Raw genomic sequence first — 56004 nt, forward strand, 5'->3', positions numbered from 1 at the left:
TATGATACTTCTATGATACTTCTTGTAAAATAAACGAAAAAGTATCATTCTTGTATTGTGCAGTATATCAGATGTTTATAAGGATATCGTACTAAATAATGATACTATGATACTTTTTCCCGCAAAAAACATTTATGCGCAGGCAATTATTTTCAATACCTCTTTCATATTATACTTCCTTCCAATCAACCAGTCCCTTTCCCATATCATCCAGTTCTATGGCAAGAGCAATCACTTTGCGCTTATCAGCCTTGAAAGGTTCGGCATACTGCTTGGCTTTCATCTGCTCCGTGGCAGCATCCACGCCGCCGTTGTTGCTCAGTTTCAGCTCCAGCACATAGATGAAGTTGGTGGTTTCTACCACCATATCAATTCTGCCCGTAGCAATCATCTTTTCTACTTCCACACGGCAGCCGATGGCATTAAAGATGGTGCTCAGAATCAGGCGGTAGCGCTCCTCCATATTCATGCTGGCAAGCTTCTTGTTGCTGTAGGGCACATCCGCAATGAGCGCCTTCAGGCATTTCATAGCTTCAGGAAGATTGCCAAGCTGAAGAGCAAGAAACAGACCAGACTGGGTAGATTGGATATCACCATTGCTTCGCAGCGTAAGTGCCGGTAACACCGTTTCATAAAGTGCTTGCCTTACCTCATAATTAGGAAATCCTAAAATATAAACTCCCATCTGGTAATCCTTAATGGTAAGATAACCAGACTGATAGAGGAATAGTTCAGCTCCTCCGCCTGTGACATCAGAAGTCTCGATGATGGTGCTTAACAAGGTACAATGATCAAAATCCTTTAACCGAATCTCCAAATCATTCACAAACTTAGGCAGCAATGAAGTTGCGCCCGACGAAGCCCAGTAGTTCCTCAGCTTGGAATCAGCAAGGGCGTTGATAAGACTGAAGGGATTGAATATATCCACCATATTCTCATAACAGAAATGATAGCCATCGTAATAAGCTGTCAACTGTGCTATGGTCTCATCGAAAGTCCAACTGTTCTTTGATGCCAATTTATTGATTTCCGGCTTAAAATCGCACAGCACCTCTTCTTTCGTAATACCACAGATGGCAGCATATTCCGGCTCAAAGCTGATGTTGCTCAGATTGTTGAGCACTGAGAAGAGAGAGATTTGCGTAAACTTGGTGATGCCGGTGATGAAGACAAACTTCTCGTATTTATCCTGAGATTTTAATACGGCAAATACTTCTCTATAAATAGCGGTACATGCTTCGTGGTGAGGAGTTTTCCAGGAATGCTGCAATGGAGAATCGTATTCGTCGATGAGAATGGCTACCTGTAAACCTGTTTTGTTATAAGTAGTTTCAATGATATTCTTAAATCTTACGGCAAGAGAACTATCTTGGCGCACAACAATTCTGTACTCCGTTTCAAGAGTATTGAAAACATCATCCAGATAGCTTCGTACACTTTCCGGTTCTGCGCCAGCCTGGCTCATATCCAGTCTGATGACAGGACGCTTCACCCATTCCGTCTCCAGCTGCATAATCTTCAAGCCCTCGAAGAGTTCCTTCTTACCCATGAAGTAGGTTTCAAGCGTATCGACCAGCACTGATTTACCAAAGCGGCGTGGGCGGCTCAGGTAATTATACTTTTTCCCCCTGTTGGCAAGTTGCCAGATAATATCTGTCTTGTCAACATACAGGCATCCTTGCTTTCTGATTTCCTCAAAGGACTGGATGCCTACTGGCAATCGTCTATCGTTTATCTCTACCATAATTCCTAATCTGTCGTTATATGAACTTTTCCGCAAAATTACGGTTTAATTTTCATATCAGCAAGAGATTTCGGGGAAAAGTTACTGAAATAGTTGGGGATTCCCAGGTTTTATAAGGTGAAGATGAGACTTCCAGAATGGGAGCAAACTAACGAATTTCTTAAAATATCGTAAGTAAACAACCGTACTTTCTTAAAAAATCGCCAATAAACTGCTCTTTTTCTGATAAAAATAGTATCTTTGCACTATAATTGCATTTTAACTATAAGAAGACAATGAAAATAGCAATCATCGGAGCAGGAGCCATGGGTGGTGCCATGGCAGAAGGACTCTTGCAAAGCGAGAAGTTCATTCCATCAGATATTACAGTATCTGACCATAACCAACCCGTATTGGACCATTTTGCAAGCAAGGGTGCCAGCGTTACACTCGACAACCAGTTGGCTTGCCACGGCGCAGACATCGTATGGGTGGTAGTTAAACCATGGTGTGTAGAGAAGACATTGAAGGGCATCAAGGATGCACTTGACTACAAGAGTCAGAAACTCGTAGTAGTTGCTGCTGGTGTGCCATCAGCCAACATCAAAGAGTGGTTAGACAAAGATGGTATCACTCCAACCTTCTTCCTCGTGATGCCAAACATCGCCATCGCCTACAAGCAGTCGATGACCTTCATCACTCCTATAGATGCATCTGCCACAGAAATCCAGCAGATTACAGATATATTCGATGAATTGGGCGAAAGCCTCATCATGGAAGAACGTCTCTTCCCTGCTGCCACAGCCATGTCGTGTGCCATCGCCTACGCCATGCGTTATGTAAGAGCCAATGTGGAAGGCGGCGTAGAGATGGGATTCAAGGCAAAGGATGCCCAAAAGATTGTACTCCAAACCGTAAAAGGTGCCGTAGAGCTACTTCAAGAAACAGGCGAGCACCCCGAGGCTGCCATCGACAAGGTTACCACTCCTGGCGGTTGTACCATCAAGGGCCTCAACACCATGGAACAGAATGGATTTACCAACGCGGTCATCAAGGGTTTAATAGCAGGAAAGAAGTAAACTTTCTTGTCTTTTTCGGACAAGAGGTACATATCACAACCAATAAAAAAGAGACACCTTATTATATTAGGTGTAATAAAAAAGCTGCATAGGAGTAAAACCTATGCAGCTTTTCTTGTTTGTTTTTACGCCCCATACATACAGGAAATACAATATTTCCTTACTTTCATACGTGGGGACAAGCTCTTATTTCACTTCAGGCAACAAGCAAGGGCGTACCTTGGAAGTTACCTTAGCCTTCTCATTGACGATAACTGTGAGTGGCTTGGTGTCGGCAGCATTCTTTGCCACCATCACCTTGTAATCACCAGCCTCAACCTGCCACTGACTATCAACCTCATTGAAAGAAGCCAGGTTCTTGTATGGGATATCGATAGTAACTGTCTCCGACTCACCAGGCTGCAATTTCTTAGTCTTGGCGAAACCACGGAGTTCCTTGGCTGGTTTATCCATATCCTTGCCAGGAGCTGCCACATATACCTGAACAACTTCCTTACCAGCTACCTTACCAGCATTCTTCACAGTCACCAGGACCTTGATATTGCCCTGCGCATCCTTCGTTACCACAGGTTTGCCATACTTAAAGGTAGTATAGCTCATACCATAACCAAAAGGAAAAGATACAGGCACATTCTTAGTCTGGTAATAACGATAACCTACATAAACACCATCATTATACTCGGTGTAATCCACATTCTTCACGTTACCCTTGCTACCGATACCTTTGCCCATAAACATACCAAGCACATCGTCAACCTTGACAGTCTCAGGGTTAGGGAAATCAGCCTTAGAAGGAACGTCGTTATAACTTACAGGCCATGTCATAGGAAGACGACCAGAAGGATTCTCCTTACCCGACAAGATGTCAGCAACACAGTTACCACCCTCCTGACCAGGCAGCCAAGACAACAATACAGCATCAGGACCACCAATCCAACTCTTGGTCTCAACAACGCCACAAACATTCAAGATGACAACCACCTTCTTACCAGCCTTATGGAAAGCGTTGCAAACGCCAGAAATCATATCCTTCTCCTCCTTTGTGAGATTGAAGCTATCAGAAATCTTGCGATCCAAGAACTCACCAGACGACTTACCAATAGTGATGATTGCCATATCGTTGTTTTTGACAGCAGCAGACATATTCAATTCTGCAAGGCTCATCTCAGGGATGAAGTGACCAGGCAAGAAAGCCTCCAAAGGATTCTTTGGCTTTGGCAAGTTTGCCTTTGCCTTTGGAGCATACTCTATATATGACTTCTGGATGTCGCCATCCACCTGATAGCCAGCATTCTTCAAACCATCCAACAAGCTAACCACATAAGCATGGTTAACATTGCCAGAACCAGTACCACCAGCTATGAAATCATAAGAAGTATTACCGAAGAGGGCTATGTTCTTAATCTTCTGAACGAGTGGCAATACATTCTTGTTGTTCTTTAACAACACCATTCCCTCGGTAGCGGCATTGCGAGCCACCAAAGCATGTCCCTTCAAATCAGGATTGTTGTCGGCAACATACTGCTTGAAACGAGGAGTCTGCATGATATACTCCAAGATATGGCGTACATTGCGGTCGAGGATTTCCATCGACAGGCGACCATTGAGCACAGCCTTGCGAATCTCCTTCACCTGGTCTGCCTTACCTGGCATCAACAGGTCGTTACCCGCTTCCATCTGGGCAGCTGCGCTAAGACCACCAAACCAGTCAGTCATCACCATACCCTTGAATCCCCACTCATGGCGTAGAATCTCTGTTATCAAGTCACAACGCTCGCTAGACATCGTACCATTGATGAGATTGTAAGAAGTCATCACCGTCCAAGGCTGAGCTTCCTTGACAACGATTTCGAAAGGTTTCAAGTAAATCTCACGGAAAGTACGTGGATTACCGATAACATTATTACGAGTACGATTGGTCTCCTGGTTATTCAGTGCGAAGTGCTTCAACGAAGTACCTACACCGTTGCTCTCGATACCATTCACCATAGCTGCACAAATGGTACCAGCCAACAATGGATCTTCTGAATAATACTCAAAGTTACGGCCACAAAGAGGATTACGCATAATATTGGTAGCAGGTGCCAACAAGACATCTACGCCATAATGCTTCACCTCATCTCCCATAGAGGTACCTACGGAATACACCAAGTCTTTGTTCCAGGTAGAGCTCATCACAGTAGCCACAGGGAAGTGGGTACAGTAGAATGTCTTGTCGGTATCCTTGCGTTTAGGGTCGATGCGAAGACCTGCAGGACCATCGGCTACAACCGTAGCAGGAATGCCCAGACGCTCAATACCATTCACCTGACCTGCGGCACCCTGTACCAACTGACCTTGGTTACCAATGGTAGCCTCCATCTGGCTCTCATACTTACCCGTAGAACCTACCACCAACTGAATCTTCTCATCGAGGGTCATCGCATTGATGACATCCTGGATAGGAGACACACCCAACTTTGGGTTCTGTGCTTGCACTACGAAAGTCGCAGAAAAAAGCACACATGAAGAAACTAATAATTGTTTTATCATTGTCTATACCTTATTTTATTAAACTATTACTTGAAAAACTGATTTTATCATTTGAAAATCTTCTGTGCGAACTCTGTAAGATACACACGCCAATTACGCCAGATGTGTCCACCCTCCGTTTCCAAATAGGTATATTTATACCCCTTCTCATCGAAGTAGCGACGCAAGTCTGCACTGCTCTTATAGAGGAAATCGGTCTTGCCCATACCAATCCAATACAACTTTGGCTTGTTCTTAAACAGAGTAGCCAACTGTTTCTTAGCCTCCTCATTACCCTGCAACTGCTTGTAGAAGTCACTACGGAAATCGCCAGTAGTACCCACATGCAAACCTGCAGAGAAGAGTCCGATGTAATCAAACTTGGTAGGGAAACGACGAGAGATATCAAAAGAATGACCACCGCCCATAGAGAGTCCACAGATGGCACGATGAGCCTTGTCTTTAGCAACCTTATAGTGGCTCTCCACATAATTCATCACATCAGGGAAGCTCTCATCCATGGTGGCAGCTGGCTTGGCACCTTGATAGCCATAGAAAGAAGGAATATATTGACCTGCCGACCACTCACCTGGAGCAGCCTGGCAATTAGGATTGCCATTGGTCATCACCACGACCATAGGCTTAGCCTTACCTGTGGCAATCAAATTATCAAGAATATGCTGTGCACGTCCTAAAGTAGTCCAGGCATCCTCGTCGCCACCTGCGCCATGGAGCAGATAGAGTACAGGATAATCCTTGCCTTTGTCATAACCTGCTGGAGTATAGACCGTCATACGGCGCTGCATCTTGAGCGTAGGACTATCATACCAAACCTTAGACACATTTCCGTGAGGTACTTCGTTAACGGTATAGAGATCACCACAATCACCTTTCTTGTCTGAAAGAATGAATATATTGGTTTCTGAGGTAATATCACGAGTGATATACACGCTTCCTGGGTCAACGATCTTCACTCCATCCAAAAGGAGATTGTAAGAATACAACTCAGGTGAAAGCATTTGGCTGGTAAAAGTCCAAACACCCTTTTCATCTTTTGTCATATCAGCTACTCCAGGAGCATCATACTTTCCCATTGGTGTATCAATGGTTTTCGGTGCCAGGAAATCACCAGTAACCTGCACCTTTTGGGCATTAGGAGCCTTCAAGCGGAAAGTTACGGTATGGTTGGCGTTCACCTCAGGTGAGATAACAGGAACATTGTCAAACAATGCCTGTTGGGCAAAACTGCCAAGACTCATCAGCAAGGCAGTTGCCAAGAATGTAATTTTCTTCATTGTTATCAATTTTTTGATTATTGTTAGTCTCATTCTATAGAAGGTCTCCTAAGATTTAGAAGACCTTCCTGCTAATTATTAGAATATTTTCTGAACAAATTCGGCGAGATAGATTCTCCAATTTCGCCAAATATGTCCCCCGTCAGTTTCCATATAGGTATATTTGTATCCCTTGCTATCCAGTTTCTCTCGCAAAGCGGTGTTGTCCTTGTAGAGGAAATCGGAATTACCTATGCCTATCCAGAAGAGCTTTGGCTTGGCAGCAAAGAGGTTAGCCAACTTATCATCCACATTGTCGTAGATATACTCATTGGCACCACCGCTCCTCTGCTCCTTGCCGATGGCTGCGGAGAACAAACCTACATAACCAAAGGTCTTAGGATTGTTGATAGAAATATAGAACGAGTGGAAACCACCCATCGAAAGACCTGCTATGGCACGACCTTGAGTATTGGCGATGGTACGATAGCGACTATCCATGAACTTCACTACCTCAGGGAAAGATGCCTCGAAAGATCCCTCCATGGTCTTAGGCAATCCCAATGCAGGGACTATCAGATTATCCGATGTCTGTCCTGGAGCTGCCTCCTGAGAGATATTGCCATTGGTCATGACGACGATCATTGGCTTCGCCTTGCCTTGCGCAATGAGGTTATCGAGAATTTGCGAAGCACGTCCCAAATCCATCCACGCTTCCTCGTCGCCACCGATGCCATGCAAGAGATAAAGCACAGGATATTTCTGCTTGCTGGTCTCGTAACCTGCAGGAGTATATACTGTCATACGGCGAGTAAGACCAGCTTTGGCATCATCATACCAGACCTTTGATACGGTTCCATGCGCTACCTTGTTGACCTTGTAGAGATCAGCCTTTCCTCCGCCTACCAAGAAATAGTTGGAAACGTTGGCGATGTCACGCACGGTATAGACGTTGAGATGGTCGGTAACACTGGCGCCATCCACCATCATTGTATAGCTATAAAGCTCTGGTGCCAAAGGAGCAGTGGTTGTAAAAGACCATACCCCCTTCTCATCCTTCTTCAAATCGGCTACTCCAGGCATATCATACTTACCCATCGGGGTATCTATTTTCTTGGTTGGCAAGAAGTCACCTGTTATCTGTACTTTTTGAGCCCCTGGTGCCATGCAGCGGAAAGTAACGGTCTTGTCTGCATGAATCTCAGGAGAGAGAGGCATCTGTCCCCCGAACAAGGCTTGCTGTCCGAAGGCAGAACCACAAATAGCACACAATGTAATTGCTAATATCGAAAATCTTTTCATTGAATATAACGTTTTATTTTTTAATTTATTACTTGGCGATGGCAGCAAACTTAATCTTAAACGATCCCTTGCCAGCCGATCCATCTGCACCACTCTGGGTAGCAAGGTCAGCTCCCTCGAATGAGAATAAGTCCTGTCCCTCTGCATCCTTAACGGTAGAAATGATGATCTTACCAGCCGTGATGTATTGTGCGACACCAGCCTCATCCACGAAGTAACTACCACCCACGGCATTGTATTGAGGGTAAAAATAACCATTGCCCATCAACCAAGGCTCTGAAGCATTCTCTTGAATGGTATATTCACCAGCCAAGTCTGTATGACCGAGCTGATTGGCATTCACTGCTTCCAGATGAGCAGCAGGCTGACCTGCCGGATTGTTGATAGAGATGATATACTTGGTAGCATTAGGATTCACGACAGGAGCACCTGTTGACCAATCGAAAATCTGAGTTGGAGCGATAGTAAGAGTATAGCCCGATGCTTCTGGGTCATCCTGTCCCACAACGAAGGAAAGCTCTCCTACATAATTCAACTTCACTCGCTGACCGGCGGCATTGGCAAACAAACCGTTCAAGTAATACTTGCCCCCGATAAGAGATACGTCGATGTCGCCACTCTTCATTGCCTCACCATTCACCTTGACCACACAGGTTTTGTTAGCCACGGTCTCAGCTACGGTATAAGAGGCAGCGGGAAGAATCCACTCGGTACTACCAAAACTAATCTGAATGGCAGTTCCCTTTACATCTTTTATATCTACATTGAGCGCCTTGATACCTTTTCCCAACTTAGTGGTAGGCTGCACGGTAGCCTCTTGCGATGTATAATTCTGCATATCTGCATATACTCCCTGCATACCATCAAGAGCATCGTTATCGCAGGCTGTGAAACACAGCCCTGCAATAAACAGACTAAATATTGAACCTATATATTTTTTCATATCAATATCATTTAAATATCAGTTAATTAGAAGATTACCATCCCGTATTCTGCTGGATATTAGGATTCAATTCTCTTTCCTTCAAAGGAATAGGAAGCAACATGTGCTTGTCTTGGAATCCGAAAGTAGAATTGGAGAAATCCCAACTTACGCCCTTGGAAGAGTAGTTAGGAATTTCCTTACCCTGTGAAGCCAAGGCTTTCTTGGCATCACCCCAACGTACCAAGTCCTGGAATCGGGTACTTTCCAGACAGAGTTCCAAGCGCTTCTCCGTCTTGATGTCGTCCAAGGTAACGCTGAGCAAAGGAGTCTCCTTGGCACGTTCACGAATCTCATTGATATCTTTCAGCGCTATGTCTGTGTTGCCAGCCTCCAGGTTTGCCTCGGCAGCCAGGAGGAGAACTTCGGCATAACGCATAATCTTTCGGTCGGTATATTGTAATCCCTGGAAGTAGGAGGCATCCATGATGTTGTCACTCTTCAATACGCGGTTCTTGAAGAAGAGGTAGCCTTCACATCCATAGATGTTCTGACCAGGATTCAACTTCACACCGTATGCTGTCATCTGATCACTGTTGAGCAGGGTCTTCTGCAAACGATATCCATTCTCGCCCTCTGCTTTTACAAATGCTTCATAGAGAGACTTGCGAGGATTCAAGAAACCGTAGGTTCCCTGTGCCACTTCGTTAGCAGCCTTGCCTTCGAGCGTCATATTGCCGGTACGCCATCCTTGCATCAGGAAGGTCATATCAAACTGATTCCAAGCCTGCTCCTGGTCGTTACGCCACTGCAATTCGAGCATAGACTCACAGTTGTTGTTGTTGACAGCATGAAACTGCATGTCATAGTCGCCACGGAAGAGGTCGTACTTCTTGGAATCCACCACCTCATTGAGTACGATTGCAGCCTCCTGATACTTTTTCTGGAAGAGATAAGCCTTGCCCAGATAAGCCTTTGCCACTTCCTGGGTAACACGCATACCCGTCACCTGATCGTCCTTGTTCTTCTTGGAAGGCAAGGCATTCATGCCGATGGCATCATTTAGGTCTGACTCTACAGCTGCCCAAAGAGCCTCAGGTGTGCTGTTGCCTTGGCGATATTCACCAGGTTCCAACAAATGATCTACGAGAGGAGCTGTACCCCACAAAGTGACAAGTTCGAAGTTTGCCCAAGCACGGAAGAACTTTGCCTCTGCGATGGCACGTTTCTTGACTTCCGTATCATCAGCCACCTTCTCAATGATGAGGTTTGACTGATAGATGACACCATAGAGCCCCGAGAATAAGCCCTCGACATTACTGTTGCTGGAATCGAAGGTAAATTCGTTCAACTGCTCGTATGAGTTGTTGTCGCCGCGATTACCACCGCCACACCAAGCATCATCCGAAAGCATATTCTTGGTAAAGAACCAAGTAAAATACAATCCCTTCACACGGCTATACATGGCAGCCACTGCCTGCTCGGTCTGCTCATTGGTCTTGTAGAAATCATCCTGACCACCCATATTGCCATGCTTTGCTATATCGAGTCTGTCTTCACAACCGGCAAATAACACTGCCACAACGAGAAGCAGACTATATATGATATTCTTTTTCATAATTTCTTAATGTTATTATATATATAGAATATGTATAGTGTTAGTTATATGAACCTCCAGACTTTAGAACTCCAAGTTGAAGCCCATTACTACCTTCTTTGAGGTTGGATAACCGCCTTTGTCGATACCCATACCCACTACATCATTGGTAGAAACCTCAGGGTCGAAGCCTGGGTACTTGGTGATGGTGAAGAAGTCATCGAGAGACACATAGAGGCGCAAGTTACTGATTGCTACCTTCTTGAGGAGAGTCTTCGGTAAACTGTAACCCAACTGAATCTGCTTAATCTTGAAATAAGATCCATCATATACCATTGCGCTGGATGTAGCATACTTGTCCATATTGTTGGCACCAGCACGTGGCTTGCTACCATTAGGATTGCTCTCCGTCCAACGATCGTCATAGAAGAGTTCCTTCATCTTGTTGACCATAGGGAAGTCGGTACGGTTGATACAGTTGAATATCTTGTTGCCTGATGCACCAGAACCAAATACTGCCAAGTCGAAACCTTTGTAAGCTGCGGTCAAGGTGATACCATAGGTGAAGTCTGGAATGGCACTACCCAAGTCCATCTTGTCATCATCGGTCAAATCACCACTATCGTTCAGGTCGGCAAAAGTTGGATCGCCCGTCTTTGGGTCTATACCTGTAAACTGATAGCCACGGAAGTAATACACAGGATAGCCCTTCTCGAAGTATGTGAGAGGCACATTCATAAAGGTAGTACCCTGCAAACGAGTCAAAGATGGGTCGAGATAAGTAACCTCGTTCTTCAAGGTAGCGAGGTTGCCACGTACACTATAGCTGAAATCACCGATGTTGTCTCTCCAACCAAGTTCAAACTCGAATCCCTTGTTGCTTACGTTACCAGCATTGATAGGAGATGTGGTGCCGCCGATAACCAAAGATGGAGTGGTACCACTCACGAGCAAGTCCTTGGTCTTCTTCACGAAATAGTCCATGCTGAAGTTCATTCTGCCAGCAAAGAGGAGCGCATCAATACCGAAGTCGGTCTGCTCTGATGTTTCCCACTTCAGTTTATCGTTACCCATACTAGATGGACTAACAGACGTTGTATAATTATTACCAGGAACTAACGGATAAATGCTACCCTGCGCCATATCGGTGCTGTAGGCATAGCCACTCAAGGCAGCCAAGCTACCATTCTGGCCCCAGCTGGCACGCAATTTCAAACTAGCCACAACATCTCTTAAAGGCTCGAAGAACTTTTCCTCTGAAATGGTCCAACCTCCAGACACAGCTGGGAAATATCCCCAACGATTGGTAGCTGGAAGCTTAGATAAGTCGGCAGCATCTGCACGGAGGGAAGCCTGCAGATAATAACGATTTTTATAATCGTAACTCAAACGACCAAAGTAAGAATACTTAGCTGAGCGAGTTTTCTCACCACCTACAGACTTGGTAGCAGAAGCGGATGCGAAATTCAGATAGTAGAACAATGGATTGTTTTTCTTGACAGCGTCTTCACCATTAGCCTGCAAACCACCCTGCACGTAATCGTAGGTAGATTCCTGGAAAGAAATACCAACCATGGCATTCACGGTATGGTCACCAAACTTCTTCATATAGTTGGCAAAGTTTTCCCATTGATAATAGATAGAGGTAGAAGAAGTTGCACTCTGATCTACATAATTACGGCTTTGCGTTGCATTTCCATAGTAAGGAAGTGAAGTGGAAGAACTGCGAGTACCCGACAAACGGTAACCAAGGCGAGAAGTAATCACAAGATCCTTGATAGGCTTGAAATCTGCATAAATGGAACCATTCACATTGAATCCACTGTCGCGACTTACATTGTTGTCACGCATGATGAATGGGTTGTATTGCTCACCTGCATAGAAAGCAGACACACCATAGTAGTTACCAGCCCCATTGGTCAAGAGATGCTTTCCGCTTGCCAAGGCACTAGCAACATGAGCAGGCAAGTTTCCACCCTCGTATGCAACAGGGGTCAATGGATCCATAGAAAGCACAGCTGCCATCATAGAACCATACTCAGAACCCTCAGAAACAGAACGAACGTTATATTTTTCAATCTGGTTAGTAGTGCCCACCTTCAACCATGGCTTGATCTGATATTCAGCATTGATGGTAGCGGTGAGACGACGATAGAGATCATTATTACCTCTTACCATACCATCATTGTCAAGATAAGTAAGCGAAAGATAGTAGTTGCCATTTTGGTTACCACCCGTAAAGCTCAGGTTGTGCTTCTGCATCTTACCCTTGCCATAGATGGCATCTACCCAAGAGGTATTGGTTGTTCCATCCCAATTCTTCAAGAGATAATCCTCGGTAAAGGTCTTACCTTCTTTCATATATTGGATATATTCTTCGGCATTGAGCAACTTAGGCTTTTTAGCAAGCGATTCGATGGCATATTGGAAATCATATGTTATCTTTCCACTACCCACAGAACCCTTCTTCGTAGTAATGAGAACCACGCCATTACCAGCCTCTGCACCATATATGGCAGCAGAAGCGGCATCCTTCAACACTTCCATAGATGCTATGTCATTAGGATCGATACCACTAATATCGCCTAGGCGCACACCATCTACTACATAGAGAGGATCGGAAGAACCATTGGAAGAGAAACCACGGATACGAATGGTTGGTGATGCACCCGGACGAGCAGAAGAAGAGACAATCTGTACACCTGCGGTCTTACCCTGAAGAGCAGACTTGGCATTGGTGATGGTACGATTCTCCATATCCTCTTTCTTTACCTGAGAGATGGCACCAGTTACAGAACTCTTTTTCTGTACACCATATCCAACAACGACAACATCGTCGAGCATTTTGTTGTCTTCCTTCATGTTGATTTTCAACTTAGAGGTGATGGCAGGCACCTCTTTAGTCTTATAACCGAGATAAGAGAAAACCAAGGTTTTCCCCTTTTGTACCATGATGGAGAAGTCTCCATCCAATCCTGTGACAGTGCCGCTTTTGGCGTCGTCTTTTACTTTGACAGTAACGCCAATCAATGGCTCAGCATTCTGGTCAACAACCAGACCCGTCACTTTCATCAGTTCTTGTGCTATAGCTGTAGAACTGGAAACAATCAATAATACGATGAAGGTTAGTAACCTTCCATAATCATGTTTGATACTCATAAGGTTTGCGAGTTAATAAAGTTAATAGATTAAATATTCTATGTTTTATTTTGCGCTGCAAAGGTACGAACTTTTCTCCCAAGGCTTTTTCTAAAATGTTTTCTTGTGTTACGTTTTTGTTCAAAATGGGGTTTCCTATATGTTCAAAAACTTGCCTTTTTGTTTAAAAAGTCTTATAATCCTTGTATATATCAAGGTTTTATAGTACTTTTGCAATAATTAACAAAACCATCGATTATGAAACGAACAAAGGTATTTTATAACGCACTCATTCTCTTGGCAACCCTTCTCCTGACTGCTTGCCAGGAAAGAAAAAACACCCCCCCAGTAATCTCTTCACCCGAGAAGAACCTCGTCCTGTCTGATCATATCTCCAACCAAAAGGTGATGAGCATCTGCGAAGACAAATACGGACAAATCTGGATAGGTACCTTCCGTGGTCTCAACAAGTATGATGGCAACCAGTATCACCAATACTACTGCGTGGACGATTCACTGGGATTGCCCGACAACCATATTTCCCACATTTATCGTGACTCCCACAACCGACTCTGGGTAGCCACCGTCAACGGCGTATGCCTATACCAGACCAATGGCAATTTCAAACGAATAAGTATCAATGGCACTAACAAGAACATCGAAAAAATCCTAGAAGACAAGGAGGGAAGAATCTTCTTCCTCACGATAACAGACATATATCAATATGACGAAAATACCAACACAGCCATCATCAAGCTCTCCAAAATGCTGGAGAAGAACTGCTTTCATATCTCTTGTCATATAGACCGAAAAGATGTGATGTGGATTGTTACCTCTTACTCTGTCAAGGGGTATCGCACCAAAGACCTCAAACTTATCGCCAAAAGCCCTGTACAGAGTTATCCCATCACCTCTTTTCTCCTCGATGGGCATCAGCTCTACCTCTCTGGCTACAATGGAATGCAGCTCTTTGATACGGACACCCGAAAATGGCAACATCTCCCTGCAGCCTTGCAAGACTTGCAATTCCCCAACGACATGGTCAACTGCATCCATCCGTATGGTGCAAAAGGCAATCTTCTGCTCAGCACCACCAAGCACGGATTATTCTATTTCAATGCCCAGAAGGGAACCATCCTGCCACAAAGCGACAAGAATTTTCCATTCGAAGTGCCTGATATGCAAGTCAACAAGATGTTAACCGATACCAAAGGCAACCTTTGGCTCGGGTCTGAAGACGATGGCGTAAAAACCATCTATAGATACAAGGATATGTTTAACAGCATGCCTGCCCTTCAACGTGCCATCGGCAAACAGCCCGTACTCTCCGTAGCCGCCGACAGGAATCACCACCTCTGGATTTCTACCAAGAAGAACGGACTCTATATGTATGACTTGCAAACCCAGCAACTCAAGGACATACCGATGGTTTCCTACAGCAACGGCAACAAGAAGAATGCCATCATCAACATCTTTGTGGATAGCAGCAATCATCTATGGCTAGCCAATGGCGACCATGTGGCAAAGTACCAATACGATGGCAACCATCTCAACAAGGTAGCCTCCTACCCTTGCTTCATGCCTATAGACATCTGCCAAGATGCAAAGGGTAACATCTGGGTATCCACGGCATCCGTCAACATCTACTGCATTTCAGCACAAAGTGGAGAGATGACCAAAAAACAACTCTTCCCTATCACTTTGTGCTTCATTCCCTGCATCATGCACTTGCAGAATGGCAACATGCTCATATCTGCCTTCTACAAACCCATCCTCGAAATGAATGGAGACAACTTCGACATCCAAGAGTTTAAAGTGAATCCGGAAGACTGGAAGAAGTGCATCAAGCGAAGTGTGTATATCCCAACCAAGAACTATCAAGACCGCAAGGGCAACATCTGGTTGGGTACAGTTACCAACGGACTCTTGAAGTATGACGCAAAGAGCCACAAGCTGACCACCATAGCAGGAATCTCCTGCTCCGACATTTCAAGTATCGAGGAAGATCGAGATGGAAACATTTGGGTCAGTACGCAGTATGGACTCAACAAGATAGATGGAAAAACAGAAAAGGTAACCACCTACAACGAGGCTGACGGTGTGAAAGGCTTCCAATTCTACGATAGGGCATCGTGCAAGCTATCAGATGGAACACTCATCTTCGGCGGCACTCAAGGACTCACCATCTTCAATCCACAAAACGTAAACACGAACCAACAGATAAGTCTGCTTTTCGAAACACTCAAGGTCCATAATGAGATTATGCTTCCTGGCAAGAATGGATGTATCGAGGAGAGTATGGAAGAATCACCCCATATCCACCTAAGCTACAAACAAAACAGCTTTAGCATTGCCTTTTCTGCCATCGACTATAGCGACTACAAGCACATCCATTACTTCTACCAAATGGCAGGTTTCGACAATACATGGATTGATGCAGGCAATAACAACGAGGCGTACTACTCTAATCTTCCTGCTGGCAACTACACCTTCAAGGTCAAGATGGTAGGCAAAGACTCCAACAATACCATCGCCGAAAAAAGCATACAGGTAAGCATCTCCCCTGAGCCTTGGAACTCTTGGTGGGCTTGGTGCCTATACCTTATTATAATGGGATGCGTCGGCTTCGTGATCTACCGGCAGAAGATGCGCATCAGCATCGAGAAGAACATGACTCAAAAGGCTAAGGATGAGAAGGAGCAAGAACAGCGCATCAACAAGATGAACATGAGTTTCTTCGCTAACATCTCGCATGAGTTCCGAACACCACTCACCATGATTTCGGGACCAGTGGAACAACTCTGCGAAAGTGAAAGCATCAACAAGCACGACAAGTTGCTATTGAACATCATCAACCGAAGCGTAGATAGAATGCTGAGACTTGTCAACCAGTTGCTCGACTTCAACAAGTTGGAGAACGACACGCTCCGCTTGCACGTCAAGCAAACCGACATTATCACCGAGATGAAACGCATCATAGACCTCTTCATCGTGAATACCGAGGAGAAAGGTATCACCTTGAACTGTCACGGACTAGAAGGTTCCTACCTGATGCTTCTGGATTCCGACAAACTGGAAAAGATTATCAACAACCTGATGTCCAACGCCATGAAGTTTACCCCTCGTGGCGGTAAGATAGATGTATCTTTCGACACCGGTACCACTAACAAGGGAGAACAGATTATCACCATCACGGTGGCTGATACAGGCAAGGGAATCCCAGAGAATGAGGTGGAGAATATCTTCAAGCGATATTATCAGTTGAACAACCAGTCCACAGGCACCATCAACTGGGGTACTGGCATCGGACTCTACTATGCCCGCAGCCTGGCCGTCCTTCACCATGGCAATTTAAAGGCGGGCAATCGCAAGGACTGCCAGGGAGCCATCTTCACCGTTACCCTGCCTACCAATGAGAGCCTCTATGCCGCCGACGAGAAAGCCCTTTTGGAGCAAGACCAGAAGATGGCTTTTCCACTGCACGACAGTCAGAAAGTGGCAGACAAGGTAAGTCAAGATAACAGTACAGACAACCGTCCGAAAATACTCATCGTAGATGACGACACCGAAGTGGTGCATTATCTTCGTACCCTCCTGGCATCATCCTATCACATCATCTATCGTTTCGATGCCGAGAGTGCCTTGAAGGCGACAAGGGAGGAAGAACCTAGCCTCATCCTCAGCGATGTGGTGATGCCGGGAATGAACGGCTATGATCTCTGCAAGGAAATCAAGCAAGACATCCAACTCTGCCATATCCCAGTCATCCTGGTAACGGCAAAGACCACCGCCGAAAGCCAAGTGGAGGGTCTGAACAGTGGAGCAGATGCCTACGTTACCAAACCATTCACCCCCAAGGTTCTTCTGGCAATGATCAACTCGCAACTCACCAACCGTGAGAAGACCAAGACCATCCTAACCAACGCCACGGAGACAGACAAGAACGTGGAAGAAGTGCTGTCGCCACAAGACAAACTCTTCATGGACGAACTCTATCATATGATGGAGCAGGAACTATCCAACTCGGAATTGGATGTCAACAAGGTAACGAAACTGATGCACATCTCCCGTACAAAGCTCTACTACAAGGTCAAGGGACTCACAGGAGAGAATCCAAGCATCTTCTTCAAGACCTACAAGCTCAATCGTGCCGCCACCCTCATCGTGGAAGGCAAGTACAACATCTCGGAAATAGCCTATATGACAGGCTTCAACACCCTTTCCCACTTTTCAACCAGCTTCAAGAAGCAGTTTGGGTGTACTCCGAGCGAATATAGCAAAAAGAAATACTGATACACAATCGCTGTTCTCCTGCCACTCGTTGCAATGCCATTAGAAGGGTCTTCGGATAAATGACATATAGCAAACAACCCATTATAGAAATGCTGCAAGAGCCTCGGTTCTTGCAGCATTTTTCTGTTTTATAGAACGAAACCGTGCATTTATCATTCATTATTCTTGAATAAATGGAAAAATAAATGTATCTTTGCAAAAAGAATAAAAGAACAGAAAGACTATGGCAGAGATGATTACAAGGAAATTGCCAGCAGGCATACAATTCTTTAGCATTATCCGCAAGGAAGGCTACTTATATGTTGACAAGACCGACTTGGTATGGCAACTTACTCACTCAGGTGATTTATACAATTATCTGAGCCGTCCTCGTCGTTTCGGTAAGTCTCTGCTTATAGATACCTTGCAATGCTACTTCGAAGGCAAGAAAGAACTCTTTGAGGGGCTGAAGATTATGGAACTGGAAGAAGAATGGACTGAGTATCCCGTCATCAGACTTGACATGAGCGGTGCAGGTGCCACTGCTGCCGAAATCAAAGACTATCTCAATCTTGAGTTTTCGAAATACGAAGCATTATACGGCATCAAGCCAAAAGAAACTTCTCGCGAATCCGTACGTCTCCAAGTTATCCTTGACACTGCCCATCAAAAGACAGGTAAGCAAGTAGTTGTCTTGATTGACGAATACGATTCCCCATTGCAGCATTCATGGAAGACACCAGAGCATGAAGGTTGCACTGAAGTTTATCGTTCTGTATTCTCCGTGCTCAAACTCAAAGGAAATGTACTTCGCTTTGTCTTCATCACAGGCATCACGAAGTTTACCCAGATATCCCTGTTCTCTGTACTTAACCATCTGACAAACATCAGCTTTCTCCCACAATTTGCCCCTCTTTGTGGCATCACCGAGGAAGAGATGACAGTTAACTTCGCCCCAGAGTTGGAGGCCTTGGCAGATAAGATGGAATGCAGCATTGAAGAAGCACACGACAAGTTGAAGACCTATTATGACGGTTATCATTTCAGCGATGAGAACATGACCGACATCTACAATCCGTTCAGCTTGCTCAACGCCCTCTCCCAATTGCGTCTGCGCAACTATTGGATTTCATCCGGCGCCACTTCCATGCTGAATAAATTCGTAAACAACATGGAGTTACGCCTTCATGACTTCGAAGATTGCTACATCGACAAAGACACACTGGAGACATCAGATGTCATAGAAGGCGGTGCCGAACTATTCCTCTATCAGACAGGTTATCTCACTATCAAGGGTTTTGATGAAGATGGATATTCTTTAGGCTTTCCGAATGAGGAAGTAAGAAAGGCTCTCTACAAAGCCGTACTGCCTACACTGACCCAGAAGGACATCACGGATATTGTCTCCATACAAAGCAGGTTAATGCACAGCATGAACAATGGCAATTTGGAAGAAGCCAAGCTGTGTATGAAATCTCTCATCTCAAATGTCCCATACAGCAATAAGAAATTGGCAAGTATGGACATGGAGGAGCGTTATCGCCTTATCATCAGCACCATACTGAATGCCATAGGATGCCAAGTAGAAGTAGAACACATGTTATCAACAGGTAGAATAGACATCGTAGCCTCCACCTCCCGCTTCATCTATGTAGTGGAACTGAAGTTAAGCAACAATGGAGGGATAAATGCTGCCGAAAAACAAATCATTGACAATGGCTATCTCAAACCATTCTTGGCAGATGACAGAAAGGTTATAGGATTAGCAGTAGAATTAGATGACATGGGCAAAGGACTCATTGATTGGAAAGAGGTGCAAAATTAGCAGTAAAGTCTTCCATAATTGCTTTTATCATTTCATCTATATTTCTAATAATTTTATATTTCCACCCTTTTAACATACACAATCGCCGTTCTCCTGCCACTCGTAGTAATGCCAACAGCAGGGTCTTTGGAGAAAGCTCGAAGTTCCTTCGTAGCTGAGGAACGAGGAAGGGAAGTTAGCTCGGCATAATCTGCCACACGAATAAAGGGATGAGTGGCATCAGCCAAGTAATCTTGCAACATCTTCAGGCGTTCTTCCTTGGTATAAGGAGAACGATTCACCCTGGATACACCGGCACGAGTAAGCTTACAATGAAGATTGACGTCATTCACGAGGTCTTTGTCTGAAACATAGCGCACGTTTTTCACCTCGATGCTCTTGGCATTTCGCTTCGGACCATCGCCATCTACCGTATCCATCTCCTTGTCTTTCTTCACGCCAAGGGTAGCCTGGAAGGTACCGATGCCTTCGAGCGTAACCGTATTACCTTCTGCCAGTTCCTCCACCAGTTGTTCGGCTATCTTGCTGAGCGCATGCTTCAAGATGCCGTCGTCGAGGATGCCATGAGCGCCCGCCTTCTTCAAGAACTCTTTGGTGGAGAGATTTCTTCGCTTCTCTAAACGATAATAACACTTGGTTTCGCCAGTACCATTGAGGTCGGGCATTTCTTGCTTGATGTATCTTGCCATAATCTATCACTCTAAAAGGTTTGTAATATGCCTGTAAAGTTACAACTTTCTGTAAAGAAAACCTCAAGAAACCTACTGCTTTTTATATATCTTAACTTATGTTCTACTAAATATAGCTTAGGTGTGGTTAAATATAATCTGCATATAACTAAATATAGGTTAGGCGAAGCAGTATGCAGTAGGCTTTTACAGGTTTTGATCTATAGCATTAGAGGTTATACATTAAGGAGAGCCAAGTTATATAACCAGAAGAAAGAATTGAAGTATATAGATAAGTAAGAGGGTAAAGCAGGAAGAAAAATAAGATACTTTAGAACCACAAAGGCAAGCTTCTACAATCACAAAACAACGAATACTTAGTTTTTTTTCTGCATAGTTACAACAGTTTACCATCAAAACAGCTTGTAATTATTCATTTTATCACCTCTTTGTTTGCTCAAATCACTTAAAAATCGTACTTTTGCCACAAAAAGCGAAAATTGGCTACACTCGGCAAAATCAAGCGAGCTTGTTTTGCACAATCTTTGTCACAAAAAGCGAAGGCAAGCAACAACGTTTGCCAACAACAACTAAAAAGATATAGAACTATGGACGAAGCAATTAAGCAAATAGGAGAAAGACTGAAAGGTCTGCGCGAAGTTCTCAACATCCCTGCAGAGGAAGTGGCAGAGCTTTGCGAAATCAGTCTTGAACATTATCTGAAGATCGAATCGGGAGAGGCCGACCCATCTGTATATCGCCTCTCCAAGATCTCAAAACGCTATGGCATTGACCTCGATGTACTGCTCTTTGGCGAGGAGCCTCGCATGAAGGGCTACTACGTCACACGCAAGGGGCAAGGTCCGGAAATAGAACGCAACAACCAGTATAAATACGAAAGCCTCGCTGTAGGTTTCAAAGACAGAAGGGTGAATCCCTTCATGGTACAGGTTGACCCTCTGCCAGGAGATGACAAGCCTCACAAGAACGGACACGACGGTCAGGAATACGACTATGTCATGGAAGGCCAGCTCGAAGTAACGATAGAGGATAAAGTAATGGTACTTAATCCTGGCGACAGTATTTATTTCGACAGTAAGAAACAACACTGCTTCCGCTCGCTGAACGGAAAACCAGCCAAGTTTCTTTGTATAATCATATAGGAGTTAAAGGTGTTAAGGAATTGAAGAAGTCAAGACAAATGATATAATCACCTCACAAGAGCAATAAACCATCTATAATAATAAGGTGAAGCCTTAACTTTTCACACACTTAGCCTCTTAACCCCTCTCAAATCACACACAACATGATAGAGAGATTTCTAAAACAAACTCATTTTACTTCAGAACAAGACTTCAAGGAGCATCTGGAGTTTATCATCCCCGAAGACTTCAACTTTGCCTACGACGTAATGGACGAGTGGGCAAAGATAAAACCCGACCATGTTGCACTGCTTTGGACAAGTGAACGTGGCGAGGAGATACATTTTACCTATCAAGACCTGAAGGAGCAGAGCGACAAAGCTGCAGCATACTTCCAGAGTCTCGGCATAGGCCACGACGACAAAGTGATGCTCATACTGAAGCGCCATTACCAGTGGTGGCTTGCCATGCTCGGTCTCCACAAGTTGGGTGCCGTAGCCATCCCTGCCACACATATGCTTACCAAGCACGACATCATCTACCGTAACAATGCAGCAAGCGTGAAAGCCATCATCTGCTGTGGAGACGACTATGTGGTAGAACAAATCAACGAGGCCATGCCAGAGAGTCCTACTGTCAAGACATTGATCAGCATCGGTCCAGACATTCCTGATGGTTTCCACGACTGGATGAAGGAATGGAACGAATGTGCTCCTTTCGTTCGTCCTGAGCATGTAAATTCCAACGAGGACACTCTCTTGATGTACTTCACATCGGGCACCACAGGCGAGCCAAAGATGGTGGCACACGATCACCTCTATGCGCTCGGCCATTTGACCACGGGTGTATATTGGCACAACCTGCACGAAAATTCCATCCATCTTACCGTAGCCGATACCGGTTGGGGCAAGGCAGTTTGGGGCAAGCTCTACGGACAATGGTTTGCCGGAGCCACCGTCTTTGTCTTCGACCATGAGAAGTTTACCGCCGACAAGATTATGCGCCAAATAGAGAAATATCACATTACCTCCTTCTGTGCACCTCCCACCATCTATCGCTTCATGATTCAGGAGGATTTCTCTAAGTATGACCTCAGCAGTCTTGAATACTGCACCACTGCGGGAGAGGCTATGAACCCATCTGTGGCAGAAACCTTCCAGAAACTGACAGGCGTTCAGATTTATGAGGGCTTCGGACAGACAGAGACCACCATGACTCTTGGCACCTTCCCCTGGATCAAGCCAAAGCCAGGAAGCATGGGCAAGCCAAACCCACAATACGAGGTTCACATCCTTCGCCCAGACATGAGCGAATGCGAGGATGGCGAAAAAGGCGAAATTTGCATCCGCATAGGAGACCAAAAACCTATCGGCCTTTTCAAATACTATTACCGTGACGAGAAACAGACAAAATCTGTATGGCATGACGGCTACTATCATACAGGCGACATGGCTTGGCGCGACGAGGAAGGCTACTTCTGGTTTGAGGGAAGAATTGACGATGTAATCAAGAGCTCAGGCTATCGCATTGGTCCCTTCGAGGTAGAGAACGCCCTGATGACTCATCCTGCCGTAGTAGAGTGTGCCATTACCGGTGTACCAGACCCTATAAGAGGTATGGTGGTAAAGGCTACTGTTGTGCTCAAAGATGAGTACAAGAGTTTGGCAGGCCCCGATCTGATAAAGAAGTTGCAGGATCATGTAAAGCATGAGACTGCTCCTTATAAGTATCCCCGCATCATCGAGTTCGTAGATGAATTGCCAAAGACCATCTCTGGCAAGATTCGAAGAGTCGAAATAAGAGAGAAGGACAACAAAAAATAATATCTATCCGAGGGGTTTAGAATTGAAGGTCACAAATTCTCCTCCCAATCATATCAATACAAAATGGATAAAAGAATTGTAGTAAAAGTGGGCAGCAACGTGCTGACCCGTGAAGATGGCAAACTCGACGTAACAAGAATGTCGGCTATTGTCGACCAAATCGTATGGCTCAAGCAACAGGGCTATGAGGTCATCCTGGTTTCATCAGGAGCTGTGGCTGCAGGAAGAGCCGAACATCACGTAGAGCACCATCTTGACAGCGTAGAGCAACGCCAGTTGTTCTCAGCCATCGGTCAGGTAAAGCTTATCGGCTTATACTACGACCTCTTTCGTGAATACAAGATCAAGATTGGTCAGGTGCTTACCATGAAGGAGAACTTCGGTGCCGAGGAACAGTACAAGAATCAGGAAGCCTGTATGGAAGTCATGCTGGAGAACGGTGTTCTCCCCATCGTGAACGAGAACGATACGGTATGTATCACCGAGCTGATGTTTACTGATAATGATGAATTGTCGGGACTGATTGCCCAAATGATGAAAGCGGACACGCTCATCCTCCTTACCAACGTGGACGGAATCTACAACGGCGATCCCTGCGAGCCTCATACACGCATCATCCCATCGGTATATTATGATCGCGACATCAGCGAATACATACAGCCCAGCAAGAGCAGTCATGGCCGTGGCGGTATGGCATCTAAGGCAAAGACCGCCCAGGAAGTTGCCAATGCCGGCATCAAGGTCATCGTTGCCAATGGCAATACGCCAAACATCCTCATCAACCTGAAGGAGCATCCGATGGAGACCCTTCATACCGAGTTTGTGGCAAGACCAAAGGAGAATTAACAATCAATAATTATAGAAATTCCATTATAGATTTTCTATAATCACATGGCAAAGGGCAGAAAATAGAGTACATCTTTCAACTTTCTGCCCTTTTTCTTTTTAATATTCAAGAAATAGTCGTACCTTTGTCATTACAAAAAAGTTGTAACACAAAACATGTAATGGCGTATGATACTAAGTAACAAGAAATTAGCGAATCCTTTCGTCTATCAAGGTTATGAAAGTCCTGAGTATTTTTGCGATAGAGAGGCAGAAACAAAGACTTTACTTTCCCACTTAAAGAACGGAAGAAATATTACCCTCATCTCTCCTCGAAGGATTGGCAAGACAGGACTTATTAAGAACACCTTCTACCATCTCAAGGAAGAAGAGAATGATGCCATATGCCTATACCTTGACATTTTCGCCACCAAGAACTTGAATGATTTTGTGGAGCAACTTGGCATTATGGTCATCAACGACATTGTGCGCAAGAACGCCTCATTCTTCGAGAAGACCATTGCTTTCTTCAGTGCCTTACGCCCAGTGCTTAGCATGGATCCATTGACAGGCGAACCGAGTGTCTCCATCACGGTGGAACCAACACAAGAAGATATTACTATTCGTAGCATCTTCAATTATCTCAACGAGAGTGGCAAAGAGGTATATATCGCCATCGATGAATTTCAGCAGATAGCTGAATATCCAGAGAAGGGAACGGAGGCTTTGCTTCGCTCCTACATTCAGTTCGCCCAACATGTCCACTTTATCTTTTCTGGCAGCAAACAACATTTGATGGCAGAAATATTCGGCTCGCCAAAACATCCATTCTACCAAAGCACAGAGATGATGGGCTTAAAGCCACTGAAATGCGACATTTACTGTAACTTCTGCCAAAGCTTCTTTAAGCAGAAAGGTGGTGACTTATCAAAAGAGATTTTCGAGCATATCTATCAGCAGTTTGATGGGCATACTTGGTATATCCAATGCATTATGAACCGCCTTTACGAATCAGAAAGCCAAGTCGAAAACATGTCGCAAGTCAATGCCGCTCTCCTTTCCATCCTTGAGGGAAGAGAACCACAGTTTGAGAGCATGACGCAGTTCTTTACAGAAAATCAGTTTGCTCTTCTCAAAGCCATTGCCAAGGACGGCATCGTTGCACAACCGACAGCAGGCAAGTTCATCAAAGGACATAAATTGAGCGGAGCCAGCAGCGTAAAGGCTGCTCTTAAGATTTTAGAAGACAAGGAATTGGTATATAGAACCAATGACGGCTACCTCATCTACGACAGATTCATGGATCTGTGGTTAAAGAGAATATAAACAAGAAAATAATAACATAAAGACCTCTTTAGATTTTTTTTCGACCATATAGGCACTATTTTCGACCATTTACTATCCTTACAAGGCACTTTGTCACCTACCAGGCAAAATACCATCTTGCATGAATACAACTGCCGTGTGATCATCAATGGAGTCGTCGTTAAATCAGTATCTGGCGCCATAGGAACCAACAAGCAATTCGATGACATCTACTCTTTCAACGTAGAATAACAAACTCTATACCCATAAAGAGGGTGTGCCATGTATTTATGACACACCCTCTTTTGCATCTGAGAATCTTACTTCCCTTTCTGTATAATTGCACTATTGTGCCCTTTGCTGGGCACAATAGTGTCACAAGTAGGCATTTCTGCCGGTATCACAATTTTTGTTTAATTATGAATAGTTGATACTTTATTCCAATACCAAAACGTGGCTCGTTCCATCTGTCTGGCTGAATACATTCAAGCCGACTTTCATCAGATAATCACCGCTATACTGTTTGCCATTGCACTCCAAATCTGATTCCTTGCCAGGCATCAGGTTGGTCTCCTTGACAGTATATACTTTATCAGCATCCAAACCCTGCATCTTCACGTTCATCACAGGCTCCTTGTAGCGTGGATGCAAGTCGTAGGCGAAGAGGACGGCACGCTGTTTGTCCTTGCTTACATAGTTGATGGCACAGTGGTTGCCCTCGTATGGAGATACCAGACGGTACTGGTCGCCTTCGAGAATCATCGGCTTCATGCTGTCATAGTTCTTGACGGCGTTCTGAACGAACTTATAGTCATCCTTTGAGAGTGACTTGAGGTCGATGTCGAAGCCCAACTTGCAAGAGCTGCAAACATCAGTGCGGAACTTCACACTGGTGTTCTTGTTCCAGTTGGTTACATGAGAGCCCATGGTCTTGGCAGGGAAGAACTTAGACAAGCTCCACTGGATGTAGATGCGCTCGTATGGGTCTGTATCATCCGAGCACCAGAACTCGGTGAAGTATTTCAACATCTCGTAGTCCATTCTGCCGCCACCGCCAGAGCAGAGCATCATAGGCAACTTAGGATACTTGTTGTGGATGCGAGTGAGCACCTTGTAGATGCCACGGATATGGTCGATGTAGAAATTGCCCTGGTTCCCCTTGTGATATGGAGAGTAGATGTTGGTAATCACACTGTTGCAATCCCACTTGAAGTATGCCACGTCTGGGTTCTCTGTCATGATGCGATCCACGATGCCGAACACATAATCCTGTACCTTTGGGTTGCTGATGTCAAGCACCAACTGGTTGCGATAGTAATAAGTGTCACGCTTAGGCTGCATGATGACCCAGTCTGGATGCTTCTCGAAAAGTTCGCTCTTTGGGTTCACCATCTCAGGCTCAATCCAAATTCCGAATTTCACACCAGCCTTCTTGGCGTCTCTTACCAATCCAGGTATTCCCTCTGGCAGTTTGCTCTTGGTAGCCTCCCAGTCGCCGAGGCCTGCATGGTCGTCCTTGCGAGGATACTTGTTGGCAAACCAACCGTCGTCGAGCAAGAACATATCTACGCCCAGGTCCTTGGCATCCTTCATCAACTCAGCAAGACTCTGCTGGTTGAAGTCGAAGCCAGTGTTCTCCCAGTTGTTCAGAAGGGTAAGGCGGTCTTCCATACCCATGTTCACCTGATACTGGCGAGCCCAGTTGTGCAGATTTCGTGAAGCCTCGCCCATACCATTGTCGCTCATGGCGAAGATGAACTCAGGGGTCGTAAATGTCTCTCCTGCCTTCAACTTATAGTCGGAAGCATATGGGTTGATGGCTGGGATGACACGGAGTGCGCCCACGTTGTCCACCTCGAAAGTGAAGCGGAAGTTGCCCGGCCATCCTATGGTACCAAGCATCACCTTGCCTTCGTTTTCCTTGGCAGGTTCGTCGAAGCCCAATTCGAAGAAAGGCTCCTCTTGCATGGCGGCACGTGTGCCGAGCTTGGTGTCAACGATCTTCTTGCCTGTAGTCAACTGGCAGGTTTCAGGCTGTCCTTCCTTAGCCCAATCGCTGTGATAGTTGGTGACGAAGTATTTGTTTGCCTTGAAGTAGAGCATGGTAGAGCTGTATCTCCAGAGGGTGACAGGGGCTTTCTCTTTGTGAGAGATTTCGCTCCAAGCCTTGATGACGTTCTCCTTAGGATAAGCTGCGTAGTGGAGCTTCACGGTCAGCGGATATACTTTGTCCTGAAGGGTGATGATGGTTTCTGTACCCCCATTGATAGCTTTCTCCTCGGATGACTTATAATATAAATAGGTGGTCATGTTGCCATCGGCATGAGTCACAGCCACTGCCGGCTCGAAGAAATCTTCAGCACCGGAAGCTGCATAAACCTCATGACCTCGTTGACAGACAGCACCATCAGAGGCTGCATATACGTCCCATTTCAGGTTCTGATAGTCTGCGGGATTCTTCAACTTGTCGCCTAAATACACTTGGTAGAGACGACCCTTAGGAGAAACTTGCATCACGAGATCGGTCTTGTCGGTCGATACTCTGATGGTCTTTTGAGCGAATGCCATCACTGAAGTCATGCACATCGCTGCGATAAGCATAAATGCCTTTTTCATTGTTCTTTGGTTTTTATTTGATTGTTGTTATTTTTGCTGTCATGATAACGTCTTGCAGTCTTTCTTTTTTGCAATTTTCATCGTATATTATGAAAGCTTAGAACTTGATTCCTGCTGAGAATTCGATGGTGAATGGGCGAAGATAGCTACCACTCATATACTTGCCTGCATATTTGCCGGCTTCTTCCTTGGTAATCAACTCCGAACCGTTGATGGTACCTTTTGCGCCCTTCTCGTTGAGGAAGTTGATGACACTCACACCGAGGCTCAGTTTCTTATTCACGTTCCAGTTGATTCCGCCGAAAGTCTCCCAGTGACCATTGAAATAGAGTGCCTCCTGGAGGTTGGCATAGGTCTTGCCAAAGTAACGGAAGCTCAACCAAGCATTCAAGTTCTTGGTGATGTCATACTTAGGATCCAGTTCAATGAGTACCTGTGGAATCTCCTTCACGATCATGTTGTTCGCATTTACACCCATAGTCTGGCCGTCGTTGAACGTCACGCTTGCGTTGTAGTTCTTATACACAGGCTTCTGATAGGTGAAGAGGGCATGCATGTGGAAGTTCTTGAATGGATTGATCTCAGCAGAGGTGGTCCAGCCCAAGGTCTGGATGTTGTAGATGAGCAACACGGTCTTGCCTTCTGATGTGCCAGGCTTGGTGAGGTTCTGCTGGTCAATATTGTTCGACTTCGAGATGTAAGTAATCATGGAAGACAGGTCTATCCAATCGTTCTTGTAGAAGATTCCACCACGGATCAAAGGGATTGTAACTCGCTTATACTGTTCCTCGGTAGGACCTGTTCCTGCATACTCGCTGATGCGTGGGAAGCGGGTGGCGATGGTTGCGTCGGCTGTCAGACCAAACTGGTTGGTGAGGTTGTATGTCAACTGCAGGGTAGCCGCATAGTTCAACTTATTCTTGGTCACCTTGGCTGGTTCGATGCTATGCGCTGTGGTTACGATAGAACCATCCTCCGCTGTAGAATAGGTGTTGAAATTGCCGATATGGAATCCTTTGAAGCGTGAGGCTGAAATCTGGTCTGCCGACATGCGATAGTACTCCAGACGTCCGCCATAGAAGATTTTGAACTTAGGGGTTACCTTCCATTCGTCGGTAAAATAAACAGCCAACTTGTTCTCTGAGCCCTTGGTGTATTCTGGACTCAGCTCGTTATATCCGAAGGTTTCGGAGCGACGTGCGGTCTGTGTCGGGTCAAGAGGGTTTACATACATTTGGCTCAATGTGCGAGGATAAGGCTCCACGGTACCAGCCCACTGGAAAGATGATGAATAGTAGTCGAGATGATAATACCACTCGTTCAGACCTATCATCAACTTGTGGTTGTTCAGCTGCTTGCTGATTTCTGTCGTCATGAGAGCATTGCTCACCTTTCCTATGTGCAACCAAGTGCGTCGTCCCTCGATGAGTCCGCTATAAGCTGATCCATCTGAGAGTTGATAGCCATCAGCCTCGCTCACCTCCGAGATAGAGCTGCCACCGTAATCCACGTAGTTGGCTCGAGGAGCATTCATGTATTTAGCGTTGAATTTCCACAACCATCCGTTGTCAAATTGGTACTGGCTGATGAGGGCAATCTCGTTGGCGTGGTTCTCACTTCCGTCGCTCATGTTCCAGGTCTCCATCTTGCCAGTCTTGGTGTTCAAGTATTGGAAAGAACCTTGTCGCTGAACATAGGAGTTCATGCCAGGGTCGAAGCCGGCGATTTTCTTGATGCTGCCGTCACCTGCGTAGATGAAAGGTGCCGCATTGGCAAAGTTGCCTGGATTCTTGCTGTTTGAGTACTTATATAATAATGAGATGCGTCCCTTGCCTTCGTTCAGGATTCGGGTCAGACCGAAATGATAAATCTGGGTGCGGTCTGCATAATCGGTAAAGCGGAGCTTGAAACTTCCCGGGTCGAAGTTCTGATACATGCTGGCGGTATAGAGCCAGTTGGTACCGATGCCACCAGAGAGGTTGAGATCAAAGTTCTGCATACCGAAGTGGTTCGCCTTGTAATTGAGTTTGCCCTTGAACTCTTTCTGACCTAATTCGCTGAAAGAAGATACAGCGTAAGCAATGTTACCAGTGGCAATAGCCGACTCGGAAGGCGTCATCAGGTCGGTACCCTTCAGAGAGGCATCGCCGCGCCAGTGGGCTGAGAGCTTGTGAACTGAGGATGAATAGACGGCAGGAAGACCGTTCTCATATACGGTTACGTCTTCGCTTGGCAATCCAATTTGGATTTCACGAGGCTTGTTGGCGTCGGCAGCGTTAAGCATCACGTTACGCTCTTCCTTCTTGTTCTTCTCTACGGATTCCTCTTCGAGATTGAGAGACTTCTTTTCTTTTGTACTTGACTTCTCTTCAATATTGTTAGAAGGAAGTGCATACATGTAGCTTGTCGCTGACATTGCAGCCAAAGCCATGGAGAATGTACGGATTTTTAGGTTCATAACTTGTTCTTTTGTTAGTTACATTATTTTATTTTTGTTTATTCCAAAATATTTAGGTCTGAATCGAATGTTGTTCGATTTCGATTGCAAAGATAGATTGATTTTAGACACCTTGGTGCTGTGTGTAGGGTTTGAGTAGATGCGTGGGTACTCTTACAATGACTTAACTACCTAATAATCAGAATATATATAAAATTAATACTTTTTATGAGAGTAGATATTGAAAAGAAGAATAAAAGTCGTATTTTTGCAGCCGTAAAGGGTTATTCTCTTTCATGACTAAGTAAAAACTGGTAAGAACAATAATAAATAAAGGACAATGAAGAAGATAGTATGGCTCTTGATGATGGTGGTGATGCCGATGGTGGCAAATGCGGCATTTTCGCGAAATGCGGATTTGGAGGACGAGGATGAGTTGCTTCATCGTCTGGACCAATATATAGCTCGTCGGGACGAGTTCTCTTCCAAGAAAGAGAAGAAACTCATAAGAATGAAGAAAAAACTGAATCTTACTTCCGGCAAACGAGAGCGTCTGAGTCTTTACAATCAAATCTATCGTGAGTATTATACTTATCGATATGACTCTGCCATGGTCTATGCCAAAAGGGGCCTGCAATTGGCAGAACAGTTGCATGATGACTATTACATCAATCTCAACAAGATCAATCGGGCTGCGGTGTTATCCACAGGAGGCTTCTACAGTCAGGCTGAAGACCTGTTGCTTTCTTTGAAGCCAGAAGACATTTCGCCCAAGCTGATGCAATACTATTATTACACCTTGACATGGGTGTATAACTATTGGGGAGCTTTCTGCGAAAGGTCTGAATTCAAGGAGGAAATGCAAGATAAAAAAAAACTCTATCTTGCCAAGACCCTTGAATATATGGGCAACAAACAATCTGCGCTCTATTATTATCTGAATGGTGAGTTGGAGTATTTGCAACATCGCACAGACAAGAAAGTGCTGGGCTGGTATCAGAAAGCACTTGCCGCCAGTCCTGTTGACAGCAGGGTGCATGCTTCTGCTGCATATTGTATAGCTCGTTATTATCAAGACAATGAGCAAATGGACATATATGAGAAATATTTGGTACAGGCGGCCATCTCTGACCAGGTTTGTCCCTTGAAAGAAAATTTGGCACTTCAGGAACTTTCCACCTATCTATATAATAAGGATGCGAAGTATGCAAAGCGTGTGTCAAAGTATATCTATTGTTCGATGGAAGATGCTCAGTTTTATAACAATCGTCTTCGAATGGTTGAGATCTCTCGCATTCTTCCGCTTATCACGGAAACGAATCATCAGCGAGAAATACGTCAGAATCGCATCATCACGATATCGCTGGTTGTGGTAAGTATCGTGTTTCTTGGCTTCTTGGCGATGATGTTCTTTGTCTTCAGGATAAATAAGCGTTTGGCAAAGAGTCGCAGGGAGGTGAGGAGTCAGAATATGCTCTTGGAGGAATTGAACCAGAAATTGCTCAATACCAATAAGCACAGGGAGACTTATATGCGATTGTTTATGGACATCAGTGCTGTCTATATCAAGAAACTCGACGATTATCGCAAGTTGGTGAGCCGCAAGATCAGGGCAAAGCAGACTGCCGATCTCCTTACCGCCATCAACAGCTATAAGCTGGCAGAAGAGGAAGCTTCAAGTTTCTATATCCGATTCGACAAGGCTTTTATGGACTTATACCCTAATTTCGTGGATGAATTCAACCAACTACTGTTGCCAGAAAAGCAGATTGTTCTCCCTGCGCCTAACAGTCTCACCAAGGAACTGCGTATCTATGCACTGATGCGATTAGGAATTACGGATGGGCAAGAACTGGCCACCCTTCTGTTCTATTCTACACAAACCATCTATAATTACAAGACATCCATCAGAAAGCGAGCAAAAGACCTCACCACTTTTGATGCCGCTATCAACCAACTATGCAATGTGATAGGCTAATAAATGGCAGGAAATTGGGAATGTTCCTCTTCTTTCAGCCATTTTCTTTTGCACATTCAAGAAATAGTTGCATCTTTGCCATTACATAAAAGTTGTAACACTAAAGATGTAATGGCGTATGAAACTAAGTAACAAGAAATTAGCAAATCCTTTCAGTACTCGAAGGTAGAGATTCACAGTTTGAGAATATAGTTCAGTTCTTCACAGAGAATCAGTTCTCGCTTCTGAAAGCTATAGCCAAGGATAGCATTGTTGCCCAGCCTACATCTGGCAAGTTCATCAAGGAGCACAAGCTGAGTGGAGCCAGCAGTGTAAAGGCTGCACTTAAGACTTTAGAAGACAAGGAATTGGTATATAGAACCAATGACGGCTACCTCATCTACGACAGATTCATGGATCTGTGGTTAAAGAGAATATAAACAAGAAATAATAACATAAAGAACATCTAAAGAGGTCTTCGTGTAAACTTTAGGTCACATGAAGACCTCTTTAGATTTTTTAGACCACATAAGCACTATTTTCGACCATTTACCCTTCTCAAAAGACACTTTGTCACTAATCTGGCAAAATACCATCTTGCAAGAAATGAGTTTTTTATCTACCTTTGCAGAGCAGTCGGCTTCCTAATTCGCGCGCAAGAGGATAACGACTGCTAAGAATTTATTCACATAATGTATAATTGTCTATGAAAAAAGAACTACAGAGAAAAATTGCCTTGAGTTTGGGGCTGGCACTGTGCGTAGCATTGTCTGCAACGGCTCAAGAAGCCAATGAGTTTCAAGCAGAGAACACACAAAGCAACTGGTATCTCGGCATAGGTGGCGGCTATCGTTTCAACAAGATGAGTTACTCCGAGCTGGACAAGGACGACTTTCCATCCAACAAAATGACAGGCAGCGGCATCTTCTCCATCTTTGTGAATGGAGAGTTCGGTAAGAATCGCCAGTTTGGCATCCGCCCTCAGGTAACATTCCTTAATAGAGGAGGAAAGCTATCAGGCATATTCGGGAATGACAATGCGTATGAGGAGAACCAAATCAACAATATCTTCTACACGATCAAAGCCCACTACATCGACCTGCGCGTGCCTCTCATCTTCAACTTTGGCAAGGCTGATGCCAAAATACGCCCATACGTATTTGTTGCACCAGTATTCGGTCTGTGCACTGGCGGCAACATCAAGCTACAGGCAGACATGGAAGACTACAAGTATGCCGGCTATGACATGGACATCACCAAAGCCAATCTCAACTCCACTTATTTTGCAGGACAAGCGGGCATCGGTGTGAAATTCGCCATTCCTGTTGCCGACACGAAATGCTACGTAGGCTTAGAGGCTGCTTACGAATATGGTTTTACCGACACCTACGCAGGAAAGGAGAAAGACAGCAAAGCCAACGATATCTTGCATCTCTACAACGATAACTACCAAATCGACGGCAACCGAAAGTTCTCTGGTATAGAGCTACAGGCAACACTTGCCATTCCTTTCGACATTTTCAAGAAGAAACCTGCCAAGACGGAGCCAAAACCTGAGCCGGTAGTCCAGGAGACATACACTGCGCCTGTTGCCAAGCCCGAGAAACCATGCTACACATTGGAGGAAATCGACGAAATGATGGCAAAGAACAAGTCGGTAGACGGCAAGACCATCTGTGCCATAGATGCCATCACCTTCGAGTTCGGAAAGAGCAATATCAAGCCTGAGTCATACGATTATCTCGACAAACTGGCTCAGACTCTGAAACGCAGCAACCGCCACGTAGAGGTAAAAGGACATACCGACAATGTGGGTGGCAACGAATTTAACATGAATCTCTCACGCGACCGCGCCAAGGCCGTGGTAGACTATCTTGTAAGCAAAGGTGTCAACCCTGACAAGCTCACCTACAGTTACTATGGAATGACACGTCCACTATCCGACAACGACACTGAGGAAGGACGTGCCAAGAACCGCCGCGTAGAGTTTACCATTAAGAACAACTAAAAAAATAATAACATGAAGAAATCAATGACATATAAGATAGGTACACTGGTGATAGGTCTAACCGCCATGCTATTCACCTCGTGCCTGAGCGATGGTGACGACACCATGGTACTGGAAAAGGGAGAGAAAAACGAGTTCGTCGATGGCGACCAAACCGTGGTTGTTGGTACCAATGAGTATGCCGACATCGAGAACGGAGGCTTCACACTCTACGTACCCAAGGGCTCCGTGCCAAAGACCAACTCTGGCGACAACGGACGAGTGGCTTTCTCCATCAGCCACGTTGACATACCCGACCTGCCCTGCCAGCTGCCTGCAGGGGCCAGTGTAGTAGGAAAAAACAGCATAAAGATAGAGCCTATGAACTTCACGTTTAACAGCCCTCTCGTGCTCAAATGCCCCACAGGAGGCAACACCAACTGCGTATTGCTGCGTTACAATGACTATACCAACAGTTGGGAAGTAGTACCATTCTCCTCTCGCAATGCTGACGGCACCTCCAATGTGTCACTCATTGAGACTGGATACTTCGTGTTGGTGGAATATCCACAACAGACCACAGAAATGGGTGGAGTCCGCATATTACAGAAATATATAGACAACGAATATTTCTACTACCTCACTCTCACCCCTGTAAACGGCAGTTCAAAAGACGCCAAGATGATTGCCTTCTCACCCAACGGATCGCCCCTGTACATGGCATACGTGGCAAGAGGTGAATACAAAGCCGTGCTGTCTCGCCAGAAACGCAGCCAGTTGAACTCAGCCACAGAAATGGAACAATATTCTTCTGTCATCAGAGTCAAAGTAACCGGCAAACTCATCGCAGGCACAGGTGGATATGACACATATACAGGGTGGACAGACATTAAGCTGGACAACATCTCATGGAGCGACGGACGTTCTGACGCATGGGGCACCATCACCACAACATACGGAACAGGCAAGTTCCAAGCTACTCTCACATGGGTCAACCCATCCGAAGCAGAACACACTGACTACGACCTGCACCTATATGGCCCGGAAAACTTACATGTTTACTACACCAACAAGAAGCAAGGCTGTTTCGAGCTCGACCGTGACTGGATATCCAATCCTGGCAATGCAGTAGAGAACATCTATAGCGTGAGTGACAATTTCACTCCAGGACGATACCAGGTAAAGGTTCATCACTTCGGCGGTGTTGTGGGCAGACGATACAACTGCCGTGTAATCATCAACGGAGTCGTTGTTAAATCCGTATCTGGTGCCATCGGAACCAACAAGCAATTCGATGACATCTACTCTTTCAACGTAGAATAACCAACTCTATACCCATAAAGAGGGTGTGCCATGTATTTATGGCACACCCTCTTTTGCATCTTGGAATCTACCTATCCTATCGTCGAAGTGCCCGATTGACACGCCCATACAAACATCACCCCCAGAAATAGCAACACAAACAGCCCTTGTCATAATGCATTACAAAAATATTACTTCCCCTCCTGTAAAATTGCTCCTTAAAGAACACTATTGTGCCCTGCGCTGGGCACAATAGTGCCATAAGTAGGCATTTTTCCCGCATGAGTATTTATAAAAATGAATTACGCAAAAACCCTTCACCCTTCATCTATACGCCCGAAATGCCGATAAACACAGGGGATTCGAGAGAGAAAGGTCAAATTTAACCCTTCATCACCCTTCATCACCCTTCATCTTTTTGCCTTTTCCTGGTTTCTTCTGACATACAGAGCTTGGCTCGTGCTTCTATGATGACCTGTCCTGGGCATCTATTAAGACCCAACTAAGGCATCTATTAAGACCCAGTTAAGGCATCTATGATGCTTGCCTTGAGGCTCAAATCTCTTTTGAATGATGATAGATGAAGGGTGATGAAGGGTGGAATTGTGCCCGTCACCCTCTGAAACCCCGATAAACACAGGGGATTCCAAGGGATAGATGAAGGGTGAAGGGTTTTTGCGTAATCCATTTCAAAAAAACTCTTAGGTGCGTTTTTTAAGCAGGGGAATACAGTTGAGCACAAAACTAAGCAGCAAATATAAAAGCACTCTCTTTTGTGTCATTTTTGCATAACTATCCATTTATCAGCATAATCATTACATTTTTCCACATAAAGCTTGTAATTATCAATAATTATGCTTACTTTTGCAACAAAGTAACAGCTTAGTGACTGTAAAAATACAAGTCACTTATCATAAATAAGAAAGGAAAAAGCCAATGGAACTGAAAGAGACCTTCCAACAAGTAAAGGCGGCAAGCAAGACATTAGGTCTGCTTACCGATGAACAACGTAATGAAATCCTGCAGGCGGTGGCTGACGCTATCATCGCAGAAACTCCTGCGCTCCTTGCAGCGAACGCAGAAGACTTGGCGAAGATGGACAAGGCGAACCCACTCTATGACCGATTGCAACTCACAGGGCAACGACTCCAGGATATTGCTTCAGATATGAGACACGTCAGTACGTTGCCCTCACCGCTTGGAAGAGTTCTCAAGGACAAGACACTCGATAACGGATTGCATCTGCTGCGGGTAGCCGTCCCTTTCGGGGTCATCGGAATGATTTACGAAGCACGCCCCAACGTAACCTATGATGTTTTCTCTCTCTGCTTCAAAAGCGGAAATGCATGTGTGCTGAAAGGAGGAAAGGATGCAGACGCCTCCAACACTGCCGGCGTGGAACTTATCCACAGAGTGTTGAAAACTTTTGGCGTCAATCCCAATGTAGTGACCCTTCTGCCTGCCACCCATGAGGCAACAGGCGAGATGCTGAATGCCGTAGGCTACATAGACCTCTGCATTCCTCGTGGTGGAAAGAAGCTCATACAGTTTGTACGCGACACTGCCAAGGTGCCGGTCATAGAAACCGGAGCCGGTGTGGTACATTGTTATTTCGACAAGGACGGAGACATAGAGATGGGCAAACGAATCATCACCAATGCCAAGTGCCGAAGGGTAAGTGTATGCAATGCCCTCGACTGTCTGCTCATTCACGAAAGCCGTTTGAACGACCTTCGAACGCTGTGCGAAGAACTTGCCAAACATGAGACAAAGATTCATGCCGACACCAAGGCCTACGAAGTCCTGAAAGGCAACTATCCCGACACCTTATTATATAAGGCCGAGGATAGCGAGCAGAAGATGAAGGAAGAGAATCCTCAGATCAAGAGCATCTGGAACACCGAATGGCTCAGTATGCAGATGAGTATCAAGACGGTGGCGACAGAAGACGAGGCGCTCGACCACATCACCACATACGGAAGCGGACACAGCGAGAGCATCGTATCTGGCAACGAGGAAGCACAAAAGAAATTTCAAGCCATGGTGGATGCAGCCTGCGTATACGTGAATGCCCCAACAAGTTTTACGGATGGAGCACAGTTTGGACTCGGTGCCGAGATAGGCATCAGTACACAGAAACTGGGTGCACGCGGACCTATGGCTCTCGAAGAAATTACCACCTACAAGTGGTTGATTACAGGAAACGGCCAGACAAGGAAGTGAAGAACGAAGAGTAAAGAAACAACGTTCGGTGGCCAAAGGAAAAGCCAATTCTATAGCAATAGAATATATAAGAAATAACAAATAAAAAACAAATAACAATGAAAACATTCTTTCATGTTGAAGACCTTGGCGATTTGAAAGCAGCGCTCGCCGAGGCACAGGAAGTAAAGGCAAACCGTTTCGGTTATCAAGAATTAGGCAAGAACAAAACCTTGCTGATGATATTTTTCAACAACAGTCTTCGTACCCGCCTGAGTACACAGAAGGCAGCCATGAACTTGGGCATGAACGTCATCGTACTCGACGTAAATGCTGGTGCCTGGAAGTTGGAGACAGAGCGTGGAGTTATCATGGACGGCGACAAGAGCGAGCACCTTTTAGAGGCCATCCCTGTGATGGGAAGTTTCTGCGACCTGATTGGTATTCGCAGTTTTGCCGGACTAAAAGACCGCGACTACGATTATGCCGAGACCATCGTCAATCAGTTTGTGAAGTACAGCGGACGTCCCGTCTTCGCCATGGAGACAGCAACCGTCCATCCTCTTCAGGCATTTGCCGACCTCATCACCATCGAGGAGCACAAGAAGGTGGCACGTCCTAAGGTGGTTCTTACCTGGGCTCCTCATTGCCGTGCTTTGCCTCAGGCTGTGCCCAACTCATTCGCACAGTGGATGAATGCAGCCGACGTCGACTTCGTAGTTACTCATCCAGAAGGTTATGAGCTCGACCCTAAGTTTGTGGGCAATGCCAAGGTGGAGTACGACCAGAAGAAGGCGCTGGAAGGTGCTGACTTCGTTTATGCCAAGAACTGGAGCTGTCCAGGCGTGAAGGATCCAGCACAATATGGTGAGATATTGAGCAAGGACATGAGCTGGACCATCGACGAGGAGCACATGAGCTGGACCAACAACGGATGCTTCATGCACTGTCTGCCAGTACGCCGAGGACTGATTGTCACCGATGATGTCATCGAAAGCAAGAACAGCCTGGTAATACCAGAGGCTGCCAACCGTGAAATTTCTGCCGAGGTAGTCATCAAACGTATGCTGGAATCACTGTAAACACCCTCGGAAGTAGGTATTATGACATAAAAGCAAGATTTTTACACTATATTCCTTGACTTTTAGGATTAAGCATTTGTGGCACAAAATCCTTTCATCCAAAAAACAAAAGTACTTGCGATGAGCAACGCAAGTACTTAAAATAACAAACGCAAGTACTTTCAACAGGCAATGAAAGTACTTGCGTTTTTCCATATCGTATCACGACTAACGTCTATGCATTCAGTCTTTACTTAAAAGATAATTGCGCACAGGGTTGGCGTACATGGTGAGCATACGCTCACGGAGGAAAGCCTCATCCTTGTTGGGCAAATCAATCTTCTGCAACTGACCGGCAATATACTGCTCGAAGGTTGCCTTCTCTGCCTCGGTATACTTGTCGGCATGAGCGGAAGTTTCCTCTAAGAGATCGAGTGCCACATAGTTGCCCGGATAGAGCATGTAGTTGGCATGAATCTGCTTGTCGATATACGTAGCCACCTTATTATATATATCCTGCTTGGGAGTCTCAGGATCCATCTGCGCAAGATAGCCGTCGAGACATGGGGCTGCATGATAGTGCACATGACCTTTAAAGCCAAAGATACCAGTCTGCATGCTCACCAGGTCGTCGGTAGGTCCTTTCTTCCATTCGGCATTGTCGCGCTTCTGCTGAAACTCCTTAGCCTTAAGATAGTCGCAAGGATCGTACTCATAGCTGATAGCCAGTGGTACAAGGTGCAACTGTTTCAGACGATCTATAATGCTACCTTCACCTCCCATCGACATCATCTGAAGGATTGACTTCTGTGTGCGGTCGTTACTGTCCTTGGCGCGTCCCTCACGCTGAGCTATCCAGATATTCTCGTTCTTCTCCTTGACGGCAAAGTGCATATAGTCGGAAAGTCGTTTGCTCGACATGAGCATCTGACGCATGGAGAGTGCACGCTCTACGATGAAAGCCTTATTCACACGTACCAAGTCCTTGACCCAAGGCAACGACAAGAGGTTGTCGCCAATAGCTATCTCGCAAGTTGTGGTAAACTTGTTGTCCACCAGCAGCACGTCAAGGATGGCAGAGTCGAGCACAATATCTCGATGGTTGCTGATAAAGGTATAGCGCTTGGAAGAGTCGATGGCCGTACAGTCCATCTCGTAGCCTTTAGCAGCCTTCTTCAGCAGACCTTTTACAAAGTCGTAGGCAAAAGCCAACTGAAACTCCAAATTGGTTTTGCACGCCTTGAGTTTCTTGGAAATCATCTCGAAAGGCACCTGCGGATAGAGATAGGCAAGCACCTGCTTAAACTGTTCGTTGGCCAACAGGCGGTCGAACACCTCGGGCAAGTCTTCAGGCTCCCAAGGTCGAATGGCATCAAATTCTTGAGGGATCTTCATAACTATATGGTGTTAGAATTGATTCTCCACGATGTCGCTCAGTACATCCTTGATGTCGAGTCCGGCAGCACGTACCTGCTGAGGAATGAAGCTCGTCACGGTCATACCTGGAGTGGTATTGATCTCCAACATATTGACCACATCCTTGCCATCCTTGTCCTTGGTGATGATGTAGTCGATGCGGATGATTCCGTTGGCATGCAGAATGTCGTAAATGCGCGAAGTGGTCTTTGCCACCTCTTCTGCAGTCTCGGGTGAGAGACGGGCTGGTGTAATTTCCTGCACCTGACCGTTATATTTGGCATCATAGTCGAAGAACTCGTTGGTTGTCACCACCTCTGTGGCCGGAAGCACCACGCACTTATCCTTGGTCTTGTAGATGCCCTGCGAGATTTCCACGCCCTGCATATAGGCTTCTACCATAGCCTCTTCTGACTCCATGAACGCCAGACGAAGAGCAGGAGCCAACTGATCGCTCTCCTTTACCTTAGACACGCCGAAGCTGCTGCCATCGGCTGCTGGCTTCACAAAGCAAGGCATACCGATGCGCTTGGCTATAGCCTCCTCATCGTAAGCCTCGCCACGACGAAGCAAAATACTGTCGGCTACCTTTACGCCAAAGCCACGCAGATAGTTGTTGAGTACATACTTGTCGAAGGTCATTGCCTCCACCAGCACGCCACTGGTAGAATAAGGCATGTGAATCAGGTCGAAATAGCCTTGCATCACACCGTTCTCGCCTGGCTGACCATGGATGGTAATATAGGCATAGTCGAAGAACTCGCGCTTGCCGTCTTTGACAAACGAGAAATCATTCTTGTCGATCTCGGCTGTTGTGCCATCATCGAATGCCACATGCCAGTCGATACCCTTGACGTCTACTATATAAATATTGTAACGCTCTTTGTCGAAGAAAGAGTAGAGTCCCTGACCTGAGCGCAATGAAACGTCGTGCTCAGAAGAATCGCCACCACATACGATGGCTATCGTTCTTTTGTTGTTGTCCATTTTGTTATATTGATTATATCGTTATCTTTCTTGAAAAGTATCTTGTGTGGAGCCTGCTATGAAGTTTCTCCACTTCTCTATCAGTTGTCGGAAGTCATCGGGCCACTGACTGTCAAAGTCCATCTGTTTGCCTGTGGAAGGATGGACGAATCCCAATGTCTTGGCATGGAGAGCCTGACGTGGACAGAGCTTGAAACAGTTCTGGATGAATGCCTTATAGCTGCTGCTGCGCTGACCTCTCAGAATCTCGGCACCTCCATAGGTTGCATCCATGAAGAGCGGATGACCGATATGCTTCATGTGGGCACGTATCTGATGGGTACGGCCTGTCTCGAGAATGCATTGCACCAAGGTGGTGTAGCCGAAACGTTCCAGTACCTTATAATGGGTAACGGCTGTCTTGCCTATTCCACTATCCGGATCGAACACCTTCATACGAAGACGGTTCTTGGGGTCACGACCTATATTGCCTTCGATTCGTCCCTCGTCCTCTACGATGTTTCCCCATACCAGGGCATTATAGCTGCGATGGGTGGTCTTGTTGAAGAACTGTTTTCCCAGAGCCGTCTTGGCATCTGGTGTCTTTGCCACTACCAACAATCCGGAAGTATCCTTGTCAATACGATGAACCAGTCCCACCTCTGGATCGTTAGGGTCGAAATCCTTCACGTCTTTCATGTGCCATGCCACTGCATTGATGAGCGTACCGGTAAAGTTACCTGCACCAGGATGAACTACCATGCCAGCCTCCTTGTTGACCACCATCAGCGCATCGTCCTCGTACACAATATTCAGCGGAATATCCTCTGCCACAATACTGGTGTCGTGCTTGGGACGGTCGAGCATCAGGGTGATGACATCATTGGGGCGCACCTTATAGTTACTTTTCACGGGGTTCCCGTTGACATGAATAAACCCTGCATCGGCAGCATTCTGTATGCGGTTACGGCTCTGATAGGGATTCTTTTCGGAGAGGAACTTGTCTATACGCACAGGCGTCTGACCGGGGTCCACCTCTATCTTCCAATGCTCGTATAGCGTGCCGTCGCCAGCATCCACCACTTCCGGCTCGTCCAGCAATTCTATATCGTCGTTATAATTATCTTCTATCATATTCATTTACTCCACTACTTCGTTTTGATTGTGACTATGAGAATGAGATGACGCAGAGGGCTCGCCCGACTCTGTTCCCGGGACAACCTCGAAATTATCCACAGCCTCGTCTTCGGTCTCACCACTTCCTTCCAGTAGCTCATGGCTGCCACCCATGGGGTCAACCATCTCTACAGAATCGCCAGCATCACGTCTGCCGTTTCCTACCTGTATAATGAGTACATCGTCTATCGACACCTTGTCGCCAGCCACTACATGTCTGCCCTTTACCAAGATGCCGTACACCCAGTCTTCCTCACCAGGAATGTACTGTGGCGATCCCAACTTGAATCCCATAGCCGTAAGCTTGGCCATGGCTTCGCGCAAGGAACTGTTGTCGATAACATCAGGGATGGTGATAACAGGCGAATGAGCCGAGTTGATGGTGACATAGATTACATGGCCCGACTTCACCTTCTCGCCTGGCGCCGGACTCTGTTCCAGCACGCAGTCGGGAGGGAGGTTCTTCACATATCCAGTATCAGAAACCACCACCGGCAGACCGGCATCTTTGAGGATACGCTCTGCATCGGCAAAACTTTTATGCCTTACATCTGGAATGGAGATGGCTTCTCCATGGTGAGTATAAAAGTCGATACCAAACCTGACACCCACACACAGCAGAACCACCACCAATGCCATGGCAGCAAGGTTTCCCCACAGGTACTTACTCTTGAACTTATTTATAAACTCGGATGAAGTCATGTATTTAAATTTTGCACAAAGATAATGATTTCATACGAAACAAGGAAACAATCGGGTAAAAAAAACACAAAAAGCAGCAAAGATTTAGTCTATGCTGCTTTTAATGTCATCGTCATTCCAACGATTCTGCCAGGAAATTACTTTCCGTGGTGCTCGTCAGAAACAGTTAACTTCTTACGGCCATGAGCACGGCGAGAAGCCAATACGCGACGACCATTCTTTGTTGCCATACGCTCACGGAAACCATGCTTGTTCACGCGACGACGATTGTGAGGCTGAAATGTTCTTTTCATTTTTCTTATTTATTTTTTAATTAATATTCACTACAAAGAGAGCAAAATGCGCCCTTTTGGGCTGCAAAATTACGCAATATTTCTGAAATAACAAAGAAAACCTCCAAATTTAGCTTAAATATTTATGTTTTTTTCGATTTTTACTTTGCTTTTTCGTGTTTTTGCAGTAACTTTGCAGACGTTTTTGAGATTATTATATAAAAATTCAAACATAACAAAATGATTAATTCACAGGAAATTAAGATTGGTACTTGCATCCGTATGGATGGCAAGGTATGGGTTTGTATCGACTTTCAGCACAGAAAGCCAGGTAAGGGTAATACTGTTATGAACACCAAATTGAAGAATGTTGCCGACGGTCGTGTATTGGAGCGCACTTTCCAGGTTGGTTTCAAATTGGAAGATGTACGCGTAGAGCGTCGTCCTTATCAGTATCTCTACGAGGACGCTACTGGTTGCATCTTCATGAACCAGGAGACTTTCGAGCAGGTGCCAATCGCTAAGGAGAACGTTACTGGCGGTCAGTACATGAAGGAAGGTGATGTTGTAGAGGTTGTAACCGACACATCAGACGGCACTATCCTCTTGGCCGAAATGCCTGTTAAGACAACTCTGAAGATTACTCATTCTGAGCCAGGTATCAAGGGCAACACAGCTACCAACGCTACCAAGCCTGCTACACTTGAGTCGGGTGCTGAGATTCGCGTTCCTTTGTTCGTTAACGAAGGCGAGACTGTTCAGATCGATACCCGTGACGGCAGCTATCTCGGTCGTGTAAGCGAGTAATCCTTGGGGTTACACCTATTTTTATATAAAGACGATTATAGTATGAAGTATTCCATCATTGTCCCTGTATTCAATCGTCCTGACGAAGTTGACGAGCTTCTCAACAGTCTCGCCTCACAGGAGGAGAAAGATTTTGAGGTTGTTATCGTAGAGGACGGTTCGCAAACACCTTGCGAAGATGTTTGCAAGCGCTACGAGGACAAGATGGAGATACATTATTATTATAAACAAAACTCTGGTCCTGGGCAAAGCCGAAATTATGGAGCTGAAAGAGCATCTGGTGAATATCTACTGATTCTCGACAGCGATGTGGTTTTGCCATCAGGATATCTCAAGGCTGTAAGTGATGAGTTGAGCCGTGAGCCTGCCGATGCCTTTGGCGGACCCGACAAGGCACACTCATCATTTACAGACACTCAGAAAGCCATCTCTTACTCCATGACATCTTTCTTCACTACAGGCGGCATTCGCGGCGGAAAGAAGAAGATGGACAAGTTTTACCCACGTTCTTTCAACATGGGCATACGCAAGGAAGTATACCTGAAGTTGGAAGGTTTCTCTGCCATGCGCTTTGGTGAGGACATCGATTTCTCTATCCGCATCTTCAAGGCAGGCTGCAAGTGCCGGTTATTTCCTGAAGCATGGGTATGGCACAAACGACGCACAGACTTCCGCAAGTTCTGGCGACAAGTCTACAATAGCGGTATTGCCCGTATCAATCTCTATAAGAAATATCCCGAAAGTCTGAAGTTGGTACACCTGCTTCCTATGGTATTCACCCTGGGAGTTATAGGCACGTGTCTGTTGCTATTCTTTGCCGTCCTGCCCTATCTGCTCGGTACAGAGCACATCTTCCCCATCTTGGGGCAAGCCATCACCTTGTTGGGACTCATCGGTCTCGCATGCATCGCAATCTACTCTGTAGCGCTTTGCATCGACAGCACGCGAGAAAACAAAAGTCTGAAGATAGGTCTGCTCAGCATCCGAGCCGCCTTTACTCAGCTCTTAGGTTATGGATGTGGTTTCCTCTCTGCCTGGTGGAAGAGATGCGTATTGGACAAAAGCGAGTTCAGCGCCTACAACAAGACTTTCTATAAGTAAATATCAAGAATTCAAAGTAAGTATCAAGAATTCGAGAATTACAGAGTCAGTAAAAACGAAGGGGAAGCCAATCCTCATTTTTACTTCTCCATTCTAAAAACCTAAAAAAACACCACTTATGAGTGAGAAACTTTCTATATCCCAATGGGCAGAAGAAGACAAGCCGCGCGAGAAATTGGAGCGACTGGGAGCTTCAGCGCTTTCCAATGCCGAACTTCTTGCCATACTGATCGGTTCCGGATCGAGAGACGAGAGCGCTGTAGACCTTATGAAACGAATCATGAGCAACTGCGACAATAACCTGAACACATTAGGCAAGAAAACCATACGCGAACTGACCGAATACAAAGGCATGGGACCAGCCAAGGCTATCACCATCATGGCTGCTTGCGAACTGGGCAAACGACGCTCTGTTGAGAAATTGGGAATACGTCCTGACTTAGGTTCCTCATTGGCTGTGTACAACTATATGCTTCCTCGTATGCAAGACCTCGACGTGGAGGAAGCATGGGTTCTGATGATGAACCAGAATTTCAAACTCATCAAGGCTGAGCCTCTGTCACATGGAGGCATCACAGAGACAGCGGTAGACGTAAGGCTCATCATCAAGAAAGCTTTGCTCAACAACGCCACTATCATCGCCTTGTGCCACAACCATCCAAGCAACAACCCCACCCCAAGCAAGCAGGACGACCAGCTTACCCTCAATGTAAAGAAGGCATGCGATGTAATGCGCCTCTTCTTTATGGACCACATCATCGTAACCGATGGACATTACTATTCCTATCACGACAAGGGTAGACTATAGCTTTTTCATACGCCCCAGACCTTAAAGGAGTCTTTCGTACAAAATCTTTTCCCAACAAACTTTTCGCAGTCGGCGACAAAAATAAATCGTTTTATTTTGTATTGTCTTCGATTTGTCGTATCTTTGCATTATTGTTATACAAGATATAAAACAACATCAAGACAACAAGATATGACACAAGAAGAAAAAACAAAGATAGAAGAAAGAATCGTTGACGTGCTCAAAACCGTATACGACCCTGAAATTCCTGTCAACATCTGGGACTTGGGAATGATATACAAAATAGACGTGAAGGATGACGGCAACGTAGACCTCGACATGACGTTTACAGCACCCTCATGCCCTGCCGCCGACTTCATACTGGAAGACGTACGCACAAAGGTAGACAGTGTGGAGGGTGTCAAATCCACCAATGTCAACCTGGTGTTTGAACCGGCCTGGGACCAAAGCATGATGAGCGAAGAAGCCCGCGTAGAGTTAGGCTTCGAATAAGTTCCAGCTTACAACCTTTTTTTTTCAACCATCAAAAAGACATGGCTATGAAGAATGTATATTTTCTTTCGGATGCTCACCTTGGCTCGCTTGCCATTGAGCACGGACGCATGCAGGAAAGGCGCTTAGTGCGTTTCCTCGACAGCATCAAGAACAAAGCATCGGCAGTATATCTGCTGGGAGACATGTTCGACTTCTGGGATGAATACAAATATGTTGTACCCAAAGGCTACACCCGTTTCTTGGGAAAACTGTCTGAGTTGACAGATATGGGCGTAGAGGTACACTTCTTCACAGGAAACCATGACCTATGGACTTACGGCTACCTGGAAGAAGAGTGCGGCGTGACTTTACACCGCAGGGCTACTACAACTGAGATCTATGGCAAGGTCTTCTTCCTTGCTCATGGTGACGGTCTGGGCGACCCAGACCATAAGTTCAAGTTGCTTCGCAAGATGTTCCACAACCGCACCTGTCAGATATTGCTCAACGCCATACATCCACGCTGGGGAATGGCATTGGGACTCAACTGGGCCAAACACAGCCGACTGAAGAGAAAGGATGGTAAGGAGATGCCTTATCTCGGCGAGAACAAGGAATACTTGGTAAAATATGCCAAGCAATACATGCAGCATCACACCAATATCGACTATTTTATGTTCGGTCATCGCCACATAGAGCTCGACCTGATGCTGAGCAAGAAAACACGCCTGATGATATTGGGCGATTGGATATGGCAGTTCACCTATGCCATATTCGATGGTGAACACATGTTTATGGAAGAATATGTAGAAGGAGAAAGTCAGCCATAAGGCTGACTTTCCTTTGTATATGATGTATGTAGTTTATTCTTTTTTTACCCTTTTATCTTTTTACTATTGATAGCGGCTATTTGTTTTCTTTCTTATCTATAATCAGTCTATTGCCTTTCTGAACCACAGAGAGACAATTGAATACATTCAAATATCAGAACACAGATTGTAAAAGTGATTAGTTCTTAGGTCGTTTTAGAAGATGGAGACTGAGTTAATGTGACACCAACCTCATCGCCTGCATCTATCCAGAGACGATATTGGTTCTTACCGATAAACTTTTCTATCTCTCCCCGGCTTGCTTTGGGAGGAAGGGAGGAAGAGAAATACAAATAGCCACTTCCCGATGACGCCTGAATGCGTATCAAGTCAGCATTTCTATAAACCGAGATCTCACCATTTGGTAAAGGAACCTTTCCCTCTATAAACTCCAAACCTCCCAATTCGGGACGTATCTCGAACTCCTCATAGCCTGGTTTCACAGGCTTGACACCCAAGAAATACCTGCCAAAAAGATAGAGGAAACAAATACCCCAGGCATAACACAGTTTCTCATCGACCTCAGCCTTTGGCGATGACAGTTGGGCCTTGAGGAGACTACTATTCCATTGCTTCCTGATTCGCTCAAGTACCTGCGACAGGTTACCCAACGAGCAAAGGGCAGCCAACTCATAGAACTGCATAAAAGGCGATGTGAAAGGCTTGACGGAAGGATTGTTGATAACAGTCGATGCCACCTCCTGCTTCTGAGCTTCGGTAAAGTAATCGAAGAAAATAGCAAAGACATTGGAGTGACGGGTAATAAGCCTGCTACGTCGTCCATCGACAACACGATGAACCAAAGCCTGTCGTTTCTCGTTCCAGAAAAAAGGCAGAATCTGCTTACGCAGACGGGTGAAATGTGCGAAATAACGTTCCTCATCGGCTTTCCTTCCCAACAAATGGGCACACTGCGCCATATCTTCCAAACTCTTGCAGTAGAGGATTTGCTCGAAAGACCGCAAGCCTCTCCTATCTCTATTCTCAGGCAACCAGTCGACAAAGACTTGATCGTCTGACTTTATCTGAATCATCCCATTGGAGTCGGTATGAGAAAGACAATAGTTTATAAACTTTCGCATACGAGGATAAGCCTTACGTACACAGCGCTCGTTGCTCGTGTATAGATAATGTTCATATATGCTTAGAAACCAATAAAAGGTATGGTCGGCCATGGAGTCCGCATGGGCTGTGACAGGATCTTGACCGGGATGCTGCCATACTGAGCGCTCACACACTCTCCATATTTCATTAAAGGTTTCGTCACTGCATCTGAAAGCAGGTTTGTTTGTTGATATCATCACCTTAAATAGATTAGTTTTGTTTGTTTCGTAGATTGTTTCCGATGTGTTTTCAAGTTATTCAAGTCGGAGAGGGTTATCTCTGTATGCGCCCGCCCGACGATGTCATGTTGACTATAATCTCTTCTTCGCTTACCAGATTCTGGTCGCCAGGCACCGTGTTCTTCAGTGCACTTGCTGAGAGCGAGAAATCGAGACATTTCTGATTGCCATTTGACCACTTGAGGTTGGCATGCAGATAAGCAGCAATGAAAGCATCGCCTACTCCCATAGGATCTATGATGGGCTGTATGTCGTAAATCTTTGTGGTGTAAAGGGTGTCTGTCTGTGTGTCATAGAGCACACCAGTAAGGGTGTGATGACTGCTGGCTATCTGGTTTCTTACAGCCATTACCATTTTCTTGCACTTAGGGAAGAACTGGTGCATACGGCGGAAATAAGCAAGATAAGCCTCTCTGTCCATCTCGTAATCAGCATCCAAAGCCTCGAAAGGTATATGCCTCTCGCCACTGGCTACCTCCCACTCGTTCTGATCGCCGAAGATAATGTCGCTATACTGCATCATGCGATAGAGCACATCGCGAGGCTGGAGTCCATAGCCCCAGAGATTCTTACGATAATTGATATCACAAGAGATGGTGAGTCCTTTCTTTACTGCCAGTTCGATGGCGTCCATCGTTGTTTCCATGGCATCGCGGCTGATGGCACAGGTAATTCCTGAGCAGTGGAAGATGCCTGCATCTTCAAGCACCTTGTCCCATTTGATCATTCCGCGCTTGAGAGTATAGAAAGAAGAGTCCTTGCGGTCGTACACAACACGGGAGTTGCGCATGGCCACAGCTTCCTCGAAATAGTAGGTACCAAGACGGTCGCCTCCTTTTACTACATGAGAAACATTGAGATTATATTCGCGAAGATGCATAAGAGCTGCATCACCCAAAGGACCATAAGGCACACGGGTAACATACTCCACATTATCGCCCATAAAGGCTAAGGACACCGCAGCGTTAGCTTCACTGCCACCATAGTTTCCTTCAAAATTGCGTCCCTGAAACAAGCGTTGGTAACCAGGTTTGGAAAGCCTGATCATAATTTCGCCGAATGTAACAATCTTTGTTTTCATGTTGATAGAATTTTATATATTAAAAAAGGTGCGTAAGGGAATAGAGTAAAAGTGCAGAAATAAAGCGAAAAGAGTGAAGAGAGAAGGATTCAAATCCATTGTTGCCTACAGGCTGTATGATTCTTCACTCTTCGTTCTTCACTCTTTACTTATATTCTTACTTTACCAATTCCATTGTATCGCGGGCGATAACAATTTCCTCGTCGGTAGGAACTACTACTACCTTCACCTTACTGTCGTCGGTAGAAATAATTGCCTCCTTGCCGTGGATGGTATCGTTGACTTCCTTGTTGATCTTGATGCCCAAGAACTCGAGGCCCTTGCAAGATTCCTCACGAAGGTCGGTCTGGTTCTCACCTACACCTGCTGTAAATACGATGGCATCTACACCACCCATAGCAGCAGCGTAAGCACCAATGTACTTCTTGATGCGATACTCGTACATGCGGAGTGCCAGAAGTGCTTTCTCGTTGCCCTCGTTGGCAGCCTTCTCTATATCACGCATATCCGAAGAAATGCCTGTGATACCGAGCACACCACTCTTCTTGTTCAGGAAGTCGGCCATCTCCTGTGGCTTCATGTTCAACTTCTCCATTAAGTATGTAACAGCAGAAGCATCAATGTCACCACAACGTGAACCCATCATCAGACCAGCCAATGGAGTCAAGCCCATAGAAGTATCCATTACCTTGCCATTCAATACAGCAGCGATAGAACCACCATTACCAATGTGGCAAGTGATGATCTTAGAATTGTTCTGATCGAGACCAAGAATCTCGCATACACGCTTGGATACATAACGGTGTGATGTACCATGGAAACCATAGCGACGAACGTGATACTTCTCGTACAACTCGTAAGGAATGGCATAAAGATAAGCGTAGTCTGGCATGGTACTATGGAATGCGTTGTCAAAGACACATACCTGAGGAGTACCAGGCATCAAAGCATCTACGGCACGGATACCTTTGAGGTGACCTGCGTTATGAACAGGAGCGAGGTCACAAAGTTCCTCAATTCCGTCCTCTACACTCTTGTCTACGACAACACTCTCATTGAACTTGTCACCACCCTGTACGACACGGTGTCCAACAGCATCGATTTCCTTCAGGTCCTTGATGGCACCAATCTCTGGATCAAGCAAGCACTTGAATACAAAATTGACGCCCTCTTTATGATCGGGCATGTCGTGCATAATCTGCTTTTTCTCGCCGTTTGGCAATGTCACCTTGATGAATGCGTTGTCGAGACCGATACGCTCTACACCACCCTGAGCCAAAACTGACTCATCATCCATGTTATATAACTTGTACTTGATAGATGAACTACCACAGTTCAGAACCAATACTTTCATTGTAATGTTTACTTTTTAATGTTTAATATTTATTTGAAGAACGAAGGGCTTCGGATTCTTTACTCTTCGTTCTTCACTCTTCACTTATTAAGCCTTCTTTGCATCCTGTGCCTGGCAAGCAGTGATAGCTACCATATAGTAGATATCGTCTACTGAACAACCACGAGAAAGGTCGTTTACTGGACGTGCGATACCCTGAAGGATAGGACCAATGGCAATAGCACCGCCCAAACGCTGAACGAGCTTATAACCGATGTTACCAACCTCGAGGTTAGGAACTACCAATACATTAGCCTTACCAGCTACATCAGAACCAGGAGCCTTCTTGGCTGCTACCTCAGGAACGAGGGCTGCATCAGCCTGAAGCTCACCATCGAGATGAAGCTCTGGGAACTTCTCCTTGGCAATAGCTACGGCATCCTTCACCTTATCTATAATATATACGCTCTTACCAGTCTCCTTGTTGATGGCATCCTTGGCGCTGCCCTTGGTTGAGAAGCTCAACATGGCAATCTGAGGATCAGCAATACCAGCTACTGACTGAGCTGTATGAGCTGTTGTATAGGCAATCTGAGCAAGCTGGTCTGCTGTAGGGTTTGGAGTTACAGCAACGTCACCCATTACCACTACGCCATCCTGACCATACTGCTTCTGGTCTGAGATGAGCAACATGGCACCACTGACACAGGTAATACCTGGAGAGCACTTGATTATCTGAAGAGCAGGACGCAAGGTGTCACCAGTTGTACTCAATGCACCTGAAATCTGACCATCAGCACCCTCGGTCTTGATAATCATACAACCGAGATAGAGGTTGTTCTTGGTTACGAGCTCACGGGCCTGCTCTACTGTCATGCCCTTCTTCTTGCGAAGTTCAGCGAGCTTCTCTGCATACTCCTCAGCCTTAGGATTGTTTTCTGGATCAACAATAGTAGCCTTGTCGATATTATTAAGACCCCACTGTGCTGCAAGGTTCTTAATGTTGGCAGGGTTACCGATGAGGATGATGTCTGCAATGTCATCAGCCAAAACTTTATCGGCTGCTTTCAATGTACGCTCCTCTTCTGCTTCAGGGAGCACGATGCGCTGCTTGTCTGCTTTAGCGCGAGCTACAATTTGCTGTAATAAGTCCATTTTATTTTTATAGTTTAAATATTTGTTGTCATTAGTAGATTTGTCGGTATGTTAGGCTGGCTCATTTAGAAATTCGTCTTTTTGCCATATCGACTTTGCAAAAGTACATATTTTCTTTTAAATAACCCTTATTAAATTGTGTAAAAAAAGCTAAAACCGAAGATATTCTGTAGCGTAAAGGTTTACGTGCTTCACTCTTCACACAATTACATCATCTCTTGAGTCAAAATACTCTCCAGTTCTTCTGCAGAAAGGCGCAACCGGAACTCACCCTTAATGGCTACACTGATGCGGCCGGTTTCTTCCGACACGATGACAGCTATGGCATCACTGCTCTGAGAAATACCAAGGGCAGCACGGTGGCGCAACCCCAACTCCTTAGGAATATCAAGGTTATGGCTTACAGGAAGTATACAGCCCGCCGACATGATGCGCTTGTTAGAGATAACCATGGCACCATCGTGAAGAGGCGAGTTCTTGAAGAATATGTTTTCGATGAGGCGCTGATTGATTTTCGCGTCTATCTCCTCGCCAGTATCCATGATGTCTTTCAGCGGCACGCCACGTTCGATAACGAGCAAGGCTCCCACGTATTTCTTCGACATACTCATACAGGCCATCACGATGGGCATGATGGTCTCCTTGTCGACCTCACGGGCATCGTCCTTATTGGAACGGAAGAAGCGCACAAACCTGCGCATGCCTTTCTGAGAGCCTATCTCATAAAGGAACCTACGGATGTCTTCCTGAAAGATGACGATGAGGGCAATGACTCCCACACTCACCAACTTGTCGAGAATAGATCCCAACAGACGCATTTCCAACACCTGACTCACAAAAAGCCAGATTAGCACAAAGAGCATGATGCCCACAAAGATATTGAGGGAGCGCGACTCCTTCATCAAGCGATAGACATAGAAGAGCAACGAGGCTACCAAGAATATGTCGAGCGCATCTTTTATTCCAAATTCAATCATACATTGGTTTTGTTTTGACGTTTAATGAAGTTTGACGGAAAGTCCAACATCCCCGACTTCACCCCTTCTTGTTCATGGCTTCCACGATTTTCACTGCCTCTACGGCTTCCTTCACATCGTGAACACGCAGAATAGAAGTTCCCTTCATCAGGGCTACTGTATCGAGCACCGACGTGCCGTTGAGCGAGGTTGTGGCATCACCTCCCAGCAACTTATATATCATACTCTTACGGGATATGCCTACGAGGACGGGCAGTTCCATGACGTTCAGCTTCTCCATCTCTGCAAAAATCTGATAGTTCTGAGCAAGGTCCTTACCAAATCCAAAGCCCGGGTCGAGAATGATATCCTTGGCTCCTAAGTCACGAAGTTGCTGCACCTCGCGTGCAAAGCCCTTCATCATCATGGAAAGCGTGGGCTGCACAGACATTAATATATAAGGTACCTTCAGCTCGCCCACCACACGAAACATCTCCGGACATTCAGTCTCTTGCCGCTGCAAGGGCACATTGGCTATACCGGTAATACCACCTTCTGACACATCATTGATGATATCGGCCCCCCATTCCTCTATGCACTTGCGTGCCAAGGTTGGGCGATAAGTATCTACCGAAATGGCTACATCGGGTTGCTCACGACGTACTATATCGAGAGCAAATTTCAGGCGGCGCCCTTCCTCTTCTTCCGACACCTCATCGGCACCAGGGCGTGTAGAGAAGGCTCCCACATCGATGATGCTTCCACCTTCTGCGATTATCTGGTTGGCCCTGTTGGCTATTTCCCCTTCTGTCTGCTTGCGACTGCCAGAATAGAAACTGTCAGGAGTGACATTCAGAATACCCATCACCTGTGGCGTACTCAAATCCATCAGGCGACCTTTAATATTTATTGTATATTCCATCGAGGTTATTTCTTTCCCTTTGTTCTTTCTTATTAAGCTCTACCGCCCAACACCCCAAGCACATTCATAATCCTATGCGCAAAGAGGACTTCGACAGTAGAATATCTCTGCAAAAATAGAAAGAATTATCGAGAAAACGTGCTTTTTTAAGAAAATTGTTTGATATGTCCACGATTTAAAGTACTTTTGCAGTCAAAACAATAGTTATAAACTATGGATATTTCAGAACTCTATCAGATTTACCAAAAGCACCCGGTGATTACCACCGACAGCCGCGACTGTCCTGAGGGCAGTATCTTCCTGGCTTTAAAGGGTGCCTCGTTCGACGGCAACAAGTTTGCCGCCATGGCCTTGGAGAAAGGCTGTGCCTATGCAATAGTAGACGAAAAAGAGTATGCCCAGGAGGGCAATGAGCGATTCATCCTCGTAGAGGATTGTCTCACCACCTTCAAGGAACTGGCCCGTGAGCATCGTCGCCACTTCAATATTCCTGTAGTGGGAATCACGGGAACCAATGGTAAGACCACGACCAAGGAACTGGTTTCTGCCGTGCTCGGTGAGAAATACAACGTGATGTTCACACAGGGCAACTTCAACAATGACGTGGGCGTACCTAAGACACTCTTCCGTCTTGCCCCAGAGCACGAGATTGCCGTCGTAGAAATGGGGGCTTCCCATCCTGGCGACATCAAAAAACTCGTAGAATATGTAGAACCTACCTGCGGCATGATTACCAACGTAGGCCGTGCCCACCTGCAGGGCTTCGGCAGTTTTGAGGGAGTAAAGAAGACCAAGGGCGAACTTTACGACTTCCTTGCTGCCAGCGATGCTTTGGTATTCATCAATGCCGACAATGAGCATCTGATGGAGATGGCAGACCAGCGCAACATCAACCGACTCATCACCTACGGCAAGGAAGACAGCTGCGATGTTTGGGGCGAGGTTATCTCTTGCGCTCCTTTTCTGAAGTTCCGCTGGCGCACCGAGAGTTTCGACTGGCATGAGGTTCAGACTCATCTCATCGGCTCTTACAATATCGACAACATGCTTGCCGCCATCACCATCGGTCTTCATTTCGACGTGAAGCCTCAACAGATAGATCATGCTCTGGGAAATTATATTCCAAGCAACAACCGTTCGCAGTTGGAGGAGACGGCGCACAACAAACTGGTGGTGGATGCCTACAATGCCAACCCATCCAGTATGGCTGCTGCCATCGAGAATTTCCGCGTGATGGACGTACCTAACAAAATGGCAATTCTCGGACAGATGGGCGAACTTGGCGAGGTAAGTCACGAGGAGCACAAGAAGGTAGTTGATCAACTACAGGCTGCCGGCTTGGAGAATGTCTGGCTGGTAGGTGACGAGTTCCAGAATATCCCTTGTCAGTACCGCAAGTTCCATGATGTAGAAGAGGTAAAGGCTGCCATCAAGGAAGCACAGCCTCACGACCACTACATCCTCATCAAGGGCAGCAACAGCGTGAAGCTCTTCCTGCTGCCGGAGTTGTTGTAAAAATAGCCCTCATCTATTAGTCGACAAAAAGCCCGGCAGGAAAAAACTTCCAGCCGGGCTTTATTGTTTTTATGATTGATGTTACTACCCCAGTTCGGGATAAGAATAGTTCATAAAAAAGTTGGTAGTCTCACAAATAT

The 56004-nt window shown here is 45.7% G+C and carries 38 protein-coding genes and 1 pseudogene; 18 read left to right on the top strand and 21 right to left on the bottom strand.

The window, feature by feature from the left end:
* Positions 1–169: 169 nt before the first annotated feature.
* Positions 170–1744 (bottom strand): ATP-binding protein, encoded by a 1575-nt coding sequence (locus F7D20_RS00580; protein ID WP_158462338.1) that lies wholly within the window; start codon positions 1742–1744, stop codon positions 170–172.
* A 275-nt stretch (positions 1745–2019) separates the two neighbouring features.
* Here F7D20_RS00580 and F7D20_RS00585 point away from each other — a divergent pair, with 275 nt between their 5' ends.
* Positions 2020–2802, top strand: coding sequence for a pyrroline-5-carboxylate reductase family protein (locus F7D20_RS00585; RefSeq protein ID WP_158462339.1), 783 nt, complete (start codon positions 2020–2022; stop codon positions 2800–2802).
* Positions 2803–2988: 186 nt separating this feature from the next.
* Here the strand turns inward: F7D20_RS00585 and F7D20_RS00590 are convergent, their stop codons facing one another.
* The 6 genes from F7D20_RS00590 to F7D20_RS00615 form a co-directional block, all read right to left on the bottom strand.
* A complete protein-coding gene (locus F7D20_RS00590; protein WP_437182641.1) occupies positions 2989–5331 on the bottom strand; it encodes a glycoside hydrolase family 3 C-terminal domain-containing protein in 2343 nt (780 codons plus the stop codon).
* Positions 5332–5381: 50 nt separating this feature from the next.
* Complete coding sequence (locus F7D20_RS00595; RefSeq protein WP_153087311.1) at positions 5382–6608, bottom strand: esterase; 1227 nt, start codon at positions 6606–6608, stop codon at positions 5382–5384.
* A 78-nt stretch (positions 6609–6686) separates the two neighbouring features.
* Entirely contained in the window at positions 6687–7889 is a 1203-nt protein-coding gene (locus tag F7D20_RS00600; RefSeq protein WP_158462341.1) for an esterase, read from the bottom strand.
* A 28-nt stretch (positions 7890–7917) separates the two neighbouring features.
* Complete coding sequence (locus F7D20_RS00605; RefSeq protein WP_158462342.1) at positions 7918–8832, bottom strand: hypothetical protein; 915 nt, start codon at positions 8830–8832, stop codon at positions 7918–7920.
* Positions 8833–8866: 34 nt separating this feature from the next.
* Positions 8867–10429: a RagB/SusD family nutrient uptake outer membrane protein gene (locus tag F7D20_RS00610; RefSeq protein WP_158462343.1), complete on the bottom strand. Its 1563-nt coding sequence runs from the start codon at positions 10427–10429 to the stop codon at positions 8867–8869.
* A gap of 63 nt (positions 10430–10492) precedes the next feature.
* Entirely contained in the window at positions 10493–13567 is a 3075-nt protein-coding gene (locus F7D20_RS00615; RefSeq protein WP_158462344.1) for a SusC/RagA family TonB-linked outer membrane protein, read from the bottom strand.
* A gap of 237 nt (positions 13568–13804) precedes the next feature.
* Between F7D20_RS00615 and F7D20_RS00620 the strand changes: the two genes are divergently transcribed.
* Together F7D20_RS00620 and F7D20_RS00625 are read left to right on the top strand one after the other, a co-directional pair.
* Positions 13805–17839, top strand: a complete 4035-nt coding sequence (locus F7D20_RS00620; protein WP_158462345.1) for a hybrid sensor histidine kinase/response regulator transcription factor — start codon at positions 13805–13807, stop codon at positions 17837–17839.
* Between the two features lie 223 nt (positions 17840–18062).
* A complete protein-coding gene (locus F7D20_RS00625; RefSeq protein WP_158462346.1) occupies positions 18063–19643 on the top strand; it encodes an ATP-binding protein in 1581 nt (526 codons plus the stop codon).
* A gap of 53 nt (positions 19644–19696) precedes the next feature.
* Here F7D20_RS00625 and F7D20_RS00630 read toward each other — a convergent pair whose 3' ends face one another.
* Complete coding sequence (locus F7D20_RS00630; protein ID WP_158462347.1) at positions 19697–20332, bottom strand: DNA-binding protein; 636 nt, start codon at positions 20330–20332, stop codon at positions 19697–19699.
* Between the two features lie 587 nt (positions 20333–20919).
* Between F7D20_RS00630 and F7D20_RS00635 the strand changes: the two genes are divergently transcribed.
* From F7D20_RS00635 to F7D20_RS00650, 4 genes and pseudogenes are all read left to right on the top strand, one after another.
* Positions 20920–21474: a helix-turn-helix domain-containing protein gene (locus F7D20_RS00635; RefSeq protein WP_158462348.1), complete on the top strand. Its 555-nt coding sequence runs from the start codon at positions 20920–20922 to the stop codon at positions 21472–21474.
* Between the two features lie 143 nt (positions 21475–21617).
* A complete protein-coding gene (locus tag F7D20_RS00640; protein WP_158462349.1) occupies positions 21618–23276 on the top strand; it encodes an AMP-binding protein in 1659 nt (552 codons plus the stop codon).
* 63 nt (positions 23277–23339) lie between these two features.
* Positions 23340–24110: pseudogene (proB, locus tag F7D20_RS00645) on the top strand (glutamate 5-kinase); the annotation flags it as partial.
* A gap of 180 nt (positions 24111–24290) precedes the next feature.
* Positions 24291–25427, top strand: a complete 1137-nt coding sequence (locus F7D20_RS00650; protein ID WP_158462351.1) for an AAA family ATPase — start codon at positions 24291–24293, stop codon at positions 25425–25427.
* A gap of 414 nt (positions 25428–25841) precedes the next feature.
* Here F7D20_RS00650 and F7D20_RS00655 read toward each other — a convergent pair whose 3' ends face one another.
* Entirely contained in the window at positions 25842–28022 is a 2181-nt protein-coding gene (locus F7D20_RS00655; protein WP_158462352.1) for an alpha-galactosidase, read from the bottom strand.
* A gap of 97 nt (positions 28023–28119) precedes the next feature.
* On the bottom strand, positions 28120–30480 hold the full coding sequence (locus F7D20_RS00660; RefSeq protein ID WP_437182640.1) for a TonB-dependent receptor: 2361 nt from the start codon (positions 30478–30480) through the stop codon (positions 28120–28122).
* Between the two features lie 319 nt (positions 30481–30799).
* On the opposite strand from F7D20_RS00660, the gene F7D20_RS00665 reads away from it, so the two are divergent.
* From F7D20_RS00665 to F7D20_RS00685, 5 genes are all read left to right on the top strand, one after another.
* Complete coding sequence (locus F7D20_RS00665; RefSeq protein ID WP_158462353.1) at positions 30800–32437, top strand: DUF6377 domain-containing protein; 1638 nt, start codon at positions 30800–30802, stop codon at positions 32435–32437.
* A gap of 685 nt (positions 32438–33122) precedes the next feature.
* Positions 33123–34424: an OmpA family protein gene (locus F7D20_RS00670; RefSeq protein WP_158462354.1), complete on the top strand. Its 1302-nt coding sequence runs from the start codon at positions 33123–33125 to the stop codon at positions 34422–34424.
* Between the two features lie 12 nt (positions 34425–34436).
* On the top strand, positions 34437–35726 hold the full coding sequence (locus F7D20_RS00675) for a hypothetical protein (protein ID WP_158462355.1): 1290 nt from the start codon (positions 34437–34439) through the stop codon (positions 35724–35726).
* Between the two features lie 915 nt (positions 35727–36641).
* Entirely contained in the window at positions 36642–37928 is a 1287-nt protein-coding gene (locus F7D20_RS00680; RefSeq protein WP_158462356.1) for a glutamate-5-semialdehyde dehydrogenase, read from the top strand.
* Between the two features lie 98 nt (positions 37929–38026).
* Complete coding sequence (locus F7D20_RS00685) at positions 38027–38989, top strand: acetylornithine carbamoyltransferase (protein WP_158462357.1); 963 nt, start codon at positions 38027–38029, stop codon at positions 38987–38989.
* A gap of 222 nt (positions 38990–39211) precedes the next feature.
* Here the strand turns inward: F7D20_RS00685 and F7D20_RS00690 are convergent, their stop codons facing one another.
* From F7D20_RS00690 to rpmH, 5 genes are all read right to left on the bottom strand, one after another.
* Positions 39212–40363 carry a 1-acyl-sn-glycerol-3-phosphate acyltransferase gene (locus tag F7D20_RS00690; RefSeq protein WP_158462358.1) on the bottom strand — a complete coding sequence of 384 codons (1152 nt, stop codon included), beginning with the start codon at positions 40361–40363 and terminating at the stop codon, positions 39212–39214.
* A gap of 12 nt (positions 40364–40375) precedes the next feature.
* Positions 40376–41371, bottom strand: a complete 996-nt coding sequence (locus tag F7D20_RS00695) for a D-alanine--D-alanine ligase (RefSeq protein WP_022252425.1) — start codon at positions 41369–41371, stop codon at positions 40376–40378.
* A gap of 21 nt (positions 41372–41392) precedes the next feature.
* Positions 41393–42484 carry an RluA family pseudouridine synthase gene (locus tag F7D20_RS00700; protein ID WP_158462359.1) on the bottom strand — a complete coding sequence of 364 codons (1092 nt, stop codon included), beginning with the start codon at positions 42482–42484 and terminating at the stop codon, positions 41393–41395.
* Positions 42485–42490: 6 nt separating this feature from the next.
* The gene (locus F7D20_RS00705; protein WP_158462360.1) at positions 42491–43228 is read right to left on the bottom strand and encodes a PASTA domain-containing protein; all 738 of its coding nucleotides are present in this window, start codon (positions 43226–43228) and stop codon (positions 42491–42493) included.
* A gap of 137 nt (positions 43229–43365) precedes the next feature.
* Complete coding sequence (gene rpmH, locus F7D20_RS00710) at positions 43366–43521, bottom strand: 50S ribosomal protein L34 (protein ID WP_004351099.1); 156 nt, start codon at positions 43519–43521, stop codon at positions 43366–43368.
* 219 nt (positions 43522–43740) lie between these two features.
* Here rpmH and efp point away from each other — a divergent pair, with 219 nt between their 5' ends.
* The 5 genes from efp (at position 43741) to F7D20_RS00735 (ending at position 47520) form a co-directional block, all read left to right on the top strand.
* The gene (gene efp, locus F7D20_RS00715; protein WP_022252428.1) at positions 43741–44307 is read left to right on the top strand and encodes an elongation factor P; all 567 of its coding nucleotides are present in this window, start codon (positions 43741–43743) and stop codon (positions 44305–44307) included.
* Positions 44308–44349: 42 nt separating this feature from the next.
* Positions 44350–45408 carry a glycosyltransferase gene (locus tag F7D20_RS00720; RefSeq protein ID WP_158462361.1) on the top strand — a complete coding sequence of 353 codons (1059 nt, stop codon included), beginning with the start codon at positions 44350–44352 and terminating at the stop codon, positions 45406–45408.
* Positions 45409–45526: 118 nt separating this feature from the next.
* Positions 45527–46216: a RadC family protein gene (gene radC / locus F7D20_RS00725; protein WP_158462362.1), complete on the top strand. Its 690-nt coding sequence runs from the start codon at positions 45527–45529 to the stop codon at positions 46214–46216.
* A 171-nt stretch (positions 46217–46387) separates the two neighbouring features.
* The gene (locus F7D20_RS00730) at positions 46388–46708 is read left to right on the top strand and encodes a metal-sulfur cluster assembly factor (protein ID WP_022252431.1); all 321 of its coding nucleotides are present in this window, start codon (positions 46388–46390) and stop codon (positions 46706–46708) included.
* A 47-nt stretch (positions 46709–46755) separates the two neighbouring features.
* On the top strand, positions 46756–47520 hold the full coding sequence (locus tag F7D20_RS00735; protein ID WP_158462363.1) for a UDP-2,3-diacylglucosamine diphosphatase: 765 nt from the start codon (positions 46756–46758) through the stop codon (positions 47518–47520).
* A 185-nt stretch (positions 47521–47705) separates the two neighbouring features.
* On the opposite strand, the gene F7D20_RS00740 is transcribed toward F7D20_RS00735, so the two are convergent.
* The 6 genes from F7D20_RS00740 to folP all read right to left on the bottom strand — a co-directional run bounded on the left by F7D20_RS00740 (position 47706) and on the right by folP (position 54349).
* Positions 47706–48860 carry a GH116 family glycosyl hydrolase gene (locus tag F7D20_RS00740; protein WP_158462364.1) on the bottom strand — a complete coding sequence of 385 codons (1155 nt, stop codon included), beginning with the start codon at positions 48858–48860 and terminating at the stop codon, positions 47706–47708.
* A 76-nt stretch (positions 48861–48936) separates the two neighbouring features.
* A complete protein-coding gene (locus F7D20_RS00745) occupies positions 48937–49983 on the bottom strand; it encodes a sugar kinase (RefSeq protein WP_158462365.1) in 1047 nt (348 codons plus the stop codon).
* A 157-nt stretch (positions 49984–50140) separates the two neighbouring features.
* Positions 50141–51337, bottom strand: coding sequence for an acetate kinase (locus F7D20_RS00750; RefSeq protein ID WP_158462366.1), 1197 nt, complete (start codon positions 51335–51337; stop codon positions 50141–50143).
* An 87-nt stretch (positions 51338–51424) separates the two neighbouring features.
* Positions 51425–52471: a phosphate acetyltransferase gene (gene pta, locus F7D20_RS00755; RefSeq protein ID WP_158462367.1), complete on the bottom strand. Its 1047-nt coding sequence runs from the start codon at positions 52469–52471 to the stop codon at positions 51425–51427.
* Between the two features lie 206 nt (positions 52472–52677).
* Positions 52678–53448 carry a diadenylate cyclase CdaA gene (gene cdaA / locus F7D20_RS00760; protein ID WP_022252993.1) on the bottom strand — a complete coding sequence of 257 codons (771 nt, stop codon included), beginning with the start codon at positions 53446–53448 and terminating at the stop codon, positions 52678–52680.
* A 58-nt stretch (positions 53449–53506) separates the two neighbouring features.
* Positions 53507–54349: a dihydropteroate synthase gene (gene folP, locus F7D20_RS00765; protein WP_158462368.1), complete on the bottom strand. Its 843-nt coding sequence runs from the start codon at positions 54347–54349 to the stop codon at positions 53507–53509.
* 213 nt (positions 54350–54562) lie between these two features.
* Between folP and F7D20_RS00770 the strand changes: the two genes are divergently transcribed.
* Positions 54563–55864, top strand: coding sequence for a UDP-N-acetylmuramoyl-tripeptide--D-alanyl-D-alanine ligase (locus F7D20_RS00770; RefSeq protein WP_158462369.1), 1302 nt, complete (start codon positions 54563–54565; stop codon positions 55862–55864).
* Positions 55865–56004: the final 140 nt, after the last annotated feature.

Origin of the sequence: Segatella copri (genome assembly GCF_009495355.1) — a bacterium.
GTDB lineage: Bacteria > Bacteroidota > Bacteroidia > Bacteroidales > Bacteroidaceae > Prevotella.

Coding starts and splice junctions, on each gene's coding strand:
- F7D20_RS00750 (WP_158462366.1), bottom strand. CDS start 51,337: ATGAAAGTATTGGTTCTGAACTGTGGTAGTTCATCTATCAAGTACAAG.
- F7D20_RS00735 (WP_158462363.1), top strand. CDS start 46,756: ATGAAGAATGTATATTTTCTTTCGGATGCTCACCTTGGCTCGCTTGCC.
- F7D20_RS00695 (WP_022252425.1), bottom strand. CDS start 41,371: ATGGACAACAACAAAAGAACGATAGCCATCGTATGTGGTGGCGATTCT.
- F7D20_RS00665 (WP_158462353.1), top strand. CDS start 30,800: ATGAAGAAGATAGTATGGCTCTTGATGATGGTGGTGATGCCGATGGTG.
- F7D20_RS00700 (WP_158462359.1), bottom strand. CDS start 42,484: ATGATAGAAGATAATTATAACGACGATATAGAATTGCTGGACGAGCCG.
- F7D20_RS00605 (WP_158462342.1), bottom strand. CDS start 8,832: ATGAAAAAATATATAGGTTCAATATTTAGTCTGTTTATTGCAGGGCTG.
- F7D20_RS00770 (WP_158462369.1), top strand. CDS start 54,563: ATGGATATTTCAGAACTCTATCAGATTTACCAAAAGCACCCGGTGATT.
- F7D20_RS00745 (WP_158462365.1), bottom strand. CDS start 49,983: ATGAAAACAAAGATTGTTACATTCGGCGAAATTATGATCAGGCTTTCC.
- F7D20_RS00670 (WP_158462354.1), top strand. CDS start 33,123: ATGAAAAAAGAACTACAGAGAAAAATTGCCTTGAGTTTGGGGCTGGCA.
- pta (WP_158462367.1), bottom strand. CDS start 52,471: ATGGACTTATTACAGCAAATTGTAGCTCGCGCTAAAGCAGACAAGCAG.
- F7D20_RS00730 (WP_022252431.1), top strand. CDS start 46,388: ATGACACAAGAAGAAAAAACAAAGATAGAAGAAAGAATCGTTGACGTG.
- F7D20_RS00655 (WP_158462352.1), bottom strand. CDS start 28,022: ATGAAAAAGGCATTTATGCTTATCGCAGCGATGTGCATGACTTCAGTG.
- F7D20_RS00615 (WP_158462344.1), bottom strand. CDS start 13,567: ATGAGTATCAAACATGATTATGGAAGGTTACTAACCTTCATCGTATTA.
- F7D20_RS00705 (WP_158462360.1), bottom strand. CDS start 43,228: ATGACTTCATCCGAGTTTATAAATAAGTTCAAGAGTAAGTACCTGTGG.
- F7D20_RS00675 (WP_158462355.1), top strand. CDS start 34,437: ATGAAGAAATCAATGACATATAAGATAGGTACACTGGTGATAGGTCTA.
- folP (WP_158462368.1), bottom strand. CDS start 54,349: ATGGAATATACAATAAATATTAAAGGTCGCCTGATGGATTTGAGTACG.
- F7D20_RS00640 (WP_158462349.1), top strand. CDS start 21,618: ATGATAGAGAGATTTCTAAAACAAACTCATTTTACTTCAGAACAAGAC.
- F7D20_RS00625 (WP_158462346.1), top strand. CDS start 18,063: ATGGCAGAGATGATTACAAGGAAATTGCCAGCAGGCATACAATTCTTT.
- F7D20_RS00650 (WP_158462351.1), top strand. CDS start 24,291: ATGATACTAAGTAACAAGAAATTAGCGAATCCTTTCGTCTATCAAGGT.
- rpmH (WP_004351099.1), bottom strand. CDS start 43,521: ATGAAAAGAACATTTCAGCCTCACAATCGTCGTCGCGTGAACAAGCAT.
- F7D20_RS00685 (WP_158462357.1), top strand. CDS start 38,027: ATGAAAACATTCTTTCATGTTGAAGACCTTGGCGATTTGAAAGCAGCG.
- efp (WP_022252428.1), top strand. CDS start 43,741: ATGATTAATTCACAGGAAATTAAGATTGGTACTTGCATCCGTATGGAT.
- F7D20_RS00690 (WP_158462358.1), bottom strand. CDS start 40,363: ATGAAGATCCCTCAAGAATTTGATGCCATTCGACCTTGGGAGCCTGAA.
- F7D20_RS00595 (WP_153087311.1), bottom strand. CDS start 6,608: ATGAAGAAAATTACATTCTTGGCAACTGCCTTGCTGATGAGTCTTGGC.
- cdaA (WP_022252993.1), bottom strand. CDS start 53,448: ATGATTGAATTTGGAATAAAAGATGCGCTCGACATATTCTTGGTAGCC.
- F7D20_RS00630 (WP_158462347.1), bottom strand. CDS start 20,332: ATGGCAAGATACATCAAGCAAGAAATGCCCGACCTCAATGGTACTGGC.
- F7D20_RS00680 (WP_158462356.1), top strand. CDS start 36,642: ATGGAACTGAAAGAGACCTTCCAACAAGTAAAGGCGGCAAGCAAGACA.
- radC (WP_158462362.1), top strand. CDS start 45,527: ATGAGTGAGAAACTTTCTATATCCCAATGGGCAGAAGAAGACAAGCCG.
- F7D20_RS00740 (WP_158462364.1), bottom strand. CDS start 48,860: ATGATATCAACAAACAAACCTGCTTTCAGATGCAGTGACGAAACCTTT.
- F7D20_RS00585 (WP_158462339.1), top strand. CDS start 2,020: ATGAAAATAGCAATCATCGGAGCAGGAGCCATGGGTGGTGCCATGGCA.
- F7D20_RS00600 (WP_158462341.1), bottom strand. CDS start 7,889: ATGAAAAGATTTTCGATATTAGCAATTACATTGTGTGCTATTTGTGGT.
- F7D20_RS00720 (WP_158462361.1), top strand. CDS start 44,350: ATGAAGTATTCCATCATTGTCCCTGTATTCAATCGTCCTGACGAAGTT.
- F7D20_RS00580 (WP_158462338.1), bottom strand. CDS start 1,744: ATGGTAGAGATAAACGATAGACGATTGCCAGTAGGCATCCAGTCCTTT.
- F7D20_RS00635 (WP_158462348.1), top strand. CDS start 20,920: ATGGACGAAGCAATTAAGCAAATAGGAGAAAGACTGAAAGGTCTGCGC.
- F7D20_RS00620 (WP_158462345.1), top strand. CDS start 13,805: ATGAAACGAACAAAGGTATTTTATAACGCACTCATTCTCTTGGCAACC.
- F7D20_RS00660 (WP_437182640.1), bottom strand. CDS start 30,480: ATGAACCTAAAAATCCGTACATTCTCCATGGCTTTGGCTGCAATGTCA.
- F7D20_RS00610 (WP_158462343.1), bottom strand. CDS start 10,429: ATGAAAAAGAATATCATATATAGTCTGCTTCTCGTTGTGGCAGTGTTA.